Origin of the sequence: Xanthocytophaga agilis, from assembly GCF_030068605.1 — a bacterium.
In the GTDB taxonomy this organism is placed as follows: Bacteria; Bacteroidota; Bacteroidia; order Cytophagales; family 172606-1; genus Xanthocytophaga; species Xanthocytophaga agilis.
Window position 1 is genome coordinate 1 of record NZ_JASJOU010000023.1, and the last position, 57,671, is coordinate 57,671.

Consider the following 57,671-nt stretch of genomic DNA (forward strand, 5'->3'; position numbering starts at 1 on the left):
ATTTTCAAGTTTAAGACAAGTCAGAGTGCTATCTGAACAATGGCGGTTGGAATACAACACCTTGCGTCCCCATCAAAGTTTAGGGTTTGTAGCTCCTGTTGAGTTTGCCAATGCCAGCTAGGCTCTACTTATGACTGGCTCACTTTATAGGGAAGCTTACAAAAGGCTGTGCTCTGTTTTGGGATTTCCTGTAAACGCATAGTTCATAGCAACGGTCTCATCTGTAAAGGTGAGACCGTTTTTCTGATAAGTAAAGTGATTACGTGGCATTTATAATTGGGTTTTACTTTTAAGAATAACTCCAATCATTTTTTAATTTAAGTATAAGTCAAAGCATATTTTATTTTTGATCGGACTTCCGTTCATTTTCTATACTGTGCATAGTTCAACGCTCCATCATTGAACTGCAACAAATAATACACAGATCAATGATGAATATGGGTAAATTAGGACAAAGAATATAGCTACCTAAGATATATTTGAAGGAATAATTGTACTTTTCATATATCACCCGTTTTACTTTTTAGCTTTTTCCTTATTTTACTAAGCTAAAAAATGAGCTAAAAAAAAGTCGATTTTTTAGCTCATTTTTTAGCTCGCTTTTAGACTAGCTTTTCTCAACAAATAACATAGATCTCTATAAAACAATAACTTACCACAGAAAAATCGACTCAGTTTTTAGCTTATCTTTTGGATCTTTTTAGCTTATTTTAAAATTTTTGTTTTTTAGTTCATGTGTTCCCTCCCTATAGGGAGGGAACACATGAACTAAAAAACATATCAGGGTATATTAATAAGATAATAGGTAATTACTTTCTGGTTCCCATTGATACATATCAAATATTAGCTATCAGTTATTTATTTTGCACCTATAATTTCCAGAATAAACACTTTAGAATCCTGTTGGCAGGTGATGTAATTGCAGAAATTCTTCAGGAAGAAAATAAGAGATATTTCTCAACAATAAAGCCTGCGTTCTCTAAAAACGCAGGCTTTATTGTTTAATATACTTACATATTTCAGGATAATGTTATTTTTTAATGTGCCTCCAGCCAGCTAATACCTGTACCTATGCCTATTTCCATTGGTACCGATAATGGCAATGCATTTTTCATCAAATCTTCAATAGAAGGTGTAACAACGGCTAACTCCTCTTTGTGTGCATCAAAGACCAATTCGTCATGCACCTGAAGAATCATCCGGGTACGTAACTTTTCTTTTTTAAGAAACTCATGTATCCGAATCATAGCCAGTTTAATAATATCAGCCGCAGTACCCTGAAGCGGAGCATTTACAGCATTACGTTCCGCAAAGCCTCTGTCTGTCTGATTCATCGAGTTAATATCCCGTAAATATCTTCTGCGTCCTAATAATGTCTCTACATACCCTTTGTCCTGAGCTTTGATAATAGAATCATCAATAAACTTCTTTATCAATGGAAACTCCTGAAAATAGGAATCAATTATTTCTGCTGCTTCTCTACGTGGAATATTCAGTCGCTGAGACAGACCAAAGGCAGAAATACCATAGATAATACCAAAGTTTATTGTTTTAGCTTTTCGACGCATCTCCGCATTAACTTCCTCTAATGGCACCTTAAATACTTTACTGGCAGTAGATGCATGAATGTCTCTGCCATTCTTAAATGCATCCATCATAGTAGGGTCGCCACTGAATTCAGCCATCAAACGTAATTCGATCTGGGAATAATCAGCAGACAGGATCACATGGTCACTATCAACGGGTACAAAGGCTTTGCGAATCTCTCGTCCCCGTTCTGTACGAATAGGAATATTCTGCAGGTTCGGATTGGTAGAACTTAACCGTCCAGTAGCTGTAACAGCTTGATTAAAGGACGTGTGAATACGTCCATCCCGGGGGCTAATCAATAAAGGCAACGCATCAATGTAAGTAGACTTTAATTTCTGAAGCTCCCGGTAATCCAGAATATGACGAATGATGTCATGATTGGGTTCCAGCTTGGACAAAACCTCTTCGCCTGTAGCATATTGGCCTGTTTTGGTTTTCTTTGCACCCGGATCAAGCTTTAATTTATCAAAGAGGACTTCTCCTAATTGCTTAGGGGAATTAATATTCAATGTCTGTCCAGCCAGAGCATAAATCTTCTCTTCCAAACCCTTCAAATCTCCTTCCAGTGATAAGGACAGTTCCTTTAGTGCAGTTTCATCTATGCGTACGCCTGCTTGTTCTATATCGGCTAGTACAGGGACCAAAGGCATCTCAACATCCCAAAACAATTTCTCTAACTGGTCTGTTTTTAACCTTTTGTGAAAGATATCATATAACTGGAATGTCACGTCGGCATCTTCTCCTGCATACTCCGCTACTTTTTCAATTTCTACATCTCGCATAGTCAACTGATTTTTCCCTTTCTTTCCTATCAATGTTTCAATAGAAACCGGAGAGTAATTCAGGTAATTTTCAGCCAGATAGTCCATATTGTGGCGTCCTTCTGGTTCAGACAGATAATGAGCCAGCATAGTATCAAACAGTTGTCCTTTTACTTCAATCCCATAGTTTTTCAGAATAATCAGATCATATTTAATGTTTTGACCAATTTTCTGAATAGCAGGATTTTCAAATACCTCTCTGAATTCCTCCAATATTTTCTGTGCTTCTGCCTGGTCGGCAGGAAAGGGCACATAATAAGCTTCACCAGCATAGTAGCTGAATGAAAGGCCTACCAATTCTCCCTGGGTAGCATCAATACTGGTTGTTTCCGAATCAAAACAAAAGACCTCCTGGTTATTCAAATGTTTGATTAGAGATTGACGTAGTTGAGGCGTATTGATAACATGATACTGATGCAATGTATCTGCAATAGATTTTCTACCTCCTGTATAATCTAAAAATGGAGGCAACTCTCCTTCTCCCCCAACCGGTGCAGGCGCGCCAAACAAATCCATCTGGCTACTGTCTGCTGGTTTCTTCGCTTTGGCTACAGGCTTAGTTGCTGTTACCGCAGTGGCTCCCTCTTCTCCAAATAATTTTTTCCGGATAGTTCTGAATTCCAGTTCATCCAGCAAACGAATTAGTTCTTCTTTATTTGACTCCTGACACCGAAATGTCTCTTCATCAAATTCTACAGGTACATTAATATCAATAACCGCCAACTGCCTTGATAATCGCGCCTGATCTGCATATTGTTTTACCAAATCCTGCTGTTTCCCTTTTAGTTTGTCAGCATTGGCAATCAGATTCTCAATAGTGCCATACTCAGCTATTAGCTTCTGGGCAGTTTTTTCTCCAAATCCCGGAATGCCCGGAATATTATCCACGGCATCACCTTGCAGACCCAACATCTCTACTACCTGATCTATACGTTCTACTCCCCAGCGATTCAACACTTCCGGAATTCCCCATATCTCACTGGCATTTCCCATAAAAGCAGGTTTATACAGAAAGATATGCTCTTCTACTAACTGACCATAATCTTTATCAGGAGTCATCATATATACATCAAATCCATGTTGGGCAGCTCGTTTGGCAATTGTACCAATGATATCATCTGCTTCAAAACCTTCCTTTACCAACACTGGAATATTCATAGCTTGTAATAACTGCTTGGTGTAAGGTATAGCAACTGTGATGTCTTCAGGCTGCGCCTGGCGTTGTGCCTTATATGCTTCAAATGCCTCATGACGAAAAGTTGGTGCAGCCGTATCGTAAGCAACAGCAATATGAGTAGGCTTTTCTTTTTTCAGTACTTCCAGTAAGGTATTGGTAAAACCGAAAACAGCCCCTGTATTTAAACCTTTGGATGTAATCCTTGGAGTCTTACCGAGCGCAAAATGTGCACGGTATATTAATGCCATGGCATCAAGTAAAAATAATTTTTTCTGAGACATGAAAAATGTAGGTTCTAAGTTTGACGTCTGGAAGCCTAAAAATTACCTAAAAGCAGTTTTATTATCTCAACCTTTCCTGCTTTCAGAGCTGAGGCTCTAAACTTTTGGCTTTATAAGATGTAATTTGCCAAAGTTAGCCGTTATATTCATTTCAGACTTCATATTTTTTGTTTTCCTTGAAAAGTGTAATTACCATTTATGAAAAGATAAGTGTTCTTAGCCTGGACGTAGTAGCAGGGGCAGTTTGCTGTAGTGCTATGTTTGCCAGGCAAATGCATATTAAGGTGTTCTGGTATCAGTATTTTGTACTGGGCTGTAGTGTATGGCTGATCTATACAATCGATCATCTTCTGGATGCCTTTCGTAATCCTACACTTATAAGTCCAAGACATCGTTTTCATAAGAAATATCAAAAAACGCTTTGTATACTATCAGTATTAGTATGCGTTATTACCACATGGCTTGCATTCACCAAACTACCTATAGCTGTCATCTGGTTTGGAATGGCTTTAGGGGCATCGATGCTTGTATATTTAGCACTTACACACTTTTTCTCTTTTTCATTCTTTTTTAAAGAAGGTTTGGTAGCCTTTCTCTATACGCTAGGGGTATGGGGCAGTGTTGCAGTGCAAACTTTACACATTCAACAAACTCACTTGTTTTCAGGATGTATCTTTGGAATGATCATACTGCAACAAGCCATGCTACTGGCCTGGTACGAATCAGAAGAAGATACTCAACAAGAGATGCTTTCACTTATGCAACGCCAAAATGCAGCCCATCTTCATCTTTTTCTAAAAGCACTGATTATTCTGGCATTGGGAGCTACCATAGGGTGTTTGCTTCTACTTAATAATACATCATTGGACCAAAAGGTCTGGTTAACCTTACTGATTATTGCCTCTCTGTTATCTGTAATCACTTTTTTTTCTGGTCTTTTCCGGGAAGCTTACAGCTATCGGTTTTTGAGTGATGGTATCCTGCTTCTGCCTATTTGGATGATTGTGGATACATTTTAGAATCAAAAGCAAAAATCTTCTGTCAGAAGTTAGTAGCATTACCATTACGTACTGTATTTTTGCGTATTGAAGCAGGTAGTTTCAGATTGTTTTGTTGTCTTCAAAACATTGCAAAGGATACCTGTTATCCAAACTACATCCTATATCTAAACCAACTATACAACCGATGAAGTATCTGTTATGTATGCTCATAGCTCTTGGGAGCCTGATAGCTTGTTCACCCTTAAAACACAATTTGTCTCAGACCCCAACTTCTGATAAAGAAAATTCAACAGCAGTAACCTCTACTTCTGTTGTGCAGGAACAACCCGCACAAGCTCAGACTTCTATTCCAGAAGATAAAGCAAAAGAAGATACTACTCCCATATTCAGTGCGACTGATATTCTGAAAAAAACTCAAAAGGCTGTAAATACCCAACCTGAGGGATTGGCTAGTTCCAATCGCAAAGCTCTTGCTGAGACATTGCGTAAGCCAATGGGTCTATCCAAACTTGTACTAAAAGCAGCTGAAAAGAAAATTGCCAAAGAGATTAAGAAAAGACGTCCTGCGCAACAAGACGGGACTATTCTTGGATTGAGACCTATATTGTTCTTTTCATTGGTAGCTGTAGCTGTAGGTATTATCTTATTATTCGTTGCAGGTAAATCTCAGTTCTTCTCTATTTTAACTATGCTACTCCTAATAGGTGGACTTTTGATGTCATTAGCAGCCTTCCTGGATATTATTTAAGTAAAACTGATAACAGATATTGACTATGTCACAGATTTCTGAATTTGGAACCATTCTTCTCTTTATTATTGGAGCCATTGCATTCTTCCTGATTGCGATGTTTTCGGCCAGACTTCTTCGTCCTGACCGACCCAATTCTGAGAAACTCTCTACCTATGAATCCGGAGAAGAGCCGATTGGCGATGCATGGGGAAGGTTTAACGTTCAGTTTTATATTGTAGCCTTGGTCTTTATTCTGTTTGATGTAGAGATTGTGTTTCTATTTCCCTGGGCAGTAGTATTCGGAGATGTCAATCTCAACTCTGCCACACAAGGGTTATGGAGTTGGTTTACATTGATAGAAATGTTCATATTTGTAGCTATTCTGTCACTGGGACTTGCTTATGCCTGGGTGAAAGGTTATCTTGATTGGGTTAAGCCCAAACCTGAACCCATTGACTTTGAGTCCAAAGTGCCTGCTTCTCTCTATGAACAAGTAAATGAAAAATATGCAGTAAGAAAAGATGTAAACAAAACTGTGCAATAATTTCTACACGAGTTATTTCCAAAGATTGAATTTCTCTCCCCAATGCGCCCATATATATAAAAATTATATATGGGTTTTTCTTTGCCCATAAAGAAAAACTTAAATTATGTTAAAATGGCATTGAAATAGTATCTACTTCCCAAACAATACCTACTTTCGTAAACCATTTATCAATAGTTATTCATCTTACCACTCATTGCCCAACAGGAGGAGGCTCATATATATGAAAAAGCAACTATTTTTTCTCCTACTTTATCTAGGATTAATGAGTGGAGGAATCTGTACTATTCAGGCACAAGTATCCCGCTTCTCTCCAGGAGGAGTGCTGGTACAAGGGTTCACCTTACAGAGAGATAGCATGACTGTTGCCCCCTATGTAACTATCGTCAATAAACGGAGTCAGTTTGGGACTATTAGTGCAGATAATGGGTACTTTTCTATTTTCGCACAGAGAGGTGATACACTTGAATTTTCTGCTGTAAACCTTCAAACGGCCATTTATGTGCTTCCTGCCTACTATGCAGCCGATAGAGTAGCTGTACGGGCAGTTATGAATTCAAAGACCTACCAGCTAAATGAGGTAGTAGTTCGCCCTTATACAGAAAAACAATTTAAAAAAGATTTTCTGGCCTTACAACTTCCAGATGAACAACCAGAGCTTCAATTACCTGCTATTCCACGTCTGGCTACGCCGTCTTCTGTAGCACAGAGTGGTGCAGGAGTTGGGGTTGTCTTTTCAGGCCCTTTAACAGCCCTCTATAACAGTTTCAGCAGAGAAGCTAAATCCAGAAAAAAGCTGGCTAAGATGATGGCAGAAGATAAACGCAAAAAAATGTATGAAGCAAAAGTCAATCCTTTTTTTGTGGGCAAAATCACAGGATTATCAGGAGCAGACCTGGATGAATTTATGAAATATTGCACACTTTCTGAAGAATTTGTTATCGAAGCCAACGAATATGATGTAGCCATGGCCTTACAGGAATGTTTAAAAAACTTCAAGGCTGAAAGAAACTAGATCAAACAGTCCTATACATAGTTTTTTGAAATAAAAAGGGATAAGGTTTGTATACTTATCCCTTTTTTGTTAGTTGCGGACCAAAACATTTTTACATGTTTTTTTGAAAATTCTATACAAAGCTTTTTTCTTTAGGTTCAGTTTTTTCAACTGGTATGCTTAGTATTTTTTAGAGCACTTAACTCCAGATAAAGTCTTTAACTAAAGAACTACCAATTCTTAAAATTTCAAAAATCTCCTGAATACTTATGATAGAAAAAGACGGTAGAAGTCGTGTTGTCATTGAACATGTACAGCCGCAAATCAATAGTGGACGTTTTCCAGTCAAACGAACAGTTGGTGAAAGGCTCACCGTAATAGCAGATGTTTTTGCAGATGGTCATGATGAAGTGAGAGCTGCGTTGCTGGTAAAGCATGAACAGGACAGCGATTGGCAGGAAATTCCGATGGAATTTCAGGGAAACGACCGTTGGGAAGCATCTTTTACTCCAGAGAAGAGAGGTATATATGAATATACCGTACAAGGCTGGGTAGATCATCTATTAACCTGGCAGAAAGGTCTCAAAAAGAAATTTGAGGCAAGTCAGGATGTAGGAGTAGAGTTACTCATCGGGGCTAACTGGATTGAAGAAGCGGCTGAACGTGCGCCTACTCATGAGGCTCAAACTTTGCGTAACTGGGCAACACAGCTTCGTAACGAATCCAATCAATCAGCAGGAGTAACATTTGCCTTAAGCCAGGAAGTAACAAAATTAGTAGAAGCCTATCCGGATAAAAAATATGCTAGTCTGTACCATCGAACACTTTTCATGGAAGCAGAACGGCAGAAAGCCTTATTTAGTACCTGGTACGAATTCTTCCCAAGATCAGCGTCTTATGAACCAGGGAAACACGGAACATTCAAAGATTGTGAGCAATTGCTACCACGCATTGCCGAAATGGGTTTTGATACTATTTATCTTCCACCTATCCACCCTATTGGAGATTCTAACCGCAAAGGCGCCAACAACGCAGTAACAGCCCAACCTGGAGAACCTGGTTCCCCTTGGGCTATCGGAAGCAAGGATGGCGGACACAAATCCATTCATCCTGAATTAGGAAACATAGACGATTTTGTCAGCCTTGTAAATAAAGCTAAAGAATTCAATATTGAAGTGGCTATTGATGTGGCATTTCAATGTTCACCTGACCACCCCTATGTAAAAGAACATCCGCAATGGTTCCGCTGGCGGCCAGATGGTAGTGTTCAGTATGCAGAAAACCCGCCCAAGAAATACCAGGATGTACTCCCTATCAACTTCGAGACAGAAGATTGGGAAAATCTTTGGAAAGAACTGAAAAGTGTTTTTGAATATTGGATTAGCAAAGGAGTATATATATTTCGTGTAGATAATCCTCATACCAAATCGTTTATATTCTGGGAGTGGTGTATACGTGAAGTACGCCGTCAACATCCGGATGCTATCTTTCTGGCAGAGGCCTTTACTCGTCCACGGGTAATGGAACAACTTGCTAAAATAGGCTTCAACCAGTCATATACATATTATACATGGCGTAACACCCAGTTTGAGATCAAACAGTATATGACTGAGTTGACGAAAACGGATATGCGAGAATACTATCGTCCCAACTTCTGGCCTAATACACCAGATATTCTGCCAGAAATGTTACAAAATGGTGGAGAATCCGCGCATATCAGTCGTGTGGTTATGGCAGCAACACTCTCTTCCAACTATGGATTATATGGTCCGGTATATGAGTTTGGGATCAATACACCTGTCTATGCAGGTAAGGAAGAGTATTTGGATTCAGAAAAATACGAAGTTAAACACTGGGATTGGAATCGGAGAACTAAAATCCGGGATGTAATGACACGCATTAACCGCATTCGTCGTGAAAATCCGGCATTGCAGACAACCTGGAATATTGAGTTTGGAGAAACAGATAACCAGCAATTACTGTGCTATGCTAAAGTTGATGATTACAAAAGCAATAAGATACTCGTTGTTGTCAATCTGGACCCTCACCATGTACAATCCGGCTGGATAAAAGTACCTGTACAATACCTGAATCTGTCAGCAGGATCAACTTACACAGTTAATGATCTGATGACAGATACCCGATATCAATGGCATCACGAATGGAATTACGTAGAGTTACATCCGGGAGTTATGCCGGTTCACGTATTCAGGATTGAATAAAACTCAATGATGCATCAGCTTACCATTAAGCCTGCAGAACTTTGTAGGCTTTTTGTTTTGCACAATACGAAAAAGCTTTATTTTTCGCACAGAAAAGTACAATAAGCCATACAAATAATTTAACTAAAAAAGAATACTATTCCGAAATACTCAGTAATGTAAAACTGTCCCGATACAGTGATTCTTTACTTTCAGAACTACTCATATGGCCAAAAAAGTAATTACTCAGGATCCAAACCTGCGTTGGTATAAAGACGCAATCATTTACGAATTACACATCAAAACATTTGCAGACAGCAATGGCGACGGAATTGGTGACTTCCGGGGACTAATCCAGAAACTGGATTATCTTGAAGATTTGGGAGTAACGGCAATCTGGCTACTTCCCTTTTATCCTTCCCCGCTTCGTGATGATGGCTACGACATTGCTGATTATTATGCGATAAATCCTTCCTATGGTAATATTCAGGATTTCAAAACACTCCTGAAAGAAGCTCACCGCAGAGGATTGAAAGTGATCACAGAGCTGGTACTTAATCATACATCCGATCAGCATCCCTGGTTTCAACGTGCACGGCTTGCCAAGCCAGGCTCTGTATACAGAGACTTTTATGTATGGAGTGATACAGACAAAAAATACCAGGATGTCCGCATTATCTTTACCGATTCTGAACCTTCCAACTGGACATGGGACCCTGTAGCAGGTGCATATTATTGGCACAGGTTCTTCTACCACCAGCCTGATCTTAACTATGATAACCCTAAAGTTCAGGAAGAAGTTTTCAAAGTATTTGATTACTGGTCCGATCTGGGAGTAGATGGTTTCCGGATTGATGCAGTACCTTATCTATTTGAACGTGAAGGAACCAATGGTGAAAACCTTCCGGAGACACATGCATTCCTGAAGAAGATGCGTGCCCATATGGACAAGCATTATCCGGATAAAATGTTTCTGGCAGAGGCCAACATGTGGCCAGAAGACTCTGCCAACTATTTCGGCAATGGAGATGAGTGTCATATGAACTATCACTTTCCGATCATGCCTCGTATGTACATGTCGGTAAAGATGGAAGACCGCTATCCAATTATGGATATCATTGACCAGACACCTTCTATTCCTGATGCCTGTCAATGGGCTATATTCCTACGTAACCATGATGAGTTAACGCTGGAAATGGTGACGGATGAGGAAAGGGATTATATGTATAGAGTATATACAAAAGATCCTACCGCCCGAATCAACCTGGGTATTCGCCGCCGTCTGGCTCCTCTGATGGAAAACAATCGTCGCAAGATTGAATTGATGAATGTATTGCTATTCTCTCTTCCAGGAACTCCGGTAGTATATTACGGGGATGAGATTGGCATGGGAGACAATTACTATCTGAAAGACAGAGACGGGGTGCGTACTCCTATGCAATGGAGTGGAGATCGGAATGCAGGCTTCTCGAAAGCCAACCCTCAGCAGTTGCTACTTCCACTGATTACTGACCCTGAGTTTACGTATGAATCCGTAAACGTAGAGAATCAGCAAGGTAATCAGAACTCACTACTTTGGTGGACAAAGAGAATCATTGAGGCTCGCAAAAGACATAAAGCATTCAGCAGAGGTGAAATCCAGTTTTTACATCCCACCAATGCAAAAGTTTTATCCTTCATCCGTTCGTATGAAGATGAGCAAATCCTGGTTGTGGTAAACTTATCTCGTTTTCCTCAGGCAGCAGAATTAGACCTTGAAGCTTATAAAGGATATACACCAACTGAAGTTTTCAGTCAGAATGCATTTCCTGTTATCAAAGATGCACCGTATCTGTTTACACTCTCAGCTCATGGATACTACTGGTTAGTACTGAAAAAAGAAGAAACAACAGATACAACCTACGAAGGCACACAAATGCCTGTTCTTGAGCTTACAGACTGGGAAGAACTATCTGAAGCCAAGAAAACTAAGTTTATCGAAACCAAACTCCTGCCTGGCTATCTGAATTCCTGCCGATGGTTTGGAGGCAAAGCCCGTACTATCCAGAATATTCAGATTGTTGAAAACATAACCATTCCGGTACTGGAAGGAGAGGCAGCATTCTTTGTGATTGAGGTAAACTACAACGAAGGATTACCAGAGATGTACTCTTTGCCTCTAACACTGGCATTTGGTGATCAGGAGAAAAAAATCAGAGACACCTATCCGAAAGGGATCATAGCACCTGTACAACTAGGTACTAAAAAAGGTATTTTGTATGATGCAGTATATAGTGACGAGTTTCGGAATACTCTCTACCGTTTAATGGCTCAGAAGAAAAAACTTCATATTGGAGATAGTGAATTAAACGGATATATATCCAAAGACGCCGAAAGAGCAATTAAGAAAATAAAAGCTGATGATATAAAATCGAAGATATTGAATGCTGAGCAAAGCAATACATCCATTATCTACAACGATCAGTACTTCTTTAAGATTTACCGCAAACTGGATCGGGCACACAACCCGGATCTGGAAATTACCCGTTTCATAACAGAGAACACAGAGTTTACCAATGTTCCTAAATTTATAGGTGCATTGGAATTTCAACAGGGTAAGCAATTGCCTATGGTATTAGGCATGATGCAGGAGATGGTTCCTAATCAGGGCGATGCATGGGCATATATTGGAGATGTGTTGAAACGCTTCTTTGACCGGAAACTTACAGAAGACCGTTCACTGAAAGTCCCAACTCCAGTAGGAACGCTGACTAATCCTGTTGAGTTTGAACAAATTCCTGAGATTATGCAACAGCTGTTAGGCGGTGCTTATGTTGAGCGGGTCCGTTTACTGGGGCAACGTTCAGCTGAGATGCATTTGGCGCTTGCCTCACATCCGGAACAAAAAGGATTTGAAGCAGAAGCCTACTCATTGCACTATCAGCGATCCTTGTATTCTTCACTGGTATCACAGGTACGGAACTCGTTTGATCTGCTGAAGAAAAAACTAAACTCATTGCCTGAAGCTGTAAGAGCCGAAGCGGAAGAAGTAATGGGAATGCGTCAGGATATTTTGAAGTTCATGCAACGCGTATATGATCACAAAATCAATACGGATAAGATTCGTACACATGGCGACTACCATCTCGGACAGGTTCTATTTACTGGAAAAGACTTCATCATTATTGACTTTGAGGGAGAGCCAATCCGTTCGTTTAGTGAACGCCGTCTGAAACGTTCTGCATTACGTGACGTAGCAGGTATGATCCGGTCATTCCACTATGCAGCCTTCTATCAGTTAGTTCAGAATGACAGGTTCCGGGCTGAAGATATAGCCTATCTGGAAAAATGGGCAGAACAGTGGTATCATTATGTTTCCAGCTTCTTTATGCAAGCCTATATGGGAAAAGCTAAGGGACAAAACTTCTTACCTGATACTCAAGAAGACATTGATCTGCTGCTTCAAATATTCATTCTGGAAAAAGCGATCTATGAGCTTAATTATGAATTGAATATGCGTCCGGACTGGGTACGGATCCCGTTGCGTGGTATCAAATACATAATGAATGACTATCTAAAGAAGGCTTGATTGGCGATATAAATAAAGAAAGGTCCAGTATTCTATAATACTGGACCTTTTCTTTTGTTTAATACCATATAACAAGGTCTATGATGTATGTATTTTACAAGAAATCTTATTTTACATTTGTTTTGATTGACAGTTCATCCAACTGTTTCTCTGAAATAATGGATGGAGAATCAATCATTACATCACGACCTGCATTATTTTTAGGGAAGGCAATAAAGTCACGAATAGAATCCGCACCTCCAAATAAAGAACACAGACGATCAAAGCCAAAAGCAATACCTCCATGTGGTGGAGCACCATATTCAAAAGCCTCCATCAAAAAGCCAAACTGATAGCGTGCTTCTTCATCACTGAAGCCAAGCATAGAGAACATCTTAGCCTGTAGCTCACGATTAAAGATCCGTATAGACCCCCCACCTACTTCTACCCCATTGATCACCATATCATAGGCGTTGGCACGTACACTTCCCGGATCAGTATCCAGCAATGGAATATCTTCAGGTTTAGGAGAAGTAAATGGATGGTGCATAGCAAACCAGCGACTTTCCTCCTCACTCCATTCCAGTAAAGGAAAGTCAACTACCCAATGCACTGAGTATTCATCTGGCTTACGCAAGCCTAATCTATTACCCATCTCCAGGCGCAGTTCATTTAACGCTTTACGTGTTTTATTCGCCTCACCTGATAAAATCAGAATCAAATCGCCTTTTTCTGCACCAAATGCCTCTGCCCACTTTTTCAAATCTTCTTCACTATAGAACTTATCTACCGAAGATTTAAGTGAACCATCTGTGTTGTAACGTGCATACACCAGACCTTTCGCTCCAATCTGAGGTCGTTTTACAAATTCCGTCAGTTCATCTACCTGTTTACGGGTATAATCAGCACATCCTTTGGCACAAATACCCACTACCAATTCTGCGTCATCAAACACACCGAATCCTTTTCCTTTAGCTATGTCATTCAATTCTACGAATGTCATTCCAAAACGGATATCTGGCTTATCTGATCCATAGTTCTTCATGGCATCAGCATAAGTCATACGAGACACTTCACCGATCTCCATGCCTTTCACATTTTTGAACAAATGCCTTACCAAACCTTCGAAGGTATTGAGAATATCTTCCTGGGTGATGAATGACATCTCACAGTCGATCTGTGTAAACTCTGGCTGGCGGTCAGCACGCAAATCCTCATCACGGAAACACTTTACAATCTGATAATACCGATCAAATCCTGACACCATCAACAATTGTTTGAAAGTCTGTGGAGATTGTGGTAACGCATAAAATTCACCTGGATTCATCCGGCTAGGAACCACAAAATCGCGAGCCCCTTCAGGAGTAGATTTAATCAATACAGGTGTTTCAACTTCAATAAAGTTTAATCCATCCAGATAACTACGCGTTTGTTGTGCCATCTTATGACGCAACTGTAAATTCTGACGAACGGGAGTACGACGCAAATCCAGGTAACGATACTTCATACGAAGATCATCTCCGCCATCGGTTGCATCTTCAATAAGAAACGGAGGCAATTTAGCCGGGTTTAAGATTTCCAGCTCAGTTACCAGAATCTCAATGTCTCCGGTAGGCATATTCGGATTCTTGGAGATCCGTTCAATAACTTTACCTGTTGCCTGCAATACAAATTCCCGACCTACCAGTCGTGATTTTTCCAGCAATGCTTTATCCGTTTTCCCTTCTTCAAAAATAAGCTGAGTAAGTCCATAGCGGTCACGCAAGTCTATCCAGTGCATATGTCCTTTGTCACGTGAACGTTGCAACCAGCCACAAACCGTAACAGTTTGCCCTACATGGTCAATTCGGAGTTCTCCACAAGTGTGTGTTCTAAGCATAATATAGTAACTTAAGTCTAAGGACAGATGTCAAAAAAATAACGAATCTCCCTATCTGACAGTCTCCAGGATCAGATATATTGAAGAAATTCGTCTTTTATAAAGAATGCCCGCAAATTTTTGGAAAACGAATCATATAAACAAGGCTTATAAGAAGTATTACACAATATTTTCTTATAACCTCATTTGAAAACTAATTTTCTTCTTCTATCACAGTTTGTTTTTCAATCCGTTCATCTACAATGACAAATCCTGCCTTCAGGTAATTATGCAAAGCAGCAGGATGATCCTGGTCCATAGTATCCAGCGATAACTTCTCCGGATTGGTCTCAAAAACTTTCCCAATAACCCACCGTAAAAAATATTTACCCAGCCCGGCACCTCTGAACTCTGGTACTAATCCAAAGAATGTTAAAAAATATTTGCTGGTATTCTGACGATCTACTTCTGCATATCCTGCAGGTACACCACTTACATACAGTACATAAATATCTACCAACGGATTCTGAATAATGGACAGGAGTTCATCCTTGGTTTTAAGGAGTCTGTCTGCCCACCCAAATTCATGCCCGACTTCCTTATACAGAAAGAGATAAAAACTTGCTGTTGGATTTTTTAAACGAATAATTTCTACATCTTCCAGCTTAGTTGGTATTTGTAACAAAGAAGGCTTTCTGAACTCTAAATATGTTCTTTTTACAAGTTTATAGGTTACTTTTTGAGTCATTTTGAACTAATAGAATAAAATACTATACAGATCGGGACAAATTTACAACCTTGCCAAAAATACAGAACAAACCAATTATTCGTTATAGAATACGGTATTATGTTTTTACAAAACTGTAATAGCTAAAGTAATTACATAGGCTAAAGCCTTTTGAATAAATAGATTTCACCATTATTGCTCTCTCTATTAAACAATGAATGGTAAACAAAATCTAAATAATGAACTTTTGGTGAGGCAATAACTCACCATTTCCCTATACTCAGAACCACTCAACTATGAGCCGAAAAACAGTAGCCATTATTGGAAGCGGAATTGCAGGCATTGCCACCGCAATCCGATTAGCCGCCAAAGGATTTAGAGTCACTATATTTGAAGCGAATAGTTCTCCAGGTGGTAAACTATCTGAGTTTGAACTGGAAGGCTATCGTTTTGATGCTGGCCCTTCTTTATTTACAATGCCTCATTTTGTAGAAGAGTTGTTCCTAATTGCAGGTAAAAACCCCGCTGATTATATTGCTTATGGTAAACTTCCTGTTATCTGTGAATATTTTTATGAAGATGGTACTCATATACGAGCCTATTCCGATCCTGAAAAGTTTGCAGAAGAAATTGAACAGAAAACGGGACAATCCAAGAAAAGTGTCTTGTCTTATCTAAAACAAAGTGCCTTTAAATACGAAGTAACTGCGAATCTGTTTTTAAAACGATCTCTGCACAAATTATCTACCTGGTTAAATCTGGATGCGATCAGAGGGTACTGGAATCTTCCAAAACTAGATGTATTTCAAACATTAAATGAAGTAAACGAACGCCATTTCCAAGATCCACGTGTTGTGCAGCTTTTTAACAGGTATGCCACTTATAATGGATCTAATCCCTATGAGACTCCCGGAATAATGCATATTATTCCTCACCTGGAATATAATGTTGGCGCTTTCTTTCCAGCCAAAGGGATGTATAATATCACGCAAAGTCTCGTTCGTCTGGCTGAAGATATGGGAGTACTATTTTGCTATAATACCCGCATTAATGAAATTGTTGTGTTAAATAACAAGGCAGTAGGAGTACGTCCTAATAAAATTGATGGTCGGCCAGCACCAACCTATGAATCGTTTGATGTAGTAGTCAGCAATATGGATATTGTAAATACATATCGTAAGCTACTCCCTCATGTTGCAGCACCTACCCGCATATTAGAACAACCTAAATCGAGTTCAGCCTTAATATTTTATTGGGGTATTACCAGATCTTTTTTCGAACTGGACCTGCATAATATATTTTTTAGTAAAGACTATCAGCATGAATTTGATTGTTTGTTTCATAAGCAAACCATTTCCAATGATCCAACCATCTACATCAATATTACTTCCAAGTACAAACCTGATGATGCTCCTTCCGGATGCGAAAACTGGTTTACAATGATTAATGTCCCTAATAATTCCGGTCAGGACTGGGATGGTCTGATAGATGAAGCCCGTCGAAATATTATACTCAAGCTAAGCAGGATTCTGAAAACAGACATAAGTAAACTTATAGCCTGTGAATACATTCAGGACCCCAGAACTATAGAAGCACGAACATCATCCAGTCAGGGTGCCTTATATGGTATTAGTTCCAATAACCGTTATGCTGCATTCCTTCGACACGATAATAAATCTTCTAAGGTAAAGAATTTGTACTTTGTTGGAGGCAGTGTACACCCCGGAGGCGGTATACCCTTATCTCTTCTTTCTGCCAAAATTGCAGCTGGCATGGTTAAGGAACCTATATAGTAGCAACTGTATAGAGGAAATAATTACCCAAAACTACAAGTAATGGAAAATATTGTGCCCATGTAAGAATATTCGCTTTTTTACACATTTTACTCTTACAAAGTCTATAATACTCTTAGAATAACACTACTTTGGCATTTATAGATTGTAGAATTAGATACACAGTATTTATAGAGTTTACTTTTATAAAATAATTTTTCACTCAGATATATGATGTTATAAAATCTGTATAATTATTGTGTAATGCTGGTATAAAAGAACTAGTGTTAAAGTTCTATTTAAATAGTATTCAATAGTATTCAAAGAAGAGCTTACTAAAGAAGGAGATAATTTAATAAGAACATGTAGTAGACGATAGGCAAATAAATTATCTATTAGGCTTCATTTTACTTATCCTTTTATAAGATTGTCAATATAATCATAGTTAAATTGTATACTGTTTAGCTTTCATTATATAAAGTTCAGAATTCTCTTTGCATTTTTCATTGAATCACTTATATTTGCGTCCCAATTTTTAAAACTTTATTCTATTTTATAAATCATGTACGCAATTGTAGAAATCGCAGGTCAGCAAATCAAAGTTGAAAAAGATCGGTTCGTCTATGTTAACAGACTAGATGGAGAAGCCGGCGCTGACTTGACATTTGACAAGGTATTGCTTGTCGATAACGGCGGAGATGTGTCAGTAGGAGTACCGACAGTATCAGGAGCCTCTGTTTCAGCTAAAATTCTGGAACATGTAAAAGGAGAAAAAGTGATTATTTTCAAAAAGAAACGCCGTAAAGGATATCGTAAGAAAAACGGTCACCGTCAGCAATATACCAAGATCATGATCAATGGTATTTCCTTATAATCTTTTTCTGATTTTAAATTCTTAATTATACAAAGAAATGGCACACAAGAAAGGGGCCGGTAGTTCCAAAAACGGTCGCGAATCGCATAGCAAACGCCTGGGTGTGAAAAAATTTGGCGGCCAGGTAGTAAAAGCTGGTAACATCATTGTTCGTCAGCGTGGAACTCAACACCACCCTGATGTGAATGTAGGTATCGGCAAAGACCATACATTATTTGCACTAGTAGACGGTCGCGTTACATTCAGAAAAGGCTTTAAAGGACGTTCTTTCGTTTCTGTTGAGCCTGCTGAAGTAGTTGCCGTAGCAGCTGAGTAATTCAGTTATATAGATAAAAAAGCCGATAGCGAAACCGTTATCGGCTTTTTTATTATCTGCCTTTTTCTGAAAAAGGCAGCATCATTGCAACCATTCTCCTAGTGTGAATGTTGAAAAAGAATATCAATCTATCATTCTAATCTTGAGTGTCATGCTTTCCAGATATGTAAATATTTACACAGAGGCAAACCCTAATCCCAATTCTCTGAAATTTGTAGTTAATTTTATGCTTGTGCCTGAAGGCGTTAGTTTTGACTTTCCGGATGCTAAATCTGCTGCAGAGTCTCCATTAGCGACTGAGCTTTTCAACTTTCCGTTTGTTAGAAGAGTATTTTTTATGAGTAATTTTATCACTATCACCAAGGATGAAGAGACAGAATGGAATAGCGTAATTCCAGATATGAAGCAATTTTTAAAAGAATACTTAGAAGCCAACAAGCCTGTACTTGAAAGCGAAAAAGCAAAAACCAGCCATATTATATTTAATGATGATGATCCTGAGATCGTGAAAAAAATCAAACATTTACTGGATGAATATGTACGTCCGGCAGTCGAATCTGATGGCGGGGCTATCACTTTTCACTCATATGATGATGGAATTGTAAAGCTTTTGTTGCAAGGTTCTTGTAGCGGATGCCCATCTTCTACTCTTACGTTAAAATCCGGGATAGAAAATTTACTTAAACGTATGCTCCCTGAAATTAGAGAGGTAGTAGCTGAAGGCGCATAAAAACCATTAGTAATCAACAAGTTAACCACAAAATAATAAAGCCTGGATGTATCTATAGCCCATAGACATATCCAGGCTTTGTCATTTGTTAAAGGTTTACTAACCAATGTATTATTCATTTAAAAACTGAAGTGCAATTAAGCAAAATAGCTGGTAATTATGTAATGTGAAATTACAGCAGACTATTAGGTGTCTGTTAGGTATTGAAAATTATGAGCGTAGCTATGATTGTGACAAAGTTTTGTAATCATGTTTTAGGGATTATCTGTATTGTATTATCACTAGGTGCTGCACCATCTGGTGTATATTCTCATCCCTCTCTTCCTTTTGAAAAAATTCAGATTAAGTCCAAAAAGCCCAACAGCCCAACAGTTGAGTTGTTGACTCATGAATGTCAGTTAGATCCATTGACACAAAGCAAAATCTACAGAGGGATTCAGTTTCAATACGACTTTTATGCACAACACCTTGGCTATGATTTTAGCAGTAACCTGGTTGTACGTATACGTATTTTCAGAGATGCAGATACCTATCGTGCATTTATAGATGCTAACTACCCTCATATTCCCAAAACATGGATAGGAGTGTATTTATCAGGAGTAAATGAAATCCTGGTAAGCATGGAAAAAGATGAAGATGCCTTTTACAAAAATATCTTTCACGAAACCAGTCACCTTCTATTAACAGATAAAGTAAAAAACTGTCCAAATTGGCTGAATGAAGGCCTGGCTGAATATTTTGAGTTCATGGAGATTGAAGGAGAAGAAGTTATAATCCACCCTCAGGTTATTAAAGATACACGTATTAAGAATTGGTTAAGCAATCATCGTATGCCAGATCTGCTCTCATCTATTTCCATGACAAACAAAGAGTGGAACTTTAATGACAATGTTTCTGAAACAGATGAACCCCGCACCTTAGGATGGTCTGTAGCATACTTTATGATGTCAAATCAACAAGGGCAGGACTGCATCAAAGGTTTGCTTAGTCATCTGGCTAAAAATTCCCGTGATACACAAGCATCTGTTCAGGCAATAGATATGAGCTATCCAGGAGGAAGTAAAAAGTTGGTACAAGACTGGAAAGAATGGATCCCTCAAGAACACCTGAACCATGAATATCTGGTTTCGCCTGAAGAAAACCAAACTCAGACAGCTCTTATAAACGAATAAGGTTTACACTAAAGAAAAAGCCCATACATGTATTGTATCATGTATGGGCTTTTTCTTTAGTGTAATTGAGTCATCTCGAACTTTGAAGAGAAACTTACCTATCCGAATAATGCATACGATATTCACTACACAGAAGAACTTACGTTTAATTCACGACAGGCAAGATATTGCTTGTCGTGAATTCCCATCAAAAAATAGTTTGTAGTGAGCTGTAATCAAAATAAAAAATGCTGTGAATACTATGCAAAATGTCTGTTGACTAATAATATTGTCTTGCCCTTGTTAAAAAATAGGTTGACATGAACTATGCGCAGACTTAAAACTTTATTCCAAAACATTCAATTGCTTTTCATACAATTTGAGATAGGTCATATTTACAAAAAAAGGCTCATACGTGTATGAGCCTTTTTTCTATTGCAGATAGTATAGTACTATTGAGCAGATACTACTGTTACTTCAAATACTAAAGGTGAATAAGGAGGTATACCTGTTGTTCCAGATTCTTTATACCCTAAAGAAGAAGGCATCATAAAAACAGCAGTTTCCCCTGTTTTCATCAGCTTTAATGCCTCTGTAAAACCTGCAATCAGACCTGAATTGGTTAGATAGAAACTGGAATTTTGTCCTGCTGGAGTTTGGTCAAAAATCTGACCATCTAAGAACGTTCCCTTGTATGTTAGCGTTGCCTGTGATTTACCATTAACTGCAGTGCCGGAAGGGTTCTTTTTCTTAAAATAAGCATACAAGCCTGTTTGAGTCTTAACTACACTATCTTCAGGAAACTTTTTACGGGATATATAATCCTGTAATGCTTCATCCTCTGTTTGTACAGCAATAAGCTTCAAATCAAAAACTAATACAGAATAGGAAGGTACAACTCCATTATAGGCAGCATTTGACCCAAATCCCAGGTAGAATGGTATAATAGCAATAGCACTATCTCCCGTCTTCATGTAACCTGCTACTTCCTCGATACCAGGAATCACATAATTACCACGATAAGGAAATCTCAGAAACTCATCAGGCTTATACCTTGCAGTATCGAAAACAGTTCCATTAGTCAGTTTTCCAACGTATGCCATTACAATCTGACTACCTGTAGCGGGAGCTTTTGCACCAGAATTATAATTAGTAACTTTATAACGAAGACCAGAACTTGATGCTTGGACCTGTAAGTTTTTATTAGTGATATACTGTTGAATAATTTGTTCATTGCTCTTCACATTATTCTCATATGTGTTATCACCATTCAATGAACAAGCTTGTAAAAGCAAAATTGCGGCTAAAAAAAGGTAACTAATCTTTTGCATAAACTAAAGTAAGAAGGTTGGTTGCAAAGTAGACACTCTAAATCATAATTTGGTTGCATTACAAATAAGAACTATTCACAAAAATCATTTTAGCTCTGGTCATCAGTACCTTGCCTTACGACTATTTATCGGAAACAAACAATTCCTGTTTATATTGAGGGACCACATCCAGAAACTTTTGTATCGTCTCTTTTAATGACACAAGAGATCTTCCACCTGCAGCATTTTTATGCCCTCCCCCATTGAAATACTTACGGGAAAATTCATTTACAGAGAAATTCCCTACTGAGCGGAATGAAATACGAATCATCCCTTCACGTTCAGTAAAAAGTGCAGAGAATACAATATTTTCAATAGACAAACCATAGTTTACCAGTCCTTCCGTATCACCTGTCTGCGAGTGATATTTATCCAATTCATCAGCACTAATAGCAAAATAAGCAATTCGATATTCAGGTAGTACAATCAATTTATCCTTCAGAGCAAAACCCAAAAACCGCATACGCTCCTCTGTATTGGTATCGTAAATCAGTCGATTTACTTTTGATATCGCTACACCCTTATCTATCAGAGCAGCACATACCAGGTGCACATCCTTCGTAGTATTTGAATGCCGGAAGGAACCTGTATCTGTCATTATACCTGCATACAAGCATTCTGCAATAGACAAGTCTATCTTGTCGGCATCGCCTAGATCTGTGATAAGCTCATAAATCAATTGACAGGTTGCAGCAGCACTGGTTTTACTTAGTGTATAATCTGCAAAAAGCTCTGGCTCCAAATGATGATCTATCAGCACTTTTTTGGCGGAGGAATTTCTTACAATCTCTCCAATCTCTCCAATTCGGTTTAATGAAGGAAAGTCTAAACAAAAAATCATATCTGCATCATGAAAGATTTGCTGAGCAATAGCAGCATTCCCTTCTGCTTCAAAATTGATCACACCTTCATTGCCATCCATCCATTGTAAAAATTTCGGATAATCGGTAGGTGTAATAACCTGAACAGTATGACTTTTCTTTTTAAGATATCCTGCAAGCCCTAATGAAGATCCCAACGCATCTGCATCAGGTTTGGGATGGGTAATGATCGCAATTTTTTTTGGAGAACCGAGGAGTTCCTTAAAAGCCTCAAAATTTTGCATGTCACACAAGAAAAAAGTGAAGAAAACACATAATTTATTTTGAAAAAAGCCTACAAAAATCAGGATAAAAATGGTCTAAACCAAACATGATTTTTATCACATTTATCTCAATCATGCTTTCATCTGGGTTAATAGTATTATTTACTCAATCTACTCCAAATCGTATATACCTCATATTCGCAGTAATGACAAAACACAAGTTAGTACATAAAAAAACACCTGTAAATTTGGCTTACGTACCCCTTTCGGTTAATTTCGCGCCGCAAAACGCTTACACCAGTCAGATAAAATCGGTATAAGCTATAAAATCTTAACTTTTCATTTCCTAATTAATTAATCTTTATGGCAGGAAACCGCACATTTACGATGATTAAACCCGATGCTGTGAAAGACGGACATACGGGCAGTATTTTAAAGATGATTGAAGCCGCCGGGTTCCGGATTGTAGCTTTAAAACTGACTCATCTGACAAGTGAAAGAGCTGGCCAGTTTTATGAAGTTCACAAAGAAAGACCTTTCTATAAAGATCTTTGTGCCTATATGTCTTCCGGAGCTATTGTGGCCGCTATTTTAGAGAAAGAGAATGCGGTAGCTGATTTTCGTAAACTGATTGGTGCAACAAATCCTGCACAGGCAGAAGAAGGTACTATCCGCAAGTTATTTGCAAAATCACTGGAAGCAAACGCGGTACATGGTTCTGACTCTGATGAAAATGCAGAAATTGAAGGCAACTTCTATTTTGCACGTACAGACAAATATTAATATCTGTTTTTGATATAAGTCCTCTTATCAACAAAGAGGACTTTTTATTTCTGATGAGGGATATCCTAGTGATGTCCCTCTCCTTTTTTAGTGATATTACTAGCAATTACTATTGAGATTACTAACAAAACAGCAGTCCCAAAAAAAGCATAACTGAAAGAAGACGGTACTTTACAGCTGCTTAGAGTAGTCATTAATAAAGCAAAAAGAAAAGGGGCTCTTAAATTTTTCATGAGATTATGTTTGTATCGAGATTCATTTCTTGAATTCAGGGCAGCAATTTACACTATTTCCTCATTTGCACCTCTTATATGTAAGAGGTTTTTACATTTTTGTATGTTAGGCATACAAAAATAGACGTATGCCCATTTCAATAATAGGCTTCTAATTAACCAATAGTCCACTCCGTTTCAACAATGCCTTTGGAGAAGGTTCTTGTCCTCTGAAGCGTTTATACAAATCCATTGGAGCCTCACTTCCTCCTTTCGAAAGAATATTTTCCCGAAATGCATCTGCAACCTGACGATTAAAAATGCCTTTTTCTTTAAAGTACTCAAATGCATCAGCATCCAGCACTTCCGCCCACTTATAGCTATAGTATCCAGCTGAGTACCCCCCTGCAAAGATATGTGAGAAGGCAACGCTGGTATTAATCCCTTCAGTTTCAGGAAAAAGACTGGTTTGAAGAATGGCCTGGCGTTCAAACTCAGCTACATCTGAAATAGGTTGCGCATTTCCATGATAAGCCATATCCAGCATACCAAAGCTAAGTTGACGAAGAGTACCATACCCCTCCATAAAGTTAGCACTGGCAATAATCTTTTCAATCAATTCCTGTGGAATTGGCTCATTGGTCTCATAATGACGTGCAAACAAATCTAGAGCCTCTTTTTCATAACACCAGTTCTCCATAATCTGAGAAGGCAGTTCAACAAAATCCCAATAGACATTGGTACCAGAAGTAGAGCCATATGCACACTTAGACAACATGCCATGCAATGCATGCCCAAATTCATGGAAAAGTGTAGTTACCTCTCCAAATGTCAACAGAGAAGGCTTGGTTTCTGTTGGCTTGGTAAAGTTACATACAATGGACACATGTGGGCGAATGTCTTTTCCGTTCAGTATACGTTGATCACGATAGCTTGTCATCCAGGCTCCATTTCGTTTACCTTCGCGTGGAAAGTAATCCGCATAAAAAACGGATACAAAGTTTCCATTATCATCTGTTACATCATAAGCTGTAACTTCAGGATGATAGACTGGAATTTGTTTATTCTCTTTAAAGTTCAATCCAAAAAGCTTATTCGCTACCTTAAATACACCATCAATTACATTCTCCAGCTTGAAATAAGGTTTTAAGATTTCATCATCAATGGCATATTTCTCTTTTTTAAGTTTCTCTGAGTAAAATGCATAATCCCAACGTTGCAATCTCTCTTCAGCAAATCCCTGTGTTTTGGCATATTGCGTTAGCTCCTGCATTTGCTGCTCAGCAACAGGTTTTGCATATTCCAGAAGTTCATCTAAAAAATGAATTACCTTTTTAGGTGCTCCTGCCATTCGTTCTTCTAATACGAAATGCGCATGAGATTCATATCCCAACAGTTGGGCACGTTTATGACGCAATGCAACTATATTTTTAACGATCTCCCGATTATCATTTTCATTTCCTAGAAAAGCCCGTGAGTTATAAGCCATTGCTAACTTTCTGCGTAATTCCCTGTTTTCACCATAAGCCATAAATGGCATATAGCTTGGTGCCTGTAATGTGAAAGCCCATCCACTCTTACCTTTTTCCTTAGCTGCCATCTTAGCTGCCTCTCTTACAAATTCAGGTAAGCCAGCCAGATCTTCTTCATTATCCACTTCCAGCAGAAATGCATTCGTCTCATTCAACACATGCTCTCCAAAGGTAAGCGACAGCTCAGAGATCTTTACATCTATCTCCCGTAAACGAGCTTTATCATCTTCATTCAGGTTGGCCCCATTACGTGCAAAGCCTTTGTAGGTTTTATCCAGCAGGGTTTTTCCTTCAACAGATAAATTCAGTTCATTGCGTTGATCATAAACGGTTTTTATCCGATCAAATAAAACAGCATTCAATCGTATATCGTTTCCATACTCAGATAGTAACGGCGACGCATCCTTTACAATTTTTTGTAGTTCCGGACTTGTTTCAGCAGAGTTCAGATTGAATAATATAGCAGATACCCGATCCACTAATGATCCACTTTGGTCCAATGCAGCAATTGTGTTTTCGAATGTGGGTGCTTCCGGATTATTTACAATAGCATCAATCTCTTTTTTACCTGCTTCAATAGCCTCTTTTAAAGCAGGTAAATAATGTTCGTTCTTAATCCTGTCAAATGGAAAAGTTTCGTGGGGAGTTTGAAAGCTTTCTAATAAAGGATTTTGGGTTGTTTCAAGCTGGGTGTTCTTTATATCAGTCATAGTATTTTAATTAGGTCTTCAGGTTTATATTATACACAAATGAAACAGATTTTTAGGAAACGACCATATATCCCTGTTAGTTCTTAACAAAGAGTATTTTTGTCTCATCATAAAGAAGAATATCAATGTACAGCATATCTATTTAGATATTTTATTTTTTTCATAAAATTTTCTTGAAAACAAGTTTGTAGTTAGTATTGAAATACCGTACATTTGCGCCTCATTTCTGTTTTCTATTTGGACAGAAAGACTAACTTCAGGAAAGTTTACATCGTTTTATAAAATATTAATTGTAGCGAACATGGGAGTTACCAGATTAAAAAGAAAAGAAAAGCGCAATCGTGCGGTTGCTAATAACCGTCAGTCACGTATCAATCAATTGAGCAAAAAGCCAATCATCAAAAATATTGATGTTGAAGCAATTAAGGCTGAATTTGAAGCGAAAGCTGCAAAATAAGGTTTTTCTTCTCAAAAGAACATTCTTAATGAAGGTGGAAACAAGTTTGTTTTCACCTTTTTTATTTTAGTCTATATTCGATCAGAAACCACAACCATCAGAGAAGTATTTACTCCATGAAAGCATTTCTACGCAAGATGCTGGCGGCGATATATGCTTATGCCCAGACATTTTCATTTATCAATCGCCATCGTTTATGGAAGCTTGTATTGATCCCAGCTATTATCTATCTTCTTATCTATGGAGCGTTACTTACTGTTATCATTCTGAACACAAATCTGTTAAGTGATCCTCTTGCTCATTGGATCCATGCAGATACTCTTTCAGGGCCATTGGGAAATCTGGCACGGGGAGTGGTATCCTGGCTAGTCAGGGCTCTTGTTTTCATTCTATACTTTAAGTTATTCCGATATATTGTACTCATTTTATCATCTCCTGCGATTGCATTAATGGCAGAAAAAACGCAGGAAATACTAACAGGAGTAACTCATCCTTTTGATCGGAAGCAATTTATACAGGATGTATGGCGAGGTATCAGGCTTTCTATTCGTAATTTGCTAACCGAATGGTTCATCACTATTCCGCTTTATTTCCTTCTTTTTATTCCTGTAGTCGACTTTTTTATAGGTATCGCTATTCTTCTTATAGAAAGTTATTTTGTAGGTTTTTCCATGATGGATTACCGCAATGAATTTTTGCGTATGTCAGGTAGGGATAGCCGTCTGCTTATCCAGCGAAACAAAAGTATAGCAATAGGGATTGGACTGATATTCTCTCTTTTTTTAGCGATCCCATTTTTAGGAGCATTAGTGGCACCTATGTTGGCAGTAGTGGCGGCAGCCTTGGTGATGGAACAAAAATTCTGAACCAGATTTATTTCATCTCTCGGGTAATGTAACTTCTTTTAAAATACGTTTTAAATCTGTCAGTATGCTTCCCATATCACGCAATACTGGTAGTGATGTGATTGCATGAATCTCGGCCAGACATTGTAGTTGAATCTGCTTCGCCTCTTCGATGCTGTCAGCTAACTTTGTATAGGAAGCTTCTGAGCCAGACACTACGGCTTCTCCATACAAGGCAATACATTGAGCAGTGATCGCAATGGCAGATTTTAGACTTTCAGTAGCCCTACTGTCAGGCTTCCAGGCCATTTCAGTATATAAATCAAAAATAGCTCGCCTTACTCCCCGAATCTGTACTGTTATATGTTCCAGATAACGAACATTCTGGTCTAATTCTGTTAATCTCTTTTTGACATGGGAAAGAAACGGAGTATAGCGTAATGCCTTTTCAGCTGTACGTGCAGCAAGAATAGCAGCCTCTGTTTTCTCTACCAACACTGCAATGGTTTCTCTAGCCTTCTGATTGTTCTCTTCACTCTCTAATAATAGTGTTAATTCACCTAAAGCCTGAGCCGATACACTGCTTAAAGTCAAAATATGGGTTTGTATAGTTGGAATAATTTTCTGAGGAACTATCAAGGCATTAACAGCAATGGCAATAGCAGAGCCTAAAAATGTCTCAACAACTCTGTTAAGCACATATCCTTGTGTACCGCCAAATGCTAATACAATAAATGAACTTACTGCCACCTGTGAAATAATCTGACTATTCATACGGAATACTTTTGCCAGAGCCATTCCCAACAGAATCACAAGAAAAATGGAAATTGTTCCCATAGGAAACCAGTGTCCAATCAGCATACTGACCAACACACCTCCTATTAAACCTATGATACGTTGTGTAGCTTTTTCCCAGGAGTCAGCCACTGTTACCTGTACTGTCAGTATAGCAGCCAAGGGAGCAAAATATGGATACTGTGCATGTAATAGTTGAGCAGCTACAATCCATGATAAGGCAGCCGCTAGCGCCGTTTTAAATGCTTGCAATGAAAGTCCTAACTTCTCTAACAGAGCTAGAATCTGTTTCATAGATGAAACCAGTTAATTTGGATGAAAGTACATAAAAAAGATGCCTGCACCAGAACATATTCTATCAAGTGCAGGCAATGTACACAAAAACTCTTTCCCTTAGCAGAATTACATAGGCTCTTCTAACTGAATGGTGATAGTACTATTCTTTAATGCCAGACTTCCTGGAGATTGGGACTGGTTAACTACTCTCCCTTTTCCAGAATACCGTACCCTCAGACCACGGTTTTCAAGAATATACAAAGCATCCCGCAATGTCATACCTGTTACATCGGGAACCTTACCAGGTTTACCCTGCCGGTTAGCCCAAGTAATACTTTTACTTCCTGCCACAGCGACTGCCCATTCCTGCAGATTTCCATCGGCATGATTGGAAATACCGATTTCATTGCACAGATACTGCATATCATCGAGATTGCCAGCTCTCACAACCGGAAATCCAGAAACTTTACCTCGCTCGGGCATCATTTTATGCATTTCTACATCTAATGCATAAATCTTATCTGCTACTTCTTTAAATACCGGAGCAGCTACATCCGACCCATACTGTTCAAATCCCTGAGGTCCATCAATAACTACAATACAACTATATTTTGGACGATGAGCAGGGAAAAATCCGGCAAACGACGTATAATAACTTTTTGTATAACGTCCATTACGGAGCTTCTGGGTTGTCCCGGTTTTTCCTGCAATTTTATAGGCACTACCTGCAATGTTTTTAGCTGTTCCACGCTCCACAACGCCTTCCAGCATTCGGGTAACTTTTTCAAGGGTTGCATCCGAACAAATTTTTTCGTTCATCACACGCCCCTGATAGGCTTCAAGAGTTTCATCCGCTGTACGTATTTGCCTCACAATAATAGGCTGGATCAGTTTTCCATGATTAGCAACAGCATTATAGAAGGTAAGAATCTGAAGAGGTGACATCTCGTTTTCATATCCGACAGCCATCCAAGGAAGAGACAAACCACTCCAGGTAGGATTTTTAGGGGTTCTGATTAATGGTACAGCCTCTCCCATCATCTGAAAACCTAAGGGTCTGGTAAGTCCGAAAGATTCAAGATAGTGAATAAAACGATCCGGCTTATTCCCAAAATTCTGATGAACCAGCTTGACAAATGCAATATTTGAGGACACTTCAAAAGCTTCCTGTACTGTCACTTTCCCATGAGCTTTTGCATCACGCATTACCCGATCGTAGAACCGGTATTCTCCATTTCCTGTTTCAATACTGTCCATGGGTGACACTCTGGTTTCTTCAAGTAAGGCAATCATTGAGGCTAGCTTGAAAGTGGAACCAGGGTTAGTTCTACCTTGTGGACCTACTGCATAGTTATAATTTTCTCCATATACTCCTTCTCCTATTTTTCCAAGGTTGGCAATTGCCTTGATTTCACCGGTAGCTACTTCCATTACCATAACACAACCATAGTTAGCTCTGTGTTTCTGCAGAGCCCTCAACAATGAGGTTTCTGCCACATCCTGCACATTAATATTGATTGTAGTCTGGATATCGAATCCCTGTTCCGGATCTACCTCATCAGCATCCCCTATAGGCTTCCATGCTCCACCAGACATTCGCTGAAACAAAGCCCGTCCATTTTGTCCTGCCAGTTGTTTATTATAACTGAACTCCAGACCGGCACCTTGTTTCTTATCATTTAAAAACCCAATAGTTCGCTGAGCCAGAAATTTAAAAGGTCTGTACCGTCGATCCAATCGTTCAAAAATTACCCCTCCCTTATTACGGCCATACCGGAATATGGGCCACTTCTCCATCATCTTCTTACCCTGGTAATCTATTAGTTTTTGATTCATAACCAGGTACTGTTTCTGATCACCATCTTTCACGTGTTCATTAAACTTTCGGATATCTTTAATCCGACGACGGTATTCATCTGGAGTACGGTCGCCAAAGTAATTGGAGAGTAAGATAGCCAGAGAGTCTAATCCTTTCGCAATTGTAGTATCCTTTGCCACCGTGGGATCAATGGCTAGCCTGTAAAACGGCAAAGAGGTAGCCAGCAAACTACCATCATCTGCATAGATATTTCCCCGCACAGCTTTTACAATACGATAATCGGTCATACGCTTGCGAGCTATGGTATGCCATTTTGTTCCATCAACCCATTGTAACCAGACAATGCGCACAACAACTCCAATAGCAAATACAGCAACCAGAAGATAGGCTATCCGAACCCTTACTAGTATGGCTTTTTTTATACTCATAGGTTTATAAAATGGTATCCAGAAGGATGTGTTGGTCTGCGATCATTCTGTTGTACAAAAATCGGAGATTGACATTTCATTCGCAAACAGATTTTTACTTGCCTTTATTGTATCAGTGTGTTTTTATTCCTCAACACTTTATTCAGGAGAGTATTTGTTGATAATCCCTTCATAAAGGAAACGAAAAAATAAGCCACAAAAATTGCTTGTTAAATTGATATTTCTAATATTGAAACCCGCTTACATTGCTAACAAGTATTAATTCTGTGTATAATTAAAGAAATTAGTAACCAGACTATCTATTCTGAATGAAACTAATTGAACAAGTATCTTTATGGTGCCGGGAAGGCAGTGCAGACAAGGTATATGAAGTAGATCTATATGAAGTAGGAACAGATAAATATGTAGTAAACTTCCGTTATGGAAGACGGGGTGCAACATTGAAGGATGGAACAAAAACAGCTTCATCAGTAGATCGTCCCAATGCAGATAAGATTTTTAATGCACTTATTGCTGAGAAAAAAAAGGGAGGATACCAGGAAACAGGCCGCTTTTCAGCAACACAGCAATCTACAGTCACAAGAACTGCCCCTACGGTTGTCAAAACTAATCAATACTCAGACAAAAAAGAGTTTATACTCGCCAAACTACGTGAGGCTAGTCAACCTGGTTTCAAGGATACTAAATGGCCTCTCTCACGTATTATCTGGCGTGTAGGGGAACTCCGTATCTTAGAAGCAGTTCCAGACTTAACTAAACTAGCAATTAAATCTGATGCTCTCCAGCAATATTGTATCTGCTGGGCATTGGGTCGTTGTGGTGATCGGGGCGCTACTATTTTGCTGGAACAATTATATCTGGCAGCCGCCTCCAAAGATTTTGTAAAACGTATAGCGTTGGTTAGCCTTCTGGCATTGGCAGACGAAACAAAAAAGAATTTCCTTCTGGACAGTATTTTTCAAAAACTTCATCCGGATATGCAGGCAGCTGTATTATCAGGAAAAACAGAGTCTGTACATTTTGCATTCAATGTAGGCATTGCAGAACGGACGATGACGTACGAAGTATTAGAACACCTCTATCTGCTGTCAGAAAAATATTCTCATATACGGCCAGTAGTTGTTTCCTCACTACAGGTACTGGCATTACAACCCGGCATCTTCAAGTATATTCGTCATATTTATAAGATTGCAGAATTTCGGGAAGATGCAGAAGTGTTTGCAACAATAGCGTATCGGTTTGAAAAACAGAATTCGTATTTCCGTCAAAGTCGTTGGGGAGGAGGCACTTATGCACCTGGCACATGGGACTGGATCAACGATGCCAAAGCAGAAATGAATAAGAATAACAGCCGACTGGCATTTTCCAATAATACAAAGGAATATTTTGTCCGTCGTAGCTGGCGTACCTTGCGTACTCTGGGGGAAGATCAGCAAAGCGAAAGCTATGCAAAATTGGCAACCGCTGTATTATTACAGTATTCTGATAGTAAGGATAAAACAGATCCTCGTCAGGTTAACAATACGTGGTATGAATGGAACAGCCGAAGTTATAAAACCCGTGTTACCCATTACCCAGCATTCGCCAATAACTTAAATCTGTTTGCAATTCTGTATCAAAATAGCCCACGATACGAACTTAAGAAAAATACAAAAGCATGGCGTTTCAAAAACAATGTAAAGTCTGATACGCTTTCAACACAAAGAGAAGAAGCATTTCCGGAACATTGGGATAAACATCCGGAATATCTTGTCCAACTTCTCATAGACAGTCGTTGTGAACTTGTACACGAATTTGCAGTAAGAGCACTGCGAGCCAATCCTAAGTTACAGGAAATAGCAGATAGCAAGTTTGCTGTCAAACTATTGGAAAAGGAATATGATGTAACTGTTCAATTAGGTCTTGAGTTGGTTAAACAGTTTTATAACCCACAGAATCCGGATGCCGAACTGGTTAGTCTAATTGTAAAACACCCTAAACAATTTGTCAGAGAATTAGGTAAGCAGTGGATTGAAGCGCAACCTGAGTATTTTGCCAGTCAGACATTTGTGTTTGCAGATCTGATTGTAAATCCATACGAAGATGTGTGGGAATGGGGCCGTCTTCTTTTGAGCAAAGTTCATCTGACAGAAGAACAGGCTCAGATGCTAATTGTCAAGACAATCACTGAGTTACTGGAATTAAACCCTGATGATCCTCAAAGCAATACCATTGCAGAGGGAGCTGGTTATACGTTGGTTACTTACTTTATCAGTCTCTTACAGGATGTGAGTCTGGAAGTAGTACAGGAATTGCTGCAACATCCCGTACCTATGGTTCAGGTATTAGGGGCAGGTATTCTTGTCAAACATGTAACTCCTGTTACTGAATTTCCTTCTGGTCTTATCTCATCTCTTATCAATTCGTCTGTACCGCAGGTACGTGGTATTGGTGTACAGTTATTCGGAAAATTACCTGATTCGCAACTACTTGCTAGTCAAGACATTTTGTTTGCATTTTGTACATCACCTTTTCCAGAAATACGTCAGGCAATCTTTCCAACTGTCAAAAAACTGGCGGCCCAATCTCCAGAATTTGGAGCAAGTTTCATTAAAGAGCTGATTCCGGTTTTACAACATAAGCAGGAAATAGAAGGCTTACATGAAGATCTGTTGTTGCTGATACAGGAAGGATTAACTGCCTATCTCTCTTCTATATCAGCTGAAGATGCCTGGATTATGTTGGGGTCACGACGTGGAACCACACAACGTATAGGATTCCTAGTAATTAGACATACCATCTCTCCTTCTCAGTTATCGGTTCGTGAGATCGTTAAAATGGCAAATCATGAACTACTGGATGTGAGGGAATATGCATGGATAATTTATACGCAACAGGTAGATCGAATGAAACAGGAAGCTAGTGAGGCACTACGAATTCTGGATGTAAAATGGAGTGACAGCCGGCGGTTTGGATTTGACTATTTCCGCCAACATTTCACAGAAGAGGACTGGACACCTACTTTGTTGGTAAGTGTATGTGATAGTACACGTGATGATGTACAACAGTTTGGCAAAGAAATGATTACTAAGTTTTTCAAGACAGAAAACGGATCAGATTATTTACTTCAGCTTAGTCAGCATCCTTCACAAAACCTCCAGGTATTTGCAACCAATTACCTCGAACAGTTTGCCACAGATAGTCTGGAGCATTTACAGAAACTGGAATTGTACTTTATTACCGTACTTTCTCAGGTAAACAGATCAGGAGTGGCTAAAACCCGTATATTCAATTTCTTAAGGCAGGAAGCGCTCAAAAATGAGCAAGCAGCCACCTTGGTTAGCAAGATTATAGCACGTCAGTCGGCCACTATGGCTATTGACAACAAAGCAGCTTGTATCCGGATTATGTATGATATCCGGAAAAGCTACCCGGCTATTGAATTGCCATTGACCTTAAAAGAAGTACCCGTATCGTATTCAACTAGCCCATTACAATAATAATAATCAGCTATATGCTTTTTAACTATAAATTTCATGGTAGCACCTCAGTAAGCAGCAATGCCAGTGCGGTAGATATGTCCTTTGCACCGGATACTTTGCGTCAGCCTACCTATTTCTCTGGTGTACTTGCCAAAAATATTAACTTCAGAGAAGCTATGTCCGCATTGCATGATGTGGTAGTATCTGATCTCCGGTTTAAACCCAAAGACAAAACAGCATATAAAGAATGGGCTGCCAGCCAAGAAGCTATGTGGATGGCTGAGTTTGGAGCTGAATATCAAGCTAATCTGAAATCCAAACTATCTGAACTACGGGAAGAGCTCTCCACACTACAGCAGAACAGATCCAAGTTGATGGACCCGTTCTATAAGGCCCAGCGTAAATACTTTGATTACCTCTATCAGAAAGATCGTGACTTCTGGTTTGTACTTGATCCAGTCATTACTGTTCATCCGGATGAAATCTTCTTTGAATGTTTCAGCCAGGACGAATCCACCTATGGCAAACTGGGATGTAATTATGAAGTATTCAAAAACATCAATGAGTTTGAGTGTGGTACAACCAACATCGACTACTCTGCAGACCTCTATAACGAGTTTCAGAAGATCCGGAATTACAAAGAAACTAACTTTACTGTTGACCCAAGCGGTTTCCAAGTACAAACTACTAATGAAGATGCCTATACAGAGGTAAAGATAGATTTACCAGATAGCTGGGTGCGAGGGTTTCTTCAGGTTAGTTCGGCTATGACCCTACCTGCTCATACATTTGAGTTACATCCTATGGATGTGCACAATATCTGTTTCATACTACGCAGGCAAAAAGAGAAGTTAGGCCCACGCTCCATCCGATTTGTGCTTAAACCTGGTGAGCCTGTCAAACTAATATTTGAACCCTGGAATCATGAATTGGTTTGTCGCCGTTCGATCTATCTGGGTAGTGAACCTGCTGAAATCCGGTTGTGGGGCCGCCGTCGCTTGCTGATTTTGGAAAGATTAATTCCTGTAACACAAAAGTTTACTGTTCATATGCTGGGTAATGGTATGCCATCTTTCTTTATTGCAGATCTTGGCTATATGAACTTTACTCTGGGCTTATCTGGCTGGACAGCCAATGATTGGTCTCGTGCGGGCAATTTTGACCTGATGGCGCCACGTGCAGAAGTTGACAATTTTACCAAAGAGCGTATCTTTAAAGCTCTTCGGGAAAACTGGAGAGAATCATCTGTGTCTCTTTCTCAACGTTTAGGGTTAGACAAGAAGCTGATTGAAGGGGCACTCTCTGCTTATACTCAGGCAGGACGCGCTATCTATGACCTCAATCAGAAAGTATACAGAGTGAGAGAACTCACTCAGGAACCACTTCCGATGGATAAACTCCGTTTCGATAATCCACGAGAAGCGACTGCCAATGAGTTTGTAGCGAATAAAGCCGTCAATGTACAGGCGACCCAAACTCCAAATGGATTAAAATTAAATGGTGTTGTAAAGGACAAAAACCAACAATATAAACCAGAAGTAATTATTGATAAAGATGAACGCATGGTTCAAGCCACCTGTACTTGTAATTTCTTTGTACAAAATAAGCTATATAAAGGACCTTGTGAACATATTCTGGCACTACGCATTGCACATAACAAACAAAGCTGGTGGACAAAGTTTTTGAACTAAAAGGTTTGCTTTTTATTTTGCTTATTTACATATTTGAGCGTAGACAGTAGACTTTCAAAGTCATAAAGACCTTGCAACCCGATTGATGTATCGTCAATCATGTTTAGAGTTTACTCACGCATCATGAGCTTGCTCTTGACTAAGCGGATAATGCACTACTGTAGCTATTGCAGTTCTATTTCAGGAAATCAATGAGACTACAGTAGTGCATATCCGCATCGAGTTGAGCAATCCCATCCTAAGTATTGTACGAAGGTACTTTGTAGCTACTGTCAAAATTATAAAAAAGAAAGCCCCGATCCTAGATCGGGGCTTTCTCATATAGTACTTGTAGAGTAAAAAACTTACTTTTGCATTAAGCTTGAATACCTGCCATGTATATATTTCAGCTATATGTCACCTCATCCAATAACATATTTAGAAAATTATTTACTACAGTTAAAATATAGGTATTATTCAATCTTTTGTAACACCTATATTCTGTTGTAAACTCCTACCCAACTTTTTCCAGTACACTTTTTGTTAATTGCGGATCTTTGAACTCATAGCCAGGATTAATAATATCATCTACTTTGCAATTGAGAACTTCGGATAATGCTATTAACACATGTACATCATTGTCTTTTTCCTGAATAACACGATAATACTTACTTTGTGTGCAACTGGTTTTTTGCATTACCGATCGACGTATAAGTCCAATCTGATCATAGGGTAATCGTTGCAATCTTTTTAAAATATTCCACTTTAATTCTTTATCCGACTCTATTTGCATATTTGAAAATATAGTAACAGTATTAGAAATAGTACAGGCTCGTAATTTGTAATATATTAATTTTATACAATTCGATAAAATTGTTAGTAGGGCATTTCCGATAAAAGTAAATATGATTAGTTACACTTTTTCATAAATACAATTCCGACTTTGATTATCAATATTTTGAAATATCCTGTATTGTATTATATACAAGTTTGTAAATCCAAAACTATGCTAAACCTATACCAACAATCCACTGACATTCAAATACATAAATCGACCACCTATTTCACTTACTGGTATTTAATGTAGGTCTATATTTTTTTCTGTCTTTTACTATGTAATCAGCTATTCTCAATGTTGCTACTGTAGTATAGATAAATAGGATTTCTCCCAGAAAATCTTCAGTTCTCGTGAAACATACATACGAAAAAAAGATAAATAGGGTTTGGATGTTTTCTATAGAATGGAAAAAGATGACGATTAATCTCTATCACTTACTGAGCCAGAGAAAGAGGAGATAAGCATATGTTGAGAGGAACTATTCAAAACAATGAAGTCTATCCTTTTTATAAAACACTCATTCACTGAAAGTTATATCCGTCCATTTTAAATAGATCATCTATAAAGTGTACCAATCATACACCTATTTTATCTTTTTTATTAACTGTCACATTTTTCTCCACATACTGAATAATCATATCTGCAATATCAATACCAGTTGCCGCTTCAATACCTTCTAATCCTGGTGATGAGTTTACTTCTATCACCAGAGGTCCTCGATGTGAGGGAAGCATATCCACTCCTGCTATTCCCAGTCCCATAGCTTCAGCGGCAGCAATGGCTGTATCTTTCTCTGCTTTTGACAATTTAATAGATTCTCCTTTCCCCCCCCTATGTAGATTAGATCGGAAGTCACCCAACTTACTCTGACGCCGCATAGCTCCTATTACTTTTCCATTTACAACAAAAGCTCTTATATCCGATCCGTTTGCTTCTCCTATAAACTCCTGTACCATGATATTTGTTTTCATATCATAGAAAGTTTCTATAATTGACTTAGCCGCTTTACGGGTTTCTGCCATCATAACTCCAATACCTTGAGTCCCTTCCAGTAGTTTAATTACTACCGGCACACCTCCCACCTGTGACAGAATGGAATCTATAGCAGATGAGTCTGTTGCGAAGGCAGTTTTGGGAAGTCCAACACCAGCTTTTGACAAAATCTGCAAACTACGCAACTTGTCACGTGATCGCGTAATAGCCAGTGATTTTACAGCACTAAATACCTGCATCATCTCAAACTGCCGCACAATAGCAGTACCATACTGTGTCACAGAATGGCCAATGCGGGGAATCACGGCATCAACACTTATTAGAGGCTTACCTTCATAATGGACCATAGGATTACCCCGTTCAATAACAGCGTAACATTTAAGATGATCCAATACCATTACCTCATGGTGACGTTTACGAGCTGCTTGAAATAATCGTTTGGTTGAGTATAAATCCGCGTTACGGGATAGTATAGCAATGCGCATAAAGGTTCTTTCAGATTAAATTAGCTGGTTAACAGATCTCCTGAGCAGAGAGTGTCAGCAAGGCAAAGAATAGATAGTATTTGCGTAATTGAGCTAAGAAAGATAAAATAATATCTTCAAAGAAAGAAAAACCGAAGGAGAAATGAATGAGAATTTCGTGAAGGAATTGTTATGATTTTACATACTTTTTTACTACTCTTCAGAAATGCCAAAAACGTCATTCTTTATTCCTCTGCATCCATATCCCATTCCACAAAATCTATGTTGTCTCTTTGAGGACCAGTTTGTGCTATCTTTCTGTGATAGGACACATCTATAAGAGCAACATCCACCAAAAACCTGTTCTTTAACATTTTGCGTCCAAGCAAAACAGGGAATCGCATATTCTCACGATCAGATAAGGAGAACTCTACTAAAAGCTTTTCTCCAAACAAAATGATATATGTTTCTATAAAATATCGTTTCTCGACATGCCCCGAAGAGCTTCGTACCTTCTTCTTACGAAACCGTGAAGTAATAAATCTGCGATGTTCTATTACAGGAATGTGTGAATCAAGAATATGAAAGCTTATGTACCGCTTTCCTTTTTTTTTGTACAGTTTTATTTTGGAACAATGAATAGCCGAGGAATAAGCTCCTGTATCTATCTTGGCTCCAATATTCATTGCACCAAAGTCTGGTAAATCTATCCGATCAAAACGCCCGATAATCTGCCGCTGTCCTTCCATTCTTAAAAATAAGGGATTAATAATTGCCAGTAAATGTATTTGCAAACCCAGTCTATCACAGCTAGCCTTTTATACTGGATGCTACCTGCAAAGATGTATCTAAAAAAACAATACGTGGACTGGCATTCCGCTCAAGGTGCAGAATAGCATTATTAAAGTAGCCAAACAAACGTTCTGCTCTTTCTGGTGTTATTACTTTGGCAAAGCCTTGTACAAATGTCATTTCCTCTCCTTCCAGCCTGATCAACTGTGGTTCATTGTAGGTATACACCAGAGATTCCCGCACCATATTTATACCATATTGCAATACATTTTTCTGAGCTTCCCGTGGCATTGCAGCTAGTTTGTCGGCATTTTTCACAATGTCTGTCAACCTCTTTTCCAGTTGAAAACACAAACGCATCCAATCTCTGAAAAGCTCATGCTGATCATTTTTAACTTCATTGCTCAAACGTATAGCTTCATTAAGATTACCATCTGCCAGATGAGCAATCTGAGCAGCCCGTTGTGGTTCTACCTGTAATTTAGTTGTCAGTACATGACTAATCTCCTGATCTGTAAAGGAGCGTACCCGTACCATTTGAGTACGGGAAATAATGGTGGTCAGTAACCTACCCGGATCCTGACAAACCAGTAGAAATAATGTCTTTGGAGGTGGCTCTTCGAGTATCTTCAGCAAAGCATTGGCACTGGTTATATTGAGCATCTCTGGCAACCACATAAACAGGACTTTATAGTCAGCCTCATAAGGTTTCAAACTAAGTCGCTGAATAATCTGACGGCTTTCCTCCGCAGAAATCTGAGGTTGGCGGTTCTCAGTACCAATATAATTAAGCCAGTCAGTGAGAGAAGCATAAGGATTCCCAGCCAAAAAAAGACGCCAATCCGGCAGAAAGTTTTCACTTAATGGATCTTTGGTTATTTTTTTAGTAGCTGCAACAGGAAATATCTGATGTAAATCAGGATGAGCCAGTTTACCAATTTTCCGGCATGCCGGACAAACCCCACAGGCATCATCCGGTTGCTTATCTTCACAGTTCACATAGGTTGCATATGCCCATGCCAAAGCCAGATTTGCACTCCCTTCATTACCAAAAAATAACTGTGCATGATGTATATGCCCTGTCTGCACTGACTGGATAAGAGTTTTTTTTACATCTGCCAGCCCTGGAATCTCTTTAAAAAGCATTCGAATGGTTAAAAGTTAATAATGCAAAAATAAAAATTGTAGCGCCAGTCTGAAACGAAATATCTGTATTTGTATACTACACCTTTGCCTTTTGCTCTTCTGTGAGATCTGCAAGGGTTACTTCCCTGTAAGTATCTGGAGTATAAACCACCCTTGCAAAATTCTTTGTAACAAGCTCCGTTTCCAGGATCTTACCGCTTTTGAACTTTGCAATCTTATTGCGCCATATCTCATTCTTTCTGTAAAACTGATTATTCAACTTGACAAACTCATGTTCCCGTTCTTCTACATGATAGGCAAAATCAAATTCTTCTGAGCACCGTAATTCTCCTTCCAGGCATTTTTCACTAAGCCAGAGATTTATCTGAAAAGTAGCATTTGTATTGTTCTTAAAACAATAATCACGATAGTTAAAAAATACGGTTGCTCCACTTCCAAAAGGTAATACCCGGTTATAATCCGGAAATGGGTCAAAGCTATGGTGATATCGTTCTGTCACAGTGAGTGGACTATGAATAACCAGCCAATGTAATAGATTGGAGATCTGACACAAGCCGCCCCCAATTCCTGCCCTGGGCTCTCCAAAGGTCAGCTCCATGCCCAGCTTGTATCCTTTGCGTTTGGTGGGTATTCCGACTAGATTACAGAAAGAAAATGTTTCAGCAGGCTTTATAAGAATACTATTGATCTCTTGTATTGCAATTTTCAGGTTCTCCACTTTATTGTATTGCAGAACAAGATCAGCATCTCCCAGCTTTCGAATCAGCACAGATTGGTGTTTCTTGATCCGAAATGGCAGCTTGTCTTTCTGCTTGTGTGAAGCATAGGTTTCTTTATTGTATTTCCACCAGATATACCGACGTATCCGTTTTTCCCAGACAGATAAAAAATATAAAACAGGGTGGTATTGACTAAGCAGTTTTTTTCGGGCCATTGTATAAATAGTCGCTTCCGTATTTTCTTATTGTATCCCATGAGTAGCATGAAACACATAAGTCAATATTTCACGATCCTCTGCAGTAAGAAGTATGGCTTTGCGTTCAAGTACCCGTTGTGCAACCTCCAGTGCTCTGTCCAAACGATAGGTATCCAATCCATCAGCACCTCCCCAGGTAAAAGAAGGTATATGTTTTGGAGGAAAATTGCCACCAAAAATATTTGCACTTACTCCTACTACTGTCCCTGTATTAAACATTGTATTGATTCCTGCTTTGGAGTGATCTCCCATTACCAAACCGACAAATTGTCTTCCTGTATCTACGAAATCTTTCTCAGCATAACTCCACTGTTTCACTAAGCCATAGTCATTCTTCAGATTAGAAGTATTGGTATCAGCCCCCAGATTGCACCACTCCCCTAAGATTGAATTCCCCAGATAACCATCATGCCCCTTATTACTAAATCCAAACAATATGCTGTTACTCACTTCACCTCCTATCTTACAATGAGGCCCTATAGTGATTTCACCTCTCATTTTAGCTCCGAGGGCAACAATACTACTCTCTCCGATTGCAAAAGGCCCCCGGATAATACTTCCCTCCTGTATATCTGCATATTTTCCAATATAAATAGGACCATTCTCAGCATTAAGGATACAGGCCTTTGTTTTAGCTCCTTCTTCCAGAAATATTTGAGAAGGATTATACATAATCGTATGTGGATCTGTTATCTCTTTGGAAATACGTTTTTCTGTAATCCATGCATAATCTGAACGAATCTGTGACCCGTTGAGTAGAAAAATATCTGACAGCTGACGTACCTGTGTCAATGTGCCAGTATATGTATGAACAGTAGTCTTTTCCGCCTGTGTAATAACATCTCTACAATCTTTCAAAGGATGTGGTGTCCTTAAAGCAACCAACACATTTCCACACTGTAGCGACTCTCCGGGAGATAGTTTCTTAATAACTGTAATCAGATTTTGATCCGGGCATAATGATCCATTTATCAGCAAGTTATCCTCACCCCAAACACTTATATATTTTTTCTGCAGAAAACCTTCTGTAAGATAACTTACTTCGCCTTGTAAGAAATGTAGCCATTTTTCAGCAATTGTGACAATTCCCAAGCGAATATGGCTAATTGGGCGTGTATATGTGAGAGGTAATAATGCCCCATGAACAAGCGTATCGTCAAAAAGAATATAATTCATATAACAAAAATAAAGGAAGAATTATAGGAATAAGACTTAAATAATGGATTTTTCTAATTTTTTTTAAAAAGTTTTTATCCTCACTTTATCACTCATTTATGCCAGTTCAGGCATATTTTTTTACTATTTAGGTTTACTTTCCATAAGGATCAAACACAAAATAAGTGTATATGGGCAAAAGTGGTCAGAAAAACACCACAAAACACTCAAACACCTGATTTACAGAAAGTTTAAGACGTTTTGTTTTTACGTTTTATGGCACGTTATTAGTGAAAAATCTATCAGAGAGAAGGCTACTCTGATTACTTGATTCGTAACATTCACACGCAATAAATCGTTAATGATTAAAGTTTTTTTTACAAATAAACGAGATAATTTTACCTACGTATTTACTCTAATGACATAATTGCTATGGAGATGACTCTTGATTACATATCGGTTTGTATATTTTGCATAATATGTGTAGTAGGAATGGTTTGGCATGTATTAACAGCTAAAAAAACCTCCAGACCTGATAATAATAGTGGTGATGGTGGAGGTGGCATTCCTTCCGGATTTGAATTTCCTCCTTTCGACCCTCCTAGTGGACATGGCTTAAGTCTTGATGACTGGCTGGTTGACAGAATGCCCAAAGATATGGAAGAAGAGAAGTCTTTAACCCATTTCTTTGAGTTAATGGAGAACTAAAATCTCGGTACTGAATGTATACACCTCATTTTGCGGCCAGCCAAGTGGGGTGTTTTTATTTTGCATAGTATACAAAAACTTAGGATACAAATCATCAAAATTGGAAATCCGGTTTTATATTTGGCCTATGAAAAAAATTTCATTACTACTTTTACTCTTGTGGGCTCTTTTTCCTGCTTCAGCCCAAAAAAAATCTAAAAAAGACTATCTGATTACACTCTCTACAGAATTTGGAACAATGTACGCTATTCTGTATGACCAAACACCAAAACACAAAGCCAATTTTATCGCATTAGCAGATACTGGATTCTATAATGGCACGCTTTTTCATCGTATCATCGAAAATTTTATGATTCAGGGTGGAGATCCTACCTCTAAAAAAGCCAAATCAGGTGAAATGCTAGGTGGTGGAGATGTAGGGTATAAAGTACCTGCGGAATTTAATGTTACCCTATTTCATAAGAAAGGTGCATTAGCTGCAGCGCGTGACAACAATCCGGAAAAAGCTTCCAGCGGTTGCCAGTTCTATATTGTTCAGGGCAAGAAATTCACAGATCAGGAATTAGCGGCTCAGGAGAAGCGGGCTGGCCGTGCATTAACTGACTCACAAAAACAAGTATATAAAACGCTGGGTGGTACACCTCATCTGGATGGAAATTATACTGTCTTTGGTGAGGTTATCCAAGGCTTAGATGTACTTGATACTATCGCTAAACAACCTCGCAATGACAAAGACCGCCCTCAGAAAGACATTGCAATGCAGATAAAAGTAGAAAAAGTAAAAAAGAAGAAGATTACAAAGAAGTTTGGGTATACCTATGAATAATACGGTGTGAGTCATTTCTCATATAATAAAGTAATTATTCAACCATATCCAACTCTAAACTCTTTCTATGCAATTTTACTTTATCGATACAAACAAACAAGTTACAGATGCCTGGAGTAAAGTATTCGAAGGCATACCCAATGTTTCTATCCTCAATGATTCTATTTTCGAGCATCCGTGTGATGCCATTGTCAGCCCCGCCAATAGCTTTGGTTATATGAATGGTGGTATTGACTTTGTAATCTCTAAAAATCTGGGATGGCATATTGAGAAAAGGTTACAAAAGATTATTCGTGAAAAATATTATGGTGAGCTATTAGTCGGACAAGCAGAGATTGTACCAACTGATCATACCAGTTTTCCGTACCTGATTTCAGCGCCAACTATGCGCCTCCCAATGACGATACTGCGCACTCCTAATATATACCTATGCATGAAAGCCATATTAACCCTTCTCCAATATGGCAAATTTACGGATGGACAAGGGATAAGGGATAAAATTAACTCAGTAGCTATCCCAGGGCTTGGAACAGGTATAGGACAGTTTCCACCTATATTGTGTGCTAGACAAATGCGCATTGCCTGGGAAGACATTATGAATGAAAAACATACAACTGAAAAAGGCTGGGAAGAAATGCGATCCAACTATGCTTATTTCTATACAGGTGATCCAAAAGATCTGAAATACCCTATACCTTAAAATAAAGCCAGACACTTATTTATATTCAAGCATACATTTATCCATGAAAAAGATCCTTCTTACCGGCTCCAATGGTTTATTAGGTCAAAAACTGGTTCAGTTAATTCTGGAACAAGGCGAATATGAACTCATTGCTACTGCACGTGGTGAAAACAGATTACCAATCTTAGAATCAGGCAAGGGAACTTATCGTAGTCTGGATGTTTCCAATCCAGAAGCTGTGCAACAGATAATAGCAGAATTTAAGCCTGACTATGTAATTCACACTGCAGCAATGACCAATGTAGATCAATGTGAATCAGAACGTGAAGGATGTTGGAAACTCAATGTAGATGCAGTCCAGCACCTATCAGAAGCATGTGCTGCTCATAATACATTTCTGCTACACCTCTCTACCGATTTTATTTTTGATGGTGAAGCAGGTCCTTATGATGAAAATGCAGAAGCAAATCCGCTGAGCTATTATGGCGAAAGCAAACTAGCTGCCGAAAAAATTGTATTACAAAGTCCTAATCTTCGCTGGGCTATTGCTCGTACTATCCTTGTCTATGGTATCGCACACGATATGAGCCGTAGTAATATTATTCTTTGGGTAAAGAACTCATTGGAAGGACAAAAATCTATAAAAGTAGTAGATGACCAGTGGCGTACTCCAACATTAGCAGAAGATCTTGCAATGGGTTGCTATCTGATTGTAAAGCACGATGCAACAGGAATATTTAATATATCAGGTAAAGATATGCTAACTCCTTGGGAGATGGCGAATCAAACGGCTGATTTCTTTAGCCTTGATAAATCCTTTATGACCCGTGCAGATTCAAGTACATTTACTCAGCCAGCCAAACGTCCGGCAAGAACAGGCTTTGTTATCACAAAAGCGGAGCAACAATTAGGGTATCAACCACATTCTTTCACAGAAGGTATTGCTATTGTTGCCGAACAAGCGAAAGCTTTTAGCAAGTCTAATTAATACAAAGGCCACTCTGGTTTCAGAGTGGCCTTTGTATAGTGTCTGTCTCTTCAGACATATTTATTATTTCTAGAATTCTTCTTCTACTTCAATACTGGTTACATCTTCAACTCCGTTTGAATCTGTTTTATGACTTCGGAGTTTTTCTTTATGCTTTCTGAGTTGCGATTTCATTGTTTCTAATGCCAGATCAGTAGCCGCTTCAAACGTGCTGGCTTTCTCTTTGACAAAAAACTGATTGCCTGGCACATTTATGCGAAGTTCGAAAACTTTATTCTCTTTATTATCGCATTTTTCCAGCCTTAAAATCACTTCACCGTCAATAATTCGACCAAAGAACGTATCCAGTTTCTCTGCCTTTTTCTGAATGAAGGCCAACAGTTTGCTGTCAGCATCAAAGTGAAGAGATTGCATCTGCAGTTTCATACGCATAAATAATTAAAGTGAAACAATTAATTTAATCAATGTACAAATGCACAGATATGCAAATGTGCAAATAATTGATTCATAGCTAATTTCTCATCATTTTGTATGGTTAACTATGCAACGAGTTACTTACAAATTTGCGTTTGTACAAATTTGTACATTTTCTTACGCCTTGGGGTGCGCCTGCTCGTATACTTTTTTCAGCTTTTCGAGCGAGTTGTGCGTGTAAACCTGAGTCGCAGCAAGGCTACTATGACCCAGAAGATCTTTAATTGCGTTTAAGTCAGCTCCTTTATTTAACAGATGTGTTGCAAATGTATGCCGCAACACATGTGGGCTTCGTTTGTCTACAGTTGTTGCAGTCAGGTATTTGCGTACAATCCGATAGATAAGCATGGGATAGGCTTCCTTTCCTTCTGTTGTCACTACCAGATGTTTATCTGCTGTACCATTGAATTCACGTTCTTTTTCCTGTTGATACATTTCTATGAGCGGAAGTAAGCTGGCATGTAATGGAATAATACGTTGTTTATTCCGTTTACCTGTAATTTTTATCGTACTTTCTATCTTGGATATCATACTATCATCCAAGCTCAGTAATTCGCCAAGCCGTATACCTGTACCATATAACATTTCCATCACCAAACGATCTCTAAGTCCCTCAAAACCATCAGGAAACGGAAAAGAATCCAACAGTGCTACCAGTTGTTGCTCTTCCACAAAATGAGGCAGTTTTTTACTTTCTTTTAAGGAACGAACCTTAAGCATAGGATTTTGAACAATAGTCCCTCGCCGTAATAAAAATTTATAAAAAGTACGTAGAGTAGCTATTTTCCGGTTTATAGAGGTAGCATTGATCTGCATATCAACCAAACTTACAATCCAGGAACGGATAATAGGAAAAGTAGCCAGTTCCGGCTGTGAGTATTCATAAGATGACTGGAGAAATGCGGCAAATTGCTCAAGATCGGTCTGATAAGCTGTTATAGTATGCGGACTACACCTTTTCTCGTATTGTAGATATTTTAAAAATAATTCAATCATGCCAACTCTCAATTATAAGCGTCTTCGTAGCACCAACATACAAAAGAAAAAATACAAATGCTATTCTTTACCTTTTTTATTTTCCACAAACACAAAAACCCCACCTGGATCAGGTGAGGTTTTAGCAAAATGTTATTTTGGGAAATTCTACGGCTTAGATCTCTTCCTGAGCTCTCATTCTCTCGCGATAAGCAGCACGAATTACTTCATTTCTTCTACGAACAGAATTTTTTTCAAATGCAGTTCTTGAACGAAGTTCTTTTAGAACACCAGTTTTTTCAAATTTCTTTTTGAATCTTTTCAGCGCTTTGTCAATAGATTCGTTTTCTTTTACCTGAACAATGATCATGATATTTTGTTTTATAAACTATATTTTAAACAGAAAACTCTTTTCCTAAAAAACGGGCTGCAAATCTAATTATTTACTATTAAAATCGCAAATATATATGTTCAATATTTCACTTAGTTAGAATGCATTTTCCTCTCCCTGGAATATATTGGTTACAGTTTGTACGATAATTTTAATATCTAGCCACAAACTCCAGTTCTCCATATACCATGTATCATACTCCAAACGCTTACGCATAAGCTTAGGATCTGATCCGGTCTCTCCACGAAAGCCATTTACTTGAGCATGTCCAGTAATTCCCGGTGTAACAAAGTGACGAATCAGATATTTTTCAATCATCTGAGAGTATTCTTCTGTATGTTTCAACATGTGTGGTCTTGGTCCTACTACAGACATATCTCCCATTAACACATTGAAAAACTGAGGCATCTCGTCTAAACTGGTTTTGCGTAGAAACGCACCAACTTTGGTTATCCGTTTGTCTCCCCGTGTCGCCTGCTTGCTATTTGATTCATTGTTTACATACATGGTACGAAACTTATAGCAGTTAAACAGCTTGTTCTTACGACCTGACCGGGGTTGCTTAAAGAAGATAGGCCCCCTGGAATTTATCTTGATGGCAATACCGATTATTAAGAATAACCATGGGAACACCAATAATATAACAGCCAGTGAAAACACAATATCAAATATCCTCTTTAATGTTCGGTTGCTCCATACTTGTAAAGGTTCCTGACGGAAGGTCATGATAGGTACAGTATCGTAAAAATCGATATTGACTTTACGCTGCATCAAACCTCTGAAATCCGGAGCTATTTTAAAATAAATAAAATGCTCATCTGCAAAATCAGCCAGATCCTTAATTAACTCGGTATTATTCAGCGACTTGGCATAGTAGATCTCGGTAATCTGATTCTCTTTGCAATAATCCTTTAGATGTTCGAGTCTTCCTTTTATTACCAGATTAGGTAATTCGGGCTGATCATCAAAGAATCCCATAAACTTGGTTTCTTTCCCTTTATTACCAATAATATAATGGTATAGATCGTTTCCTGCATACCCAGCTCCTACTATTACAACCCGATTCTCATTCTCACGTAATTTTATTCCATACCTCAATATGATTGAAATAACTACCCGAAACAAAAATGTAGCCCCAAAGCTAAAGAGATATGCGGCAGAAAGGAATGCCCGTGAAAGATCGTAATACTTATCGCGAAAGCCTATAATAAAGACAAAGATAAGCAACGCATGAAAGGCAAAGGTATATACCAGTGTAGAGAAGAACTTACGCGTCTTCAATAAACTTCTGTAAATATTTACGTCACGCAGCAATACAACTCCAAGTGACGCAGGTATCCAGGCCAACTGAAATATTCTTAGAAAATCAACATAATAGTTAGAATAATCTATAGAATAATGATGCCGCCATTGATAAGCAGACCGACAGGCCGCATCCAGTAAAAAGAAATCAACAATTAATAAAACAAGGCCAATGAACTTAGAATAAGGGGAGTTCCTTTGCATAGCTAGTAATAATTTTCAATCTATATCGTTTAGTAGTATCTTAGAAAAGGAAGTAATCATTCTATGAAATAAATCAGATATCAAAGTTAGTAAATTATTTATTACCAGACATTAACACAATATTATACAATTTCAACTTTTACTTGTTGTTTATGAAGTATTTATAAAAAAAGCCGCTTGCTGTAAGCGGCTTTTTTTATAAAAAGAAAACTCTTATTACAATGTTCGTTTAGTCTCACGGTTTTCAAAGCTTTCTATCGTATCACCAGTAAGAAGATCGTTAAAGTTTTTCACACTCAAACCACACTCATAACCGAACTTCACTTCATTAACATCATCTTTGAAACGCTTCAAAGCATCAATCTCACCTGTGTGAACAACGATACCATCCCGGATAACACGTATCTTATTATTTCTCTTAATAAGACCTTCCTGTACATAACATCCGGCAACAGTACCTATTTTTGAAATCTTAAAGACTTCTCTCACTTCGATTGTACCCATAATTACTTCTTCTACCTTCGGTGCAAGCATGCCTTCCATAGCATCTTTCACTTCATTGATAGCATCGTAGATGATAGAATACAGACGAATTTCTATTTCTTCATTTTCTGCAGCTTTACGTGCATTAACAGATGGACGTACCTGGAAACCAACGATTACAGCATCTGAAGCTGAAGCCAGCATAACGTCGGCCTCAGAAATTTGTCCAACACCTTTATGGATAATACGTACCTGAACTTCATCTGTAGACAATCGTAGTAAAGAGTCAGCCAAAGCTTCCACAGAGCCATCCACGTCGCCTTTTACAATCAGGTTTAATTCACGGAACGAATCAAGTGCCAGACGACGACCTATTTCATCCAGGGTAATGTGGCGACGCGTCCGTATACTTTGCTCTCGTAAAATCTGCTCACGTTTGTTTGCAATCTCACGTGCATCACGTTCAGACTCCATCACATTAAATTTCTCACCGGCCTGTGGTGCACCATCCAAACCTAATATCTGTACAGGAGTAGATGGACCAACTTCTTTCACACGTGCGCCCTTGTGATTAAGCATCGCTTTTATACGACCGTAGTGTGCACCTGCCAATAAGATATCTCCAATTTTCAATGTTCCGGCCTGTACCATTACTGTAGCAACATATCCACGGCCTTTATCCAGTGCAGCTTCAATTACAGATCCCACAGCTTTCTTCTTCGGATTAGCTTTCAGATCAAGAAGTTCTGCTTCCAACAGCACTTTTTCCAACAGCTCGTCAATACCTTTTCCACTTTTGGCAGAGATTTCCTGGCTTTGGTATTTACCACCCCATTCTTCTACCAGAACATTTTCTTTTGCCAGTTCTTCTCTGATTTTCTCAGGATTAGCATTAGGCTTATCAATCTTATTAATAGCAATTACAATAGGAACTCCGGCAGACTGCGCGTGGTTAATAGCCTCTTTGGTTTGAGGCATCACATTATCGTCAGCTGCTACTACAATAATAACAACGTCTGTGATTTTTGCACCACGGGCACGCATAGCGGTAAATGCCTCGTGACCAGGTGTATCCAGAAACGTAATTTTCTTACCAGAATCTGTAATTACATCGTATGCTCCAATGTGCTGTGTAATACCTCCAGCTTCACCAGCAGCTACTTTAGCCTTCCGAATATAATCCAGCAATGAGGTTTTACCGTGGTCAACGTGACCCATAATTGTAACAATAGGAGCACGTGGCTTAAGATCTTCTTCTACATCCTCCTCATTACTAATCAGATTCCCTTCAATCTCCTCCTCTGCTGAGATAAACTTAACATCATAGTTAAATTCATCTGCAATAATAGTGATAGCCTCAGCATCCAGACGTTGGTTAATAGAAACGAACATACCCAGATTCAAACAAACTGAGATTACATCGTTTACAGAAACATTCATCAGAGAGGCCATATCATTTACAGACACAAACTCTGTTACACGAAGGATGTTTGTTTCTTCTACTTCCCCAATTACCTCCTCGCGATTATCTCGGGAGCGAGTCTTTCCTTTACCACGAATCGCATTACGGCCACCCATTTTGGCTAAGGTTGCCTTTAGCTGGTCCTGAACCTCACGATCGGATACTTCTTCCCGCTTGTTTTTGTTCCGCTTATTACCTTGCTGTCTGTTATTATTGTTATTGCTGTTGTTATTATTACTATTATTGTTGTTATTGTTACCAACAGGTTTGTTCTTTGATTGTCCTGTATTCGTGTTGGTATTGGTATTATTGTTTGTATTGGCATTCGTATTCGAAGGCTGGCCTTTTGGCTTTCCTGCTTCTGTAGTGTTATTAGTATTATTCTCTGGTTGGCCTGATTTTAACCGTTTACGCTTACGTTTCTTCTTTTTCTTATCATCATCATTCGCAGCATTAGCCGGGTTATTGTTACCAGCAGGTCCACCTTTTTTACGTTTATCTTTATCTAAAGGCAACTCTATTTTTCCCAAAACAGATAACCCTCTCAATGTTTCTCCTCTTGCCTTTACCAATTCAACCCTTTCTTCTGGTTGAGTTGCTTCTACAGGATTACTCTTAGGCTGAGGAGGTATCGATTTCTCAATAGGTTTTTCCGTTTTTGTTTCAACTTTAGGCAATGGAGTTTCTTTAGGTTTTTGTTGCTGAGGAACTTCTTGCGCCACTACTACAGGCGGAGTTACAACAGGTTGTTCAACTTCTTTTACAGGTTCTTCTACCTTCTCTACCTTAACAGGCTCTACATTCTGAACTACTGGCTCCACTTCTTTTACTTCAGGTGCCTTCTCCACTGGAGGTTGTTGCACAGGTGTTTCTATAACTTTCTCCTCTACAGGAGGTTTTACTTCTTCTATTTTTTCAACCACGGGTTCAACTACTGGTTGAGGTTGTGGCTGAACTTTTGGAGGAATAGGATTTCCTTTCTTGTCCAGCTCTATTTTTCCTAATATCTTCACTCCAGGTAAAGTGATACGCCCTGTTTCTGAACGAACAGCAGAAGGTTCCTGAACACCAGGCGTTTCTTTAATAACAGGTGTCTCTTTCTCAGAAATATGAGGTGGAATAAAAAACTCTTCTTCTTCCGTCTTGTCACGACGCTCTGGCCGATTAGCATCTACAACCAGATTCTCATTATGTTTCTTACCAATAGTAAGTTCAGAAGCTTCTTTTTTCTCTAAAGCTGATCCTTTGAATTCTTTTGCCAGTATTTCAAATTGCTCAGAAGTAATTTTTGCATTCGGTGAATTTTCTACTTTAAAGCCACGCTGCCCCAGCACATCCAGTATAGTGGAAGTCCCTACGTTGAGTTGTCTGGCAACCTGACTTAATCGCATCATTTTTTCTTCTCCCATGAGTTATGAATAAATGTCTTTTCTTGTTTTAAGGTAATGTGAATAAAAATGAATGTTACAATGACCGCGTATCGCTGAAAAGCAGAAGATTTCACTCTGCCTCTCCTAACAAAATACTATCCCTGAACGCATAAAAACTGGGCAACTTTACTGGTTAAGAAACAAAAATCAGAAATACCCTCTGAATTATGAAAACGCCTCCTTGCCAAAGAGGAGAATAATGAACGGATATTTTATTTATTATTCAGATGATTACACTAGAGGACGACTTTCATCTTGAAAAGATACTATATTTTTCCCTCATTGCAATCAATTATTTCTATTATTAGCTTTCTTCCTCAAATTCCTGTCTCAATATCTGAAGTACATCGTCAATTGTTTCTTCTTCCAGATCTGTTCTCCGAATCAAGTCTTCTTTGCTCAGAGCTAGCACGCTACGGGCTGTATCCAAACCTACACGACGAAGTTCGTCAATAATCCAACGTTCAATTTCGTCATCAAACTCCTGAAGATCAATATCTTCATCTCCCTCTTCATCTGTATCTCGATATACATCTATTTCCATGCCTACCAGTTTACCAGCCAGTCGGATGTTTTGCCCACTTTTACCAATTGCCAGAGAAACCTGGTCCGGACGCATATAGACAGCAACACGGCCTTCTTCTTCATCAATGGTAATACGACTGATTTTTGCTGGACTTAGAGCACGGGAAATATATAGTTCAATGTTATCTGTGTAATTAATAACATCAATATTTTCATTGTCCAGTTCCCGAACAATAGTATGAATACGAGATCCTTTCATTCCTACACATGCGCCAACCGGATCTATCCGATCATCAAAGCTTTCAACAGCCACTTTTGCTCTTTCTCCTGGCTCACGCACAATTTTTTTAATGGCTATAACCCCATCAAACACCTCAGGAACTTCACTTTCAAATAATCTTTCTAAGAATACAGGAGAAGTACGAGACAGAATAATCTTAGGAGTGCCATTCACCATTTCAACACGGTGTACAATAGCTTTTACAGAATCCCCTTTCCGAAACCGGTCTTTGGGAATCTGTTCTGTACGAGGCAAGGCTAGTTCATGACCTTCTGCATCTAGCAGAATAATTTCTTTGCCTAATATCTGGTATACTTCTGCAACAATTATTTCGCCAACAAGTTCCTTATATTTCTGAAAAAGTAAATCTTTTTCCAGATCCTTTACTTTTTGGATTAGTGTCTGGCGTGCTGTTTGTACTACACGACGTCCGAAATCTTCCAACTTAATAGACTCAGCTACTTCCTCATCCACCTCAAAATCAGGCTCTATCTTCCGGGCATCTGACAGTGATATTTTATCATGATCCCAGATATCTTCTGAGTTATCATCTACAATTTTGCGAAAACGCCAGATCTCCAAATCACCATTGTCTGCATTTATAATGATATCAAAGTTCTCATCGGCGCCATATCTCTTGCGGATCATTGTCCGAAAAACATCTTCCAGAATGCGGATCATTGTCGGACGGTCAATGTTTTTGAGTCTCGCAAACTCCGCAAATGACTCAATCAGTTCTTTACTTTCTTTGCTCATTGTATGTTAGTCTTGGGTCATGAATCTTGGATGTATAATACAATCTCTTTCTATTTGAAAGATACCAGCACAAATGCTTTATCAATATCCAGAATGGCAACTGTTGCCGTGACAAGTTCTTTTTTCTTTTTATTAGCTTTATTTACAATTTCTTCCTGAAAAGTAATATTCTCATTATCAACAGCCTCTAACTTTCCTTCTCTTGTAACTCCATCCTTAAGGTGAATACGCACCTGACGTCCTATATGTTTGGGATACTGACGCACTAATTTTAATGGCTGATCAATACCTGGTGAAGAAACTTCCAATACATATCCTTTAGGAAATAATCCCTCTTCTTCTATTCTCTTGTCAACATCACGACTTATATCTGCACAGGTATCAATTCCTATTCCATTGTCTCCATCTAATGTAATTGTTACTTTAGGAGTAGTTCTTGAACCACTTACATAAACATCAACAACAAAGTAAGGAGATTCGCTTAGTTGTGTTTCTACTAATTGGCGTATGTGTTCCTGGTCTTTCATGCCCTTTGATCTGGTACTGGCTATATTTATAGCTTATCATTCCACGAAGCAAAAGAGGGGACACATGCCCCCTCTTGCTTAATATTTCTGCAAATATAAACTAAATATTAGCTATTAGCAAATATTTTCTATACAATACATGGAAAATAACATTCCAATAATAACTTAACACATTATTAGTCAATATCCATACTGGTAAAAGTAACGAAAATATAAGCATTAACATACCTTGTGGAAGTAATCACTAGTATTACACTGCATAAACACCAGATCATATACTACTACACTTTGCTTATTACCAATTGCTCTTCCTATTCTACCTTTACCCTTCAGCAGCAAAGGAAACCCGCTTCACCTGCCATCCCTTTCGGGTTTTGGTCATGTAAAAGGCTACTGACAATAGTTCATCTTCACTATCTCCATACACGCAATAATACAGGCCCTTTTCGGTATCTGAAGCATTATGACATTCTGTTAATTTCCGTTGTTTACGAAAAATAGTCCCCATCAACTTATCAACGGACTCTTCATTTGCTACTTGTAAAGCCTTGGTTCTGTTTTTGGTGCGCCATGCCTCAAAAAGCGCTTTGGCAGCAGCCTGTGGTGTGGCATACGTTATCTGGGCTTTTACAGGTAACGCACACAAAATCAACAGACTACATACGACTATCTGCCAACGCAGATTGTGTATCCATAAAACACACATAACTTGACAGAATCTAACCAATTCCTTTGGCGTTCTCATACAGCCTAGAAAATTAAAAGAATTCATAGCATATCCCTCCTCTACTCTTATTTAGCTGTGTAAGTAATCTCATTGGTTACAGGGGCAAATTTTCCACTGATATAACCATCAATTCCTTGAAATCTCAGACGAAGTGTAGTTTCGGTAAGTTCCAGGACTTCAGCATCACTTCCCAACAAAAAACCTATCATAGCATTGCTGTTATCTTCTTTCATAACAGGTAGCCCACTCAAAGTCAGTTTCTTACCATCAGAACTGATCTGCCAGTGCAGATCAGGTACAGTAGGCATTGACTTTACACACAATTTTGTTCCTTCAGAGTAAGAAGCGTTCAGATCACTGCTTAAAATAAGTTCATTATCTGCATAACACGAACCTGACTCTACAGGAATTTTGTAACCAGATCGATTGATAGCTGTTACAACCCAACGTTTACGTCCGGTTCCGGATAACTTCTGAAAGGCAGGATTCACTCTAAGCTTGGGATCTATCTTCAGATTGGCATTAGCTGAAGGTTGAATTTTAGTAGCAGTTCCAGATGTTGGAGTCTGTGCGTATAGCACACCTGATAAAACTGAAACGAGGATAAGTAGTAAGAAGTGTCTGGTGTTCATGGTTATATCTTGTAGGTACTACAATTTGATAAAGGCAGGTTAGCCTGAGATGTATACAAATGTAGAGACCGACGCCTGTCTTACTCAAGACATGAACATGTGTGTTTTCAGAGTATACGGCTCTTTCCTACTAAGTTTGTCCATTGTCAAGAACTTATATATACCTCACGCCCTGTCACTCTTTTTTGCTTGCTCAAAAGAGGCGCATCAAATGAGAGTTTGGTGAGCTAGTCTATGAATTTGTAAAAAACACTCCTTTATCCACTTCATTCCCTTATTGTCCTTCTGAAAGAATCTTTTGGCAAGACCGGCGGCTTATGGGTTTGGAAAGTATTTTTTTCTTTCAGAAACCGAACGCGACTCTATTTGTCACACGTGTCCCGCCGTAGCGGGAAGTTTCTTTCAGAAGGGCAGGAAGGAGATGGTTCTTTGAGAAGAACAGAAAAGGGATTTGTGTGTCTAAGAGGTGCTTTTCCTTTTATTTACAGGCTTCTTTGTGAGGCCCATAATTACTTCTTCTCTTTCAGTTGTTTGAGCATTTGTTTGCCCTGCTCAAAGTCAGGATTCAGCTCAATAGCTTTTTCAAGGTTTTGTATACACAAGTCCATCTTCTCCATATTGCCATAGGTATCCGCCAAGGCTACATAGGTTTTCCAATAGGAAGGATATTCTTTTGTATTAAACTGAAATACTTCAATGGCTTCCAGATACTTCTTCTCATAATAGAATTTGTACCCGAGCTTATACAGTATGTTCTCATCTGGTTTTATGATTGCTGTTTCTTTGAACTTTCGGTATTGATCCAGACCTGCTTGCACACCTTTTACACGGGCGGTTTCCCATAACAGTGTTTGTGGGGAATTATACTGATCATAGCCTAACCAGTCATAGAGGGTATACTTCCCTCCTAACGTAACATCAACCAGTTGATCCCGAATGTTCAAGCCATTGTCACTATTGGTAAAATAAACGAGTGCCTTTTCTTTTTCAGGCACTAGTAGTGTATACGCTTTATAGCCTGGATTATCACCCCAATGAAAACCTACTATACCTTGTGCCGTTTTTTCCAGTCCCCATCCCAATCCCCAGGATAAATTAGGTTGTGCATCTGATAAAGAGATTTGTGGGGTAAGCATGGCGGTAATGGATGACGACTGCAAAACAGCAGGTTTGAGAATCGCAATCAATAACCGGGAGTAATCTTCTGCTGTTGTATAAAGTGAGTAAGCGGCGTTGGCTTCTTTGGATTGATTTCCCTTTACCGATTTTCCACTCCTATCATATGCAGTTGCTACCCGTGGTTGTATAACGGAAGTCCAAACCATGTAGCTATCTTTCATGAAAAGAGGTGTAAAAACTTTAATCTGAATGAGTTTATCCAGAGGCATTTGGGTGATGTGCTCAACTACTTTTTGCAGAAATACATATCCTTCACCTGAATAACTAAACTTCTCTCCAGGTGTAAATCCGATAGTAAGCTTATCGTCCCGCCAGTTAGGGAAGCCTGTAGTGTGACTAAGTACCATACGGGCAGTAATGGCATTATACCGTTTGTCTGTCAACCCTTCATAGGGTTTGTCCAGATATTCATGCAAGGGTTTATCCAGAGAAAGTTTCCCTTCTTCTACAAGTTTTAAAACAGCAAACGCAAAAACAGTCTTTGTTAGAGAGGCGGCTTCAAACAGAGTGTTTGTTGTTACAGGAGCTTTGGTAGTTTTATCTTTCACACCAAATGCATGTGAATAAACAATTGTAGAGTGATTCACAATTGCAAGAGATAGTCCTGGAATGTGTGCACTGTCCAGGAGTGGTGTTAGTTTCTGTGTTACATCTTGGACAGAAACTACAGTCCCATCCAAGGTTTGAATGTCTTTGTTGACTGTCTGTGAAAATGACAAATGAGTCAGACAAAGTAGCAGAAAGCTTGGGGGTAAAAGTGAAAGCTTTTTCATAGTAGTGGAGTTGTAAGTGTTGTCTTACAGCAAGATGCATCTACTCTCATAGAGGTTGCATAGTTAATGCATTTAGTTAGCAGGTAGATATAAAGTAAAATATGCTCTTTTCTTACTACTAAAACAGTATTTCATTTCTGATTCTTGCCAGAAAAAAGTATTTTCAAATGAATTAACTTCTTAGAGAGATTTCTTCCTGAAAAATACCTATGGTATACACCCTTGTG

At 38.7% G+C, this 57,671-nt stretch carries 46 protein-coding genes (1 of these 46 running past the window's edge); 22 read left to right on the forward strand and 24 right to left on the reverse strand.

Annotation, left to right across the window (positions count from 1 at the left end):
* A partial coding sequence (locus QNI22_RS40455) for an integrase core domain-containing protein (protein ID WP_419836272.1) occupies nucleotides 1–121 on the forward strand: 121 nt, incomplete at its 5' end.
* A 916-nt stretch (nucleotides 122–1,037) separates the two neighbouring features.
* On the opposite strand, the gene polA is transcribed toward QNI22_RS40455, so the two are convergent.
* The gene (gene polA, locus QNI22_RS37515; RefSeq protein WP_314519411.1) at nucleotides 1,038–3,869 is read right to left on the reverse strand and encodes a DNA polymerase I; all 2,832 of its coding nucleotides are present in this window, start codon (nucleotides 3,867–3,869) and stop codon (nucleotides 1,038–1,040) included.
* 176 nt (nucleotides 3,870–4,045) lie between these two features.
* Here polA and QNI22_RS37520 point away from each other — a divergent pair, with 176 nt between their 5' ends.
* The 6 genes from QNI22_RS37520 (at nucleotide 4,046) to treS (ending at nucleotide 12,907) form a co-directional block, all read left to right on the forward strand.
* Nucleotides 4,046–4,888, forward strand: a complete 843-nt coding sequence (locus QNI22_RS37520; RefSeq protein WP_314519413.1) for a hypothetical protein — start codon at nucleotides 4,046–4,048, stop codon at nucleotides 4,886–4,888.
* Nucleotides 4,889–5,054: 166 nt separating this feature from the next.
* A complete protein-coding gene (locus QNI22_RS37525) occupies nucleotides 5,055–5,618 on the forward strand; it encodes a hypothetical protein (protein ID WP_314519416.1) in 564 nt (187 codons plus the stop codon).
* A 25-nt stretch (nucleotides 5,619–5,643) separates the two neighbouring features.
* A complete protein-coding gene (locus QNI22_RS37530; protein ID WP_314519418.1) occupies nucleotides 5,644–6,144 on the forward strand; it encodes an NADH-quinone oxidoreductase subunit A in 501 nt (166 codons plus the stop codon).
* A gap of 223 nt (nucleotides 6,145–6,367) precedes the next feature.
* The gene (locus QNI22_RS37535; RefSeq protein WP_314000075.1) at nucleotides 6,368–7,159 is read left to right on the forward strand and encodes a hypothetical protein; all 792 of its coding nucleotides are present in this window, start codon (nucleotides 6,368–6,370) and stop codon (nucleotides 7,157–7,159) included.
* Between the two features lie 248 nt (nucleotides 7,160–7,407).
* Entirely contained in the window at nucleotides 7,408–9,360 is a 1,953-nt protein-coding gene (locus tag QNI22_RS37540; protein ID WP_314519420.1) for an alpha-1,4-glucan--maltose-1-phosphate maltosyltransferase, read from the forward strand.
* A gap of 205 nt (nucleotides 9,361–9,565) precedes the next feature.
* Complete coding sequence (treS, locus tag QNI22_RS37545) at nucleotides 9,566–12,907, forward strand: maltose alpha-D-glucosyltransferase (protein WP_314519422.1); 3,342 nt, start codon at nucleotides 9,566–9,568, stop codon at nucleotides 12,905–12,907.
* 106 nt (nucleotides 12,908–13,013) lie between these two features.
* Here treS and aspS read toward each other — a convergent pair whose 3' ends face one another.
* Together aspS and QNI22_RS37555 are read right to left on the reverse strand one after the other, a co-directional pair.
* A complete protein-coding gene (aspS, locus tag QNI22_RS37550) occupies nucleotides 13,014–14,765 on the reverse strand; it encodes an aspartate--tRNA ligase (protein ID WP_314519425.1) in 1,752 nt (583 codons plus the stop codon).
* Between the two features lie 193 nt (nucleotides 14,766–14,958).
* Entirely contained in the window at nucleotides 14,959–15,492 is a 534-nt protein-coding gene (locus tag QNI22_RS37555; RefSeq protein ID WP_314519426.1) for a GNAT family N-acetyltransferase, read from the reverse strand.
* Nucleotides 15,493–15,767: 275 nt separating this feature from the next.
* On the opposite strand from QNI22_RS37555, the gene crtD reads away from it, so the two are divergent.
* The 5 genes from crtD to QNI22_RS37580 all read left to right on the forward strand — a co-directional run bounded on the left by crtD (nucleotide 15,768) and on the right by QNI22_RS37580 (nucleotide 20,335).
* The gene (crtD, locus tag QNI22_RS37560) at nucleotides 15,768–17,264 is read left to right on the forward strand and encodes a 1-hydroxycarotenoid 3,4-desaturase CrtD (RefSeq protein ID WP_314519427.1); all 1,497 of its coding nucleotides are present in this window, start codon (nucleotides 15,768–15,770) and stop codon (nucleotides 17,262–17,264) included.
* 541 nt (nucleotides 17,265–17,805) lie between these two features.
* Nucleotides 17,806–18,117 carry a 50S ribosomal protein L21 gene (gene rplU, locus QNI22_RS37565; protein ID WP_313983263.1) on the forward strand — a complete coding sequence of 104 codons (312 nt, stop codon included), beginning with the start codon at nucleotides 17,806–17,808 and terminating at the stop codon, nucleotides 18,115–18,117.
* A gap of 37 nt (nucleotides 18,118–18,154) precedes the next feature.
* Nucleotides 18,155–18,433: a 50S ribosomal protein L27 gene (gene rpmA / locus QNI22_RS37570; RefSeq protein WP_313983260.1), complete on the forward strand. Its 279-nt coding sequence runs from the start codon at nucleotides 18,155–18,157 to the stop codon at nucleotides 18,431–18,433.
* A 151-nt stretch (nucleotides 18,434–18,584) separates the two neighbouring features.
* Nucleotides 18,585–19,163 (forward strand): NifU family protein, encoded by a 579-nt coding sequence (locus tag QNI22_RS37575; RefSeq protein WP_314519530.1) that lies wholly within the window; start codon nucleotides 18,585–18,587, stop codon nucleotides 19,161–19,163.
* A gap of 212 nt (nucleotides 19,164–19,375) precedes the next feature.
* Nucleotides 19,376–20,335, forward strand: coding sequence for a DUF1570 domain-containing protein (locus tag QNI22_RS37580; RefSeq protein ID WP_314519428.1), 960 nt, complete (start codon nucleotides 19,376–19,378; stop codon nucleotides 20,333–20,335).
* Nucleotides 20,336–20,766: 431 nt separating this feature from the next.
* Here QNI22_RS37580 and QNI22_RS37585 read toward each other — a convergent pair whose 3' ends face one another.
* Both QNI22_RS37585 and QNI22_RS37590 read right to left on the reverse strand, forming a co-directional pair.
* Nucleotides 20,767–21,645: an FKBP-type peptidyl-prolyl cis-trans isomerase gene (locus QNI22_RS37585; protein WP_314519429.1), complete on the reverse strand. Its 879-nt coding sequence runs from the start codon at nucleotides 21,643–21,645 to the stop codon at nucleotides 20,767–20,769.
* 121 nt (nucleotides 21,646–21,766) lie between these two features.
* Nucleotides 21,767–22,789, reverse strand: a complete 1,023-nt coding sequence (locus QNI22_RS37590; RefSeq protein WP_314519430.1) for a DHH family phosphoesterase — start codon at nucleotides 22,787–22,789, stop codon at nucleotides 21,767–21,769.
* 342 nt (nucleotides 22,790–23,131) lie between these two features.
* Between QNI22_RS37590 and QNI22_RS37595 the strand changes: the two genes are divergently transcribed.
* Nucleotides 23,132–23,551 carry a nucleoside-diphosphate kinase gene (locus QNI22_RS37595; RefSeq protein ID WP_313983247.1) on the forward strand — a complete coding sequence of 140 codons (420 nt, stop codon included), beginning with the start codon at nucleotides 23,132–23,134 and terminating at the stop codon, nucleotides 23,549–23,551.
* A gap of 384 nt (nucleotides 23,552–23,935) precedes the next feature.
* On the opposite strand, the gene QNI22_RS37600 is transcribed toward QNI22_RS37595, so the two are convergent.
* Nucleotides 23,936–26,005, reverse strand: a complete 2,070-nt coding sequence (locus QNI22_RS37600) for a M3 family metallopeptidase (RefSeq protein WP_314519433.1) — start codon at nucleotides 26,003–26,005, stop codon at nucleotides 23,936–23,938.
* A gap of 301 nt (nucleotides 26,006–26,306) precedes the next feature.
* Between QNI22_RS37600 and QNI22_RS37605 the strand changes: the two genes are divergently transcribed.
* Both QNI22_RS37605 and QNI22_RS37610 read left to right on the forward strand, forming a co-directional pair.
* On the forward strand, nucleotides 26,307–26,462 hold the full coding sequence (locus tag QNI22_RS37605) for a hypothetical protein (RefSeq protein ID WP_313983238.1): 156 nt from the start codon (nucleotides 26,307–26,309) through the stop codon (nucleotides 26,460–26,462).
* Nucleotides 26,463–26,578: 116 nt separating this feature from the next.
* Nucleotides 26,579–27,328 (forward strand): EI24 domain-containing protein, encoded by a 750-nt coding sequence (locus QNI22_RS37610; RefSeq protein WP_314519435.1) that lies wholly within the window; start codon nucleotides 26,579–26,581, stop codon nucleotides 27,326–27,328.
* Between the two features lie 12 nt (nucleotides 27,329–27,340).
* On the opposite strand, the gene QNI22_RS37615 is transcribed toward QNI22_RS37610, so the two are convergent.
* Together QNI22_RS37615 and QNI22_RS37620 are read right to left on the reverse strand one after the other, a co-directional pair.
* Nucleotides 27,341–28,396: an FUSC family protein gene (locus QNI22_RS37615; protein WP_314519436.1), complete on the reverse strand. Its 1,056-nt coding sequence runs from the start codon at nucleotides 28,394–28,396 to the stop codon at nucleotides 27,341–27,343.
* Nucleotides 28,397–28,504: 108 nt separating this feature from the next.
* Nucleotides 28,505–30,625, reverse strand: a complete 2,121-nt coding sequence (locus QNI22_RS37620) for a penicillin-binding protein (RefSeq protein WP_314519438.1) — start codon at nucleotides 30,623–30,625, stop codon at nucleotides 28,505–28,507.
* Nucleotides 30,626–30,933: 308 nt separating this feature from the next.
* Between QNI22_RS37620 and QNI22_RS37625 the strand changes: the two genes are divergently transcribed.
* Both QNI22_RS37625 and QNI22_RS37630 read left to right on the forward strand, forming a co-directional pair.
* On the forward strand, nucleotides 30,934–34,104 hold the full coding sequence (locus QNI22_RS37625) for a WGR domain-containing protein (RefSeq protein WP_314519439.1): 3,171 nt from the start codon (nucleotides 30,934–30,936) through the stop codon (nucleotides 34,102–34,104).
* Nucleotides 34,105–34,118: 14 nt separating this feature from the next.
* Nucleotides 34,119–35,777 carry an SWIM zinc finger family protein gene (locus tag QNI22_RS37630; RefSeq protein WP_314519441.1) on the forward strand — a complete coding sequence of 553 codons (1,659 nt, stop codon included), beginning with the start codon at nucleotides 34,119–34,121 and terminating at the stop codon, nucleotides 35,775–35,777.
* Nucleotides 35,778–36,270: 493 nt separating this feature from the next.
* On the opposite strand, the gene QNI22_RS37635 is transcribed toward QNI22_RS37630, so the two are convergent.
* The 6 genes from QNI22_RS37635 to QNI22_RS37660 all read right to left on the reverse strand — a co-directional run bounded on the left by QNI22_RS37635 (nucleotide 36,271) and on the right by QNI22_RS37660 (nucleotide 42,141).
* Entirely contained in the window at nucleotides 36,271–36,549 is a 279-nt protein-coding gene (locus tag QNI22_RS37635) for a hypothetical protein (protein WP_314519443.1), read from the reverse strand.
* Nucleotides 36,550–37,169: 620 nt separating this feature from the next.
* Nucleotides 37,170–38,072: a 30S ribosomal protein S6--L-glutamate ligase gene (gene rimK, locus QNI22_RS37640; protein WP_314519445.1), complete on the reverse strand. Its 903-nt coding sequence runs from the start codon at nucleotides 38,070–38,072 to the stop codon at nucleotides 37,170–37,172.
* 224 nt (nucleotides 38,073–38,296) lie between these two features.
* Nucleotides 38,297–38,845: an ATP-dependent zinc protease family protein gene (locus tag QNI22_RS37645; protein ID WP_314519447.1), complete on the reverse strand. Its 549-nt coding sequence runs from the start codon at nucleotides 38,843–38,845 to the stop codon at nucleotides 38,297–38,299.
* Between the two features lie 16 nt (nucleotides 38,846–38,861).
* Nucleotides 38,862–39,989, reverse strand: a complete 1,128-nt coding sequence (locus QNI22_RS37650; RefSeq protein ID WP_314519449.1) for a DNA polymerase III subunit — start codon at nucleotides 39,987–39,989, stop codon at nucleotides 38,862–38,864.
* Nucleotides 39,990–40,065: 76 nt separating this feature from the next.
* The gene (locus tag QNI22_RS37655) at nucleotides 40,066–40,923 is read right to left on the reverse strand and encodes a VanW family protein (protein ID WP_314519450.1); all 858 of its coding nucleotides are present in this window, start codon (nucleotides 40,921–40,923) and stop codon (nucleotides 40,066–40,068) included.
* A gap of 27 nt (nucleotides 40,924–40,950) precedes the next feature.
* Nucleotides 40,951–42,141 (reverse strand): GlmU family protein, encoded by a 1,191-nt coding sequence (locus tag QNI22_RS37660; RefSeq protein ID WP_314519452.1) that lies wholly within the window; start codon nucleotides 42,139–42,141, stop codon nucleotides 40,951–40,953.
* Between the two features lie 471 nt (nucleotides 42,142–42,612).
* Between QNI22_RS37660 and QNI22_RS37665 the strand changes: the two genes are divergently transcribed.
* The 4 genes from QNI22_RS37665 to QNI22_RS37680 all read left to right on the forward strand — a co-directional run bounded on the left by QNI22_RS37665 (nucleotide 42,613) and on the right by QNI22_RS37680 (nucleotide 45,324).
* Nucleotides 42,613–42,828 carry a hypothetical protein gene (locus QNI22_RS37665; protein WP_313983210.1) on the forward strand — a complete coding sequence of 72 codons (216 nt, stop codon included), beginning with the start codon at nucleotides 42,613–42,615 and terminating at the stop codon, nucleotides 42,826–42,828.
* A gap of 127 nt (nucleotides 42,829–42,955) precedes the next feature.
* Nucleotides 42,956–43,654, forward strand: coding sequence for a peptidylprolyl isomerase (locus QNI22_RS37670; protein ID WP_314519454.1), 699 nt, complete (start codon nucleotides 42,956–42,958; stop codon nucleotides 43,652–43,654).
* A gap of 67 nt (nucleotides 43,655–43,721) precedes the next feature.
* Nucleotides 43,722–44,354 carry a macro domain-containing protein gene (locus QNI22_RS37675; protein ID WP_314519456.1) on the forward strand — a complete coding sequence of 211 codons (633 nt, stop codon included), beginning with the start codon at nucleotides 43,722–43,724 and terminating at the stop codon, nucleotides 44,352–44,354.
* A 43-nt stretch (nucleotides 44,355–44,397) separates the two neighbouring features.
* Complete coding sequence (locus QNI22_RS37680) at nucleotides 44,398–45,324, forward strand: SDR family oxidoreductase (protein WP_314519458.1); 927 nt, start codon at nucleotides 44,398–44,400, stop codon at nucleotides 45,322–45,324.
* A 69-nt stretch (nucleotides 45,325–45,393) separates the two neighbouring features.
* Here the strand turns inward: QNI22_RS37680 and hpf are convergent, their stop codons facing one another.
* From hpf to QNI22_RS37730, 10 genes are all read right to left on the reverse strand, one after another.
* Nucleotides 45,394–45,756 carry a ribosome hibernation-promoting factor, HPF/YfiA family gene (gene hpf / locus QNI22_RS37685; protein ID WP_314519460.1) on the reverse strand — a complete coding sequence of 121 codons (363 nt, stop codon included), beginning with the start codon at nucleotides 45,754–45,756 and terminating at the stop codon, nucleotides 45,394–45,396.
* A 159-nt stretch (nucleotides 45,757–45,915) separates the two neighbouring features.
* Nucleotides 45,916–46,794: a tyrosine-type recombinase/integrase gene (locus tag QNI22_RS37690; protein WP_314519461.1), complete on the reverse strand. Its 879-nt coding sequence runs from the start codon at nucleotides 46,792–46,794 to the stop codon at nucleotides 45,916–45,918.
* A 154-nt stretch (nucleotides 46,795–46,948) separates the two neighbouring features.
* Nucleotides 46,949–47,143, reverse strand: coding sequence for a 30S ribosomal protein S21 (rpsU, locus tag QNI22_RS37695; protein ID WP_314519462.1), 195 nt, complete (start codon nucleotides 47,141–47,143; stop codon nucleotides 46,949–46,951).
* Between the two features lie 117 nt (nucleotides 47,144–47,260).
* On the reverse strand, nucleotides 47,261–48,670 hold the full coding sequence (locus tag QNI22_RS37700; RefSeq protein WP_314519463.1) for an undecaprenyl-phosphate glucose phosphotransferase: 1,410 nt from the start codon (nucleotides 48,668–48,670) through the stop codon (nucleotides 47,261–47,263).
* A gap of 216 nt (nucleotides 48,671–48,886) precedes the next feature.
* Nucleotides 48,887–52,024 carry a translation initiation factor IF-2 gene (gene infB, locus QNI22_RS37705; RefSeq protein WP_314519465.1) on the reverse strand — a complete coding sequence of 1,046 codons (3,138 nt, stop codon included), beginning with the start codon at nucleotides 52,022–52,024 and terminating at the stop codon, nucleotides 48,887–48,889.
* A 325-nt stretch (nucleotides 52,025–52,349) separates the two neighbouring features.
* Nucleotides 52,350–53,606, reverse strand: coding sequence for a transcription termination factor NusA (nusA, locus tag QNI22_RS37710; protein ID WP_314519466.1), 1,257 nt, complete (start codon nucleotides 53,604–53,606; stop codon nucleotides 52,350–52,352).
* A 50-nt stretch (nucleotides 53,607–53,656) separates the two neighbouring features.
* Nucleotides 53,657–54,133 carry a ribosome maturation factor RimP gene (locus QNI22_RS37715; protein ID WP_314519468.1) on the reverse strand — a complete coding sequence of 159 codons (477 nt, stop codon included), beginning with the start codon at nucleotides 54,131–54,133 and terminating at the stop codon, nucleotides 53,657–53,659.
* A 322-nt stretch (nucleotides 54,134–54,455) separates the two neighbouring features.
* A complete protein-coding gene (locus QNI22_RS37720; protein WP_314519469.1) occupies nucleotides 54,456–54,839 on the reverse strand; it encodes a hypothetical protein in 384 nt (127 codons plus the stop codon).
* 86 nt (nucleotides 54,840–54,925) lie between these two features.
* On the reverse strand, nucleotides 54,926–55,492 hold the full coding sequence (locus QNI22_RS37725; protein WP_314519471.1) for a hypothetical protein: 567 nt from the start codon (nucleotides 55,490–55,492) through the stop codon (nucleotides 54,926–54,928).
* Nucleotides 55,493–56,001: 509 nt separating this feature from the next.
* A complete protein-coding gene (locus tag QNI22_RS37730; protein ID WP_314519474.1) occupies nucleotides 56,002–57,444 on the reverse strand; it encodes a serine hydrolase domain-containing protein in 1,443 nt (480 codons plus the stop codon).
* 209 nt (nucleotides 57,445–57,653) lie between these two features.
* On the opposite strand from QNI22_RS37730, the gene QNI22_RS37735 reads away from it, so the two are divergent.
* On the forward strand, nucleotides 57,654–57,671 hold the beginning of the coding sequence (locus tag QNI22_RS37735) for a hypothetical protein (protein WP_314519475.1). 525 nt of this gene lie beyond the right edge of the window; 18 of the gene's 543 nt are visible here — the first part of the coding sequence; its start codon is at nucleotides 57,654–57,656; its stop codon lies off the right edge, out of view.

Bases quoted from the DNA above. Each gene is read 5' to 3' on its own strand.
- QNI22_RS37625 (WP_314519439.1), top strand. From the start codon at position 30,934: ATGAAACTAATTGAACAAGTATCTTTATGGTGCCGGGAAGGCAGTGCA.
- QNI22_RS37720 (WP_314519469.1), bottom strand. From the start codon at position 54,839: ATGTGTGTTTTATGGATACACAATCTGCGTTGGCAGATAGTCGTATGT.
- rpmA (WP_313983260.1), top strand. From the start codon at position 18,155: ATGGCACACAAGAAAGGGGCCGGTAGTTCCAAAAACGGTCGCGAATCG.
- QNI22_RS37555 (WP_314519426.1), bottom strand. From the start codon at position 15,492: ATGACTCAAAAAGTAACCTATAAACTTGTAAAAAGAACATATTTAGAG.
- QNI22_RS37580 (WP_314519428.1), top strand. From the start codon at position 19,376: ATGAGCGTAGCTATGATTGTGACAAAGTTTTGTAATCATGTTTTAGGG.
- rplU (WP_313983263.1), top strand. From the start codon at position 17,806: ATGTACGCAATTGTAGAAATCGCAGGTCAGCAAATCAAAGTTGAAAAA.
- QNI22_RS37615 (WP_314519436.1), bottom strand. From the start codon at position 28,396: ATGAAACAGATTCTAGCTCTGTTAGAGAAGTTAGGACTTTCATTGCAA.
- QNI22_RS37595 (WP_313983247.1), top strand. From the start codon at position 23,132: ATGGCAGGAAACCGCACATTTACGATGATTAAACCCGATGCTGTGAAA.
- QNI22_RS37600 (WP_314519433.1), bottom strand. From the start codon at position 26,005: ATGACTGATATAAAGAACACCCAGCTTGAAACAACCCAAAATCCTTTA.
- QNI22_RS37620 (WP_314519438.1), bottom strand. From the start codon at position 30,625: ATGAGTATAAAAAAAGCCATACTAGTAAGGGTTCGGATAGCCTATCTT.
- QNI22_RS37660 (WP_314519452.1), bottom strand. From the start codon at position 42,141: ATGAATTATATTCTTTTTGACGATACGCTTGTTCATGGGGCATTATTA.
- QNI22_RS37665 (WP_313983210.1), top strand. From the start codon at position 42,613: ATGGTTTGGCATGTATTAACAGCTAAAAAAACCTCCAGACCTGATAAT.
- nusA (WP_314519466.1), bottom strand. From the start codon at position 53,606: ATGAGCAAAGAAAGTAAAGAACTGATTGAGTCATTTGCGGAGTTTGCG.
- QNI22_RS37680 (WP_314519458.1), top strand. From the start codon at position 44,398: ATGAAAAAGATCCTTCTTACCGGCTCCAATGGTTTATTAGGTCAAAAA.
- QNI22_RS37635 (WP_314519443.1), bottom strand. From the start codon at position 36,549: ATGCAAATAGAGTCGGATAAAGAATTAAAGTGGAATATTTTAAAAAGA.
- QNI22_RS37630 (WP_314519441.1), top strand. From the start codon at position 34,119: ATGCTTTTTAACTATAAATTTCATGGTAGCACCTCAGTAAGCAGCAAT.
- QNI22_RS37650 (WP_314519449.1), bottom strand. From the start codon at position 39,989: ATGCTTTTTAAAGAGATTCCAGGGCTGGCAGATGTAAAAAAAACTCTT.
- aspS (WP_314519425.1), bottom strand. From the start codon at position 14,765: ATGCTTAGAACACACACTTGTGGAGAACTCCGAATTGACCATGTAGGG.
- treS (WP_314519422.1), top strand. From the start codon at position 9,566: ATGGCCAAAAAAGTAATTACTCAGGATCCAAACCTGCGTTGGTATAAA.
- QNI22_RS37575 (WP_314519530.1), top strand. From the start codon at position 18,585: ATGCTTTCCAGATATGTAAATATTTACACAGAGGCAAACCCTAATCCC.
- QNI22_RS37585 (WP_314519429.1), bottom strand. From the start codon at position 21,645: ATGCAAAAGATTAGTTACCTTTTTTTAGCCGCAATTTTGCTTTTACAA.
- QNI22_RS37610 (WP_314519435.1), top strand. From the start codon at position 26,579: ATGAAAGCATTTCTACGCAAGATGCTGGCGGCGATATATGCTTATGCC.
- hpf (WP_314519460.1), bottom strand. From the start codon at position 45,756: ATGCGTATGAAACTGCAGATGCAATCTCTTCACTTTGATGCTGACAGC.
- QNI22_RS37535 (WP_314000075.1), top strand. From the start codon at position 6,368: ATGAAAAAGCAACTATTTTTTCTCCTACTTTATCTAGGATTAATGAGT.
- QNI22_RS37525 (WP_314519416.1), top strand. From the start codon at position 5,055: ATGAAGTATCTGTTATGTATGCTCATAGCTCTTGGGAGCCTGATAGCT.
- rimK (WP_314519445.1), bottom strand. From the start codon at position 38,072: ATGCGCATTGCTATACTATCCCGTAACGCGGATTTATACTCAACCAAA.
- QNI22_RS37725 (WP_314519471.1), bottom strand. From the start codon at position 55,492: ATGAACACCAGACACTTCTTACTACTTATCCTCGTTTCAGTTTTATCA.
- rpsU (WP_314519462.1), bottom strand. From the start codon at position 47,143: ATGATCATTGTTCAGGTAAAAGAAAACGAATCTATTGACAAAGCGCTG.
- QNI22_RS37530 (WP_314519418.1), top strand. From the start codon at position 5,644: ATGTCACAGATTTCTGAATTTGGAACCATTCTTCTCTTTATTATTGGA.
- QNI22_RS37590 (WP_314519430.1), bottom strand. From the start codon at position 22,789: ATGCAAAATTTTGAGGCTTTTAAGGAACTCCTCGGTTCTCCAAAAAAA.
- QNI22_RS37700 (WP_314519463.1), bottom strand. From the start codon at position 48,670: ATGCAAAGGAACTCCCCTTATTCTAAGTTCATTGGCCTTGTTTTATTA.
- QNI22_RS37605 (WP_313983238.1), top strand. From the start codon at position 26,307: ATGGGAGTTACCAGATTAAAAAGAAAAGAAAAGCGCAATCGTGCGGTT.
- QNI22_RS37540 (WP_314519420.1), top strand. From the start codon at position 7,408: ATGATAGAAAAAGACGGTAGAAGTCGTGTTGTCATTGAACATGTACAG.
- QNI22_RS37690 (WP_314519461.1), bottom strand. From the start codon at position 46,794: ATGATTGAATTATTTTTAAAATATCTACAATACGAGAAAAGGTGTAGT.
- crtD (WP_314519427.1), top strand. From the start codon at position 15,768: ATGAGCCGAAAAACAGTAGCCATTATTGGAAGCGGAATTGCAGGCATT.
- QNI22_RS37670 (WP_314519454.1), top strand. From the start codon at position 42,956: ATGAAAAAAATTTCATTACTACTTTTACTCTTGTGGGCTCTTTTTCCT.
- QNI22_RS37655 (WP_314519450.1), bottom strand. From the start codon at position 40,923: ATGGCCCGAAAAAAACTGCTTAGTCAATACCACCCTGTTTTATATTTT.
- QNI22_RS37715 (WP_314519468.1), bottom strand. From the start codon at position 54,133: ATGAAAGACCAGGAACACATACGCCAATTAGTAGAAACACAACTAAGC.
- polA (WP_314519411.1), bottom strand. From the start codon at position 3,869: ATGTCTCAGAAAAAATTATTTTTACTTGATGCCATGGCATTAATATAC.
- infB (WP_314519465.1), bottom strand. From the start codon at position 52,024: ATGGGAGAAGAAAAAATGATGCGATTAAGTCAGGTTGCCAGACAACTC.
- QNI22_RS37675 (WP_314519456.1), top strand. From the start codon at position 43,722: ATGCAATTTTACTTTATCGATACAAACAAACAAGTTACAGATGCCTGG.
- QNI22_RS37730 (WP_314519474.1), bottom strand. From the start codon at position 57,444: ATGAAAAAGCTTTCACTTTTACCCCCAAGCTTTCTGCTACTTTGTCTG.